Genomic DNA, 55,984 nt, shown 5'->3' with positions numbered 1-55,984 from the left:
GTCACCGCCGTCACGTGCTGGCGGATCTCGTCCAGCCGGACGCCCAGCTCCTGGTCGATCAGCCGGTAGATCGGCACCTGCCCCAGCTCGGGCCGCTGCAGAACGGTTGCGAAAAGCAGGGGCACATAGATCGATGAACAGGCCAGCGCCTCCCCCCGCGCGGACGCGGCGCGGCGCACGCCCCTCAGCCGGATGAACTCGACGCCGGCATCCGCGCCGAATTCCTCGGCCAGCCCATCCTCCAGCTTCACGCGGTCCTGCCCGTGGAAGGACAGCTCGGTGCGCTCCGCATAGCCCATCACATCGGCTGTCGAGCGCAGCACCATCTCGTATTCCGACCGCGGCCGGTCGGAGATGACCTCGGTGCCGCGTCCCTTCGACCCGCTCACCAGGCCGAGGTCCCGCAGGCGCCGCAAGGCCTGCCGGACCGGCCCGCGGCTGACGTTGAAGGTCCTGCAAAGCTCCAGCTCGGAGGGAAGGGTTTCCCCGACCTTCAGCCGGCCCTCGGCGATATCCGCGGCGAGCTGCTGCGCGACCACGGCCCAGCGCGGCAAGGCATCGGAAAGAAGCGTGCTGGTTTTCGACAACAAAAACTACCTGACCTTTCGGCCGTCACCGATGACGGCGTTGACGGAAAAACTTGATCGCGGCGGAGGGTTCATGCCCGGGCGGGCCGGCCGGCCATTCCGTGGATGCCCTGACCATTCCCGCGCGGTCCTGGCTTCCTCCTCCGGAAGGCCCGGCCGGCCGGGCTTCAACTCCAAAGGTTCGCCGTTGACAAGCTGAAACAGCAAATGTCATCCTGTATATACAGGCAGACAATTGGTTTGCCGTGCCGGAATTCGGCTCCGCTCGGATGATCGATCGGGAGCCGGTTCAGCCACCCCCGAGGGGCTGAACCAGTGGAGGACCCAAGAATGCGCGTTACCCGCCGTGCCGCGATGGCATCAGCACTGGGCGCCCTGGCCTGCCCGGGCCTCGCCCGGGCCCAGGCCACCGATGCCTGGCCGTCCCGACCCATCCGCCTGGTGGTGGCCTTTCCGCCCGGCGGCTCCACCGACATCGTGGGGCGGCTGACGGCGCAATATCTCCAGAACGCGCTGGGCGTCGCGGTGGTGGTGGACAATCGCGGCGGCGCCTCGGGCGGCCTCGGCACGGCAGGCGCGGCCCGCAGCCCGGCCGATGGCTACACCCTCACGGTTTCCGGCGTCGGCACCCATGGCGTCGTGCCCGCGGTGAACCCGGCGCAAACCGAATACGATCCGGTCAAGGACTTCACCCATGTCGGCATGATCGGCGTCTTCTATTCGACGCTGGTGGTGCATCCCTCCTTCGCGGCCGCCAGCCTGACGGACTACCTCGAAGCGGCGCGCCGCCAGCCGGGGAAGCTGAACTACGCCACCTCCGGCAGCGGCTCCTCCAACCACATCGTGGCGGAGCTGCTGGTGAAGAACGCCGGGGTGGACATCGTCCACATCCCCTATCGCGGGGCGGGCCCCGCGCTGCAGGCGCTGATCGCCAACGAGGTTCCGTCGATGTTCGACAGCCTCCCCGCCGTGGCGCCCCATATCCGCAACGGCACCATCCGCGCCCTGGCCATCAGCAGCCCCGAGCGCCTCGGCACCTTTCCCGACATCCCGACCTTCAAGGAGCTCGGCTACCAGGAGATGGTCACGGAGAACTGGTTCGGCATCTCCGGCCCGGCCGGCATGCCGCAGCCGGTCGTGGACCGCATCGCCAGGGCCATGGCGGAGTTCCTGGTCGATCCCGCCATCAAGGCGCGCTACAGCGAGGCCGGGCTGGACACCAAGGTGATGCCGCCGGCGCCGTTCAAGGACTACATCGCGGACGCCTTCGATTTCTGGAAATCCGCCGTGCAGCGCACGGGCGTGACGTCCCACTGAGGCATGACCTCGCACTGAGCAGGAGCGGGCGGCCCCCGCCGGGCCGTCCGCCTCGCTTCCCCCGATCCAGGAGAATACCCGTTGGCAAGCGCCACGCGTCTGGTTGATCTGGCGAAGGTGATCCGCAGCAAGAATGCGGGCCCGACCCATCTGACCGTTGACCTCATGTTCCACGACCCCGCCGGCTACGAGACGGCCCGCACCTCGCCCAGCCTCACCCGCGAACGCATCGCCGAGCGGTACGGCGTCAGCCCGTCCTCCGTGAACGTGATCCCCTATCCCGCCGCCCATGCGATCAAGATCGTCCTGGACCGCCCGATCATCGCGGGCACGCCGGGCGACCGCGACGTTTATGGCGCGCAGCAGCACCGCCCCTTGCTGGATCTGGACCTATGAGCGTCGTCGCCAGGCTGTTCGAACAGAAGCTCGGGCCCGGAAAGCCGCTTCGCGCCCTCGCCGCGTCCGGCCAGCTCGGCTACGGCATCCCCGAGCCCGCCCTGAAGGCCGGCCTTGCCCGCGCGCCGCATTTCGTCGGCTGCGACATGGGCTCCATCGATGTCGGGCCCTATTACCTCGGCTCGGGCAATCTCGGCACCGCGGCCGCCATCACCCACCGCGACCTGCGGCTGGTCATCAGCGGCGCGCACAGCATCGGCGTTCCCCTGGTGCTGGGCACCGCCGGAACGGCGGGGGCGGCGGCGCATCTCGGCAAGACGCTCGACGTCGTCCGCCGCATCGCGCGGGAGGAAGGGCGGACGCTGCGCGTCGCCACCATCCGCTCCGACATCAACCGCGACTGGCTGAAGCGGATGGCGGGCGATGGCCGCACCCGCCCGATCGGCAACATCCCCGCGCTGGACAGCCAGACCATCGACCAAGCCACCAACATCGTGGGCCAGGCCGGGACCGAGGCGTTCATCCGCGCCCTGCAGCTCGAACCCGACATCGTCATCGCCGGCCGCGCCTGCGACACGGCGGTGTTCGCCGCCATTCCGCTGATGCTGGGCTACCCTGCGGGGCCGGCCGTCCACATGGCCAAGATCATCGAATGCACCTCGATCTGCTGCGATCCGGGCGGCCGGGATGCCATGCTGGCCACGCTGCATGGCGACCATTTCGACCTGGAAAGCATGAACCCGGCCCGCGCCGCGACACCCACCTCGGTTTCGGCGCACAGCCTCTACGAACAGTCCGACCCGCTGACCGTGTATGAGCCGGAAGGCATGCTGCATGTCGGGGATGCGCGCTTCGAGCCGCTCGACGGGCGCCGTGTCCGCGTCGGCGGCGCCACCTGGCATCCGGCCAGCCAGCACAGCATCAAGATCGAGGGCGCCGCGTTCTGCGGCCACCGCGCGATCCTGCTGGCGGGCTCGATCGATCCCAAGGTGATCGAGGCGCGGGACGCCATCATCGAAGGGGTCCGGCGGCAGGTCGCGGAAATCGTGCCGGTCGCGCAGGGCGAGACCTGCGAGCTGACCTTCCGCGTTTATGGCACCGGCGCCACGGCGCTGTTCGACGGCGCGCGCAACGGGCTTCCGACGCCGGGCGAGGTGTTCTTCCTGGCCGAATGCGTCGCATCGTCGGAGGATCTGGCGAAGGCGGTGGTGACCGTCGCCAAGCAGTACCTGCTTCACCATGGCTTTCCGGGCCGGCTGTCCACGGGCGGCAACATCGCCTTTCCCTTCACGCCGCCGGAAGTCTCGACCGGCCCGGCCTACCGTTATTCCATCTACCACGTGGCCGAGTGCGACGACCTGGCCGGCGCGTTCCCCGTCGAACTGGAGACCATCCGCGGATGACCACCACCACTGCCGACTATATCGGCGCCTATACGCGGGACGTGGCATTCGACCCGAAGCGGGCGATCCTTGTCCTGGTCGACATGCAATACGCGACCGGCTCGCGCCGGGGGGCGCTGGCGCGGAAGCACCTGGACGTGCCGGGCGGGCATGCCGACCTGGAATACCGCTTCGGCCGCATCGAAAGCCTGGTGGTGCCCAACCAGCAGCGGCTGGCGGCGGCGTTCCGCGCGGCGGGCGGCAAGGTCATGTACATCAAGATCGGCCCCCTGCTGCCGGATGCCTCCGACGCGCCCGCGCATATGAGGAAGATGTTCACCGATCTCGGCAACTATGCCGGCAGCCCCGACAACGCCATCCTGGAGGAGCTGCGCCCCGAGGCCGGTGACATCGTCATCAACAAGACCACCATCGGCGCCTTCGCGTCGTCGGGCATCGATTCCATCCTGCGCGCGATGGGCCGCGACCAGCTCGCGGTGTGCGGCATCTCGACGAACATGTGCGTGGAAACCACGGCGCGGGAAGCGGCGGATCGCGGCTACGCGGTCACGCTGGTCGAGGATGCCTGCGCCACCACCCATGCCGACCTCCACGCCTCCACCATGAAGAACTTCGCCCGGCTGTTCGGCCGCGTCCGCAGCTGCGACGAGGTTCTGGCCGAGATCGCCGGCCCCGCCTGACAACAGACCCACGCCCAGGAGCAAAGCAGTGAGCGACAAGATCGAGAAATGGCGCGGCTTCGTGCCGGATGAGGAACTGGACACCTACCGCAAGGCGGGCTTCGGCCGGCGGATCGGCATCGGCCGCAAGCCCGCGCTGCTGAACATCGACACCACCCACATGTTCGTGGAGCCGCAATACTCGCAATGCGGCCGCGAGATGCCGGAGATGGTCGCCGCCCTCACGGCGCTGACGGAAACCTTCCGCCGCCTCGGCCTGCCGATCTATTACAGCCGCCGGGATGACCGCACCCACCCGACCTATCGCGGCATCTGGAACCTGAAGCTCGGCACCGCCGGGGACTTCCAGTACAGCCGCGATCCCCGCGCCGATGAATGGCCGGCCGCCTATGCCCCGCGCGAGGAAGACCGCATCGTCCTGAAGAACAAGCCAAGCTGCTTCTTCGCGACGCCGCTGGAAGCGTTCCTGCGCTATGACGAGGTGGACACCCTCATCATCTGCGGGATCAGCACCTCGGGCTGCGTGCGGGCCGGCGCGACCGACGCGTTCCAGCACAATTTCCGCACCATCCTGGTCGAGGAAGCCTGCGGCGACCGCAGCCCCGCCGCCCACAAGGCCAATCTTTTCGACCTGGACATGAAGTTCGCCGATGTCGAGACGCTGGACTACGTGGTCGGCCAGCTGACCGAGCGCTTCGGCCGCTGAGGCGAAGCGGCGGCCCGGCTGCCGGCCCCGGGCGCCGTGGAATTCAGCGGCGCCCGGCGAGGTTCAAGGCGCGCACCGGCCGGACAGAACCATTCCGATGGTCCGCAGCACGATCCGGATGTCGAGCCAGATCGACCAGCGCCGCGCATAGTCCAGATCCAGCGCGGCGGCCCGTGCTGCCTCCTCCGGGCCGTGGATGCCGTCCCGGGCTTCGTTGACCTGCGCCCAGCCCGTCAGGCCGGGCTTCATCCGGTGCCGTGGCGAACAATGCGGCGCCGCCGCCCGCGGGCGCGGCCCCACCACCGACATGCTGCCGCCCAGGACGTTCAACAGCTGCGGCAGCTCGTCGAGGCCGCAGCGCCGCAGAAAGCGCCCGAGCCGCATCGGCCGCGGATTTCCGGCTTGCTGACCGGGCGCCTCCGCGATCGTGGTGCGGAACTTCAGCATGGTGAAGGGCTGGTTGTTGAAGCCGGCGCGCGGCTGGCGGAACAGCACGCCGCCCGGGCTTTCAAGAAACACCAGCAAGGCGATCAGCAGCAGCAGCGGCGCGCAGAAGGCCAGCGCCGACAAGGAAAGGACGATGTCCATGCCGCGCTTCAGTAAGGCGCCGGCGCGGGGGATCGGCGGCTCAACAAGAACCCGCAGGCGCTCGCCGGCCAGGACGACGCGGCGGCCCGGAGGGGCGGGATGCCCGTTCCCCTCGTCGATCACGGCGATCTCGGCGGGCAGGGCGTCCAGCCGGGCGAGAGCCGCGCTGATCTGGTCCGGCCGGGAAGGCGGAAAGGCCAGCACGACGAGATCCACCGGGCACCGGCGGGCCTGGGCGAGCAGCGCCTCCACCGGCTTCACCGGCCCGACGCCGCGGAACTGGCAGTCAGGCTCCGCCGGATGATCGTCATACACGCCGGCCAGCACCGCCGGGGCGGGCTGGCAGAAGCGGAGCTTTTGCAGCAGCCGGCGGGCACCTCCGGTGGCGCCGACCACCGCCACGCGCCGCCGGCGGGAATGCAGGTGATGGTCCGAGAACAGGCTTTCGAAGCCGCCCGGCGCGAAAGCCTCGGGCGGGATGCCCGCGGCGTTCACCGCCGCCTGGCACGGCCAGATCCCGCGCGCCGGGGCCTTCTGCTCAGCCGGCCTGACGGCCTCCTCCGGCACGTGATCCATCTGCCCACCTTTCGCCTCGCCCGGCGCCGGGACCCGGCTTCCGCCAGCCGGTGCCCAACACCCCCGACTATCTCAATTATGAGATTTTCATCCAATTTGGAGTTGATCCTTTCCCAGAACGGTTTAGATTCAGGTAGGCATTTTGTCGGGAATGCGCTTGATTTCACGCCCTTATGATGGGTGGCGCGGAAGCAGAGGAATGCCCGGCCTCATGAAAAGGCGCATCAATCCTGATGAAGCAACCCGAGGTTGTCCTTCCTCCCCAGCGCGCCTGCCGCCAGGATGGGGTGGGGGCCGGGGCGGGTGGCGTGCTGCGATCCGTCCGCTCGCTGCGGGCCATCGCGGCGTTGCTTGTGCTGTTGTTCCACATCGCGGAAACCACCGGGGGCGGCTTCAGAACAGGCGCGGCCGGCGCTGACCTGTTCTTTGTGGTCAGCGGCTTCATCCTGTGGGTGGCCACGGCGCGGCGGCGCATCGGCGCCGCCGAATTCCTGGCCAGCCGCGCGATCCGCATCCTTCCCCTCTACTGGGGCGTCACGCTGCTGATGGCCGCCGCGCTCCTGCAAGGCCCAGGCTTCGATCCGGCGCATGTCATCGCCTCGCTGCTCCTGGTTCCGCATGCCGACAGCCACGGCATGATCCGGCCCGTCTTCGTGCCGGGCTGGACACTGTATCTCACGGCGTTCTTCTATCTGGGGTTCGCGGCGCTTCTGCGGCTGCCGCGTGCGGAACAGCTCTGGGCCGCCACCTGCCTGTTTCTGGCGCTTCCGGGCCTGGGCCTGCTGCTGCAGCCCGGGGATGCCGTGCTGTTCACCTACACCTCGCCCCTGCTGCTGGAATTCCTGGCCGGCCTTTGGCTCGGCCAGCTTTTCCTGCGGGGATGCCTGCCGCGGGGCCTCGCGGCGCCGGCGGCAATGGCATGCGGCCTGGCGCTGCTGCTGGTGGCAGACCATGCGGGCTATGACGCCGACAGCCGGCGCGTCCTGGTCTGGGGCGTGCCCGCCTGCCTGATCCTGGCCGGCGCCGCCGGCTGGGAAGCCTCGGGCGGCCCTTTCCCCCGCGGCCGGCTCGCGCGCCTGCTGGCCCGGCTCGGAGGGCGCCTCGGCGATGCGTCCTATTCCCTGTATCTTTCGCACCCTCTGGTTCTGGCCGCGCTGTGGACGCTGTTGCCGGAACAGCCGCCGCCGGTCTTCGCCGTTGCTGGCGCCCTTGCCTGCTGCGCGGTGGCCCTTCTCTGCTTCGCCTGGATCGAGCAACCGCTGACCGATGCGCTCCGTGAGGGCCGGACGGGATGGCGGGGCGGAGCCGCGCCACGGCGCGCGCGGGCCCGCAGGATCATGGCCGGCGCCGTGGCCCTGATCGCACTGGGCGGCGCCGGGTCCGGCCTGATGCTGGCCGGCAGCCGGACCCATCCTGCCACCGGAGCAGCCAATGGGCCAGCCAGTGGACCGGGGCCCTTGCGGGGCTGCACCATCCTGGGCGACAGCATCGCCGCCGGCCTGTCTCGGATGGTTCCGGCCTGCCGCGTCCTGGCCCGCCCCGGCCTCACCAGCGCGGAATACCGGCAAGCCTTTCCCGGCGCGATCGGCGGGCAGGTGGCCATCATCAGCCTGGGGGCCAATGACTGGCAGGGCGACACCGAATGGAACCTGCTGGAGCTGCGCAGAACCATCCGGGCCGGCCAGGTGGTGTGGCTGCTGCCGAATGTGCATCACCTCGGCATCCGCGCCGGCATCGCCAGGGTGGCCGGGCGGCATGGCGACGCGGTGATCGACACCACGGCCTTTGTTGGCAGCGACGGCCTCCACCCGGACGGGGCGGGATACCGGATGATCGCCGCCCGGCTTCCGGTTCCGCAGGCGGCGCGATAGGCCACCGGCCCGGGCGCCGCGCGGCGCCAGCCGGGGAAGCGCCATCCGCCCCCCATGCCGCGGCCAGGGCGAGCGGCTTCCGCATGCTGTGGCGCCCGGCCGCCCGAGGCGCTACGCCTTGGGCACGGGCCGGCGGGCGGCACGCCGTCCCCGTCCCGGCCTGTTCCGCAGGCGCGAGGTGGAGGCACGCGGGCGGGCCGCGGCGCCCTTCACCGCATCGAAACGGAGGTTTGCCTTGGCCCATAAGCTCCACGTGATCATCGCCAGCACCCGCCCCAGCCGCCTCGGCCCTTCGGTCGCGCGCTGGTTCGAGGGCTTCGCGCGCCAGCATGGCGGGTTCGACCCGGTGCTGGTGGACCTCGCCGATTTCGCCCTGCCGGTCCATGACGAGCCCAAGCATCCCCTCAGCCGGGACTACCAGCACGAGCACACCCGCCGCTGGAGCGCGAGCGTCGCGGCGGCCGACGCCTATGTCTTCGTGATGCCGGAATACAACTACTTCCCGCCGCCCTCGCTGGTGAACGCGCTGGACTACCTGGTCGCCGAATGGTCCTACAAGCCGGCCGGGCTGGTCAGCTATGGCGGCGTGTCGGGCGGGCTGCGCGCCGCCCAGGCCGTGAAGCTGCTGCTGACCACGCTGAAGATCATGCCGATCCCCGAAGGGGTGGCGATCCCGAACTTCCAGCAATTCCTCGACGATTCGAAGGCGTTCCGGCCCAACGAGCTGGTGGAAAAGAGCGCCGCCACCATGCTGGGCGAGCTGGCCCGCTGGTCCGCCGCGCTGGAGCCGATGCGCGCGCGCTGACGCCAGCGACAGAGGCGGAGGCGCCATGCTCCAGCAGGACGATGCGGGCTTCCTGGGCCGCACGCAGCTTTTTGACGGCCTGCCGCGGGAAACGCTGGAGGCGGTCGCGGCCCTGGCCACCCCGCGCCTGGCGCGCGCCGGGCAGGCGGTGTTCCGCCAGGGCGCGGAGCCGGCCCATCTCCACCTCCTGACGGCGGGATGGGTGAAGATCGGCCATGTGAGTGGCAGCGGCGCGCCGCTCACCATCCGCGTCATGCAGCCGGGGGACGTGCCCGGCTGCGTCGCCGCCTTTCGCCGGGTTCCCTATCCGGCGACCGCCACGGCGATCGTGGACAGCCGCCTCCTCACCTGGCCCAGGGAGATGATCGCCGAGCTGATGGAGCGCCATCCCCGGATCGCCACCAACGCCCTCGGGATGGTGGGCGGGCGGACGGAGGAAATGCTCCAGCGGTCCCGGGAATTCGCCACGGAGCCGGTGGAGCGCCGCATCGCCTGGGTGCTGCTGCGCCTGACGGCGCAGGCCGGGCAGCCGGTCGAGGGCGGCATCGAGGTGGCTTTCCCGCTGTCCCGGCAGGACATCGCCGAAATGGCCGGAACGACGCTCCACACCGTCAGCCGGACCTTGCGGGAATGGGAGCGGAGGGGCCTCGTTTCCGGGGGCCGCCAGCGTGTCGCGATCCGGGACGCGGCCGCCGTCAGGGCCATCGTCGGCGACGAGTAAATCGCCGCCCATTCCCCGATCCTCCGGCCGGCCCGGAGGCTTTCCGCCGGAAAAACATCCGTTCTTTGTTGGAGCGCAAAGAAGCGGCGGCAGGACGCCGCCATAGTTTCACAGAATCGTTCGTGCTCGCGGAAACGAAACCTTGTTACAAGTGTTGCGCGAACAACACCGAATGACCTCGCGCCGAAAGGCGGGGAGAAGGAGGGGGGACGCATGCCGGACGAACTCAGCAGCCACACCATCTCGGTGGTCAAAGCCACGGTTCCCGCGCTTGAGGCCCACGGCCTTGCCATCACCCGGCGCATGTATGAGCGGATGTTCCGGAACGAGGCCATCCGGGACCTGTTCAACCAGTCGCATCACGGCGATGCCGGCTCGCAGCCCCGGGCGCTCGCCACGGCCATCCTCGCCTATGCGCGCAACATCGAGGGGCTGGCGGCCCTGGCCCCTGCGGTGGAGCGCATCGCCCAAAAGCATGTCGGCCTGAACATCCTGCCCGAGCATTATCCCTACGTGGCCGAGGCCCTGCTCGGCGCCATCCAGGACGTGCTGGGCGATGCCGCGACGGAGGAGATCCTGGCCGCCTGGGGCGAGGCCTACTGGTACCTGGCCAATGTGCTGATCGCGCGCGAGAAGACCATCTATTCCGGCCTGGCCTCGGCGCCCGGCGGCTGGACCGGCTGGCGCGACTTCCGGGTGGAAGGCAAGCAGCGCGAAAGCGACATCATCACCTCCTTCCTGCTCCGGCCCACTGACGGGGCGCCAGTGCTGCGGCACCGGCCCGGCCAGTACCTGACCTTCTGGCTGGACATCCCGGGCCACCACCCGCTGAAGCGGAACTACAGCATCTCCTCCGCGCCGAACGGGGAAACCTACCGGATCAGCGTGAAGCGGGAACCGCGGGGCATCGTCTCCGGCTGGCTGCACGACAAGGCGGAGCCGGGCACGGTGCTGAAGGTGGCGCCACCCGCGGGCGAGTTCTTCCTGCGCCAGGCGCAGGTGCGGCCCGTGGTGCTGGTCAGCGGCGGCGTCGGACTGACGCCGTTGCTGAGCATGCTGGAAACCATCGCCGCGCGCCCCGACGCCGCCGCCCACTTCATCCACGGCACCCGCGACGGATCGACCCACGCCATGCGCGATCACGTCCGCGGCCTGGCGGAAGGCTCGGGCGGCCGCATCGTGGCGAAGACCTTCTACGAGGCGCCCCGCGCGCAGGACCGGCAGGGCCAGGATTACGACGAGGCAGGGCTGATCAGCATCGACTGGCTGAGCCGCCACACGCCCATGGCGGAGGCCGACTACTTCCTGTGCGGCCCCAAGCCGTTCCTGCGCAGCTTTGTCAGCGGCCTGGCCCGGGCGGGCGTCGCCGCCGACCGCATCCATTACGAGTTCTTTGGCCCGGCGGACGAGCTGCTCGCGGCCTGAAGGCGATGGCGGCGGCGACGCCGCCCTCAGGATCGACCCTCCGGACAGGGATGAGGCGGTTGAACAGCAGAACCACCGGAATGGCCGGCAGAACGGACACGGCGCGGCGGCGCTACGAAGGCTTCGTGTTCCTGCTCCTCGCCGTGCTGATATGGCCTTTCATCGCCGTCGGCATTGTCGCGGGATGGGGCTTCGTGGTCTGGATGTATTACCTGTTCACCGGCCCGCCGGGCCCGGTGTGAGGCGCGGGCCATGACATCACCCGCCCCGCTCGGCCGGCGCGGCCTCCTGTTCGGCAAGCCCGCCATGGCCGACGCCCCGCCGCCCCGGCCCGTGGCCGGCATCGCGCCATCCTGCCTCGCCTTTCGCGGCATCGCCTGCATGAGCTGCCGCGACGCCTGCTCCACCGGCGCCATCCGCTTCACCCTCGTCCGTGGCGGCGCCGTGCCGCGCGTGGAAGCCGATGCCTGCACGGGCTGCGCGGATTGCGCCGCCCTTTGCCCGGCCTCAGCCATCACGGTCGCGGCGCCCGCGGAGGGGGAGGCGGCGGATGCCTGACGCGTTCCATGTCTCCAGCCTCGTCGTGCATTGCCGCCGCGAGCGCGCCGCCGCCATCGCCGCCGTTCTGCGCGACATGGACGGCATGGAGGTCCATGGCGGCGTGCCGGAAGGCAAGCTCGTCGTCACGCTCGAAACGGCGACCGAGGGCGACATCGTGGAGCGGCTGAACCAGGTCCAGCTCCTCGACGGCGTTCTCGCCGCCACGCTCGTCTTTCACCAGTTCGAGCCATCCCATCCCAGGGATTCCAGCACCGGGAGCAGCAGTTATGGATCTCTCACGCCGTGACCTGATGAAGGCCCAGGCGGCCGCCGCCGCGGCAGCCGCCGCCAATGTTGCCCTCCCGGCCGAGGCGCAGAACATCACGCTCGGGGAGGAGCTGCGGCTGAAATGGGACAAGGCGCCCTGCCGCTTCTGCGGCACCGGCTGCGGCGTCATGGTGGGCGTCAAGGACGGGCGGGTCGTCGCGACCCATGGCGACATGCGCGCCGAGGTCAATCGCGGCCTCAACTGCGTGAAGGGCTATTTCCTGTCCAAGATCATGTACGGGGCGGACCGCCTGACCCGCCCCCTCATGCGGATGCGCGACGGGCGCTTCGACAAGCAGGGCGAGTTGCAGCCCGTCTCCTGGGACCAGGCCTTCGACACCATGGCGGCGCACTGGAAGAAGGTGCTGAAGGAGAAAGGGCCGGAGGCGGTCGGCATGTTCGGCTCCGGCCAGTGGACGCTGTGGGAAGGCTATGCCGCCTCCAAGCTGATGCGCGCCGGGTTCCGCTCCAACAACCTGGACCCGAACGCCCGGCACTGCATGGCCTCGGCCGCCGTGACCTTTATCCGCACCTTCGGCATGGACGAGCCGATGGGCTGCTACGATGATTTCGAGCATGCCGACGCCTTCGTGCTCTGGGGCTCGAACATGGCGGAGATGCACCCGATCCTGTGGACGCGCGTCACCGACCGCCGCCTCAGCGCGGAGCATGTCCGCATCCACACCCTCTCGACCTTTGAGCACCGCACAACGGACCTGTCGGATGCCGCCGTCATCTTCAGGCCCGGCTCCGACCTGGCGATCCTGAACTACATCGCCAACCACATCATCCAGGCCGGCGCGGTGAACCGCGACTTCGTCGGGAAGCACGTGAATTTCCGCCTCGCCAACACCGATATCGGCTACGGGCTGCGGCCCGAGCATGTGCTGGAACAGCGCGCCCAGCACGCGGGCGACGCGCAGGTTTCCCAGGCCGCCGATTTCGACGCCTATGCCCGCCTTGTTTCCGAATACACGCTGGACCGCGCGCATGAGCTTTCCGGCGTGCCGAAAAGCCAGCTCGAGGCACTGGCGAAGCTCTACGCCGACCCGAAGACCAAGGTGATGTCGCTCTGGACCATGGGCTTCAACCAGCATGTGCGCGGCGTGTGGGCGAACCACATGATCTACAACATCCATCTGCTGACCGGGAAGATCTCGGAGCCGGGCAACAGCCCCTTCTCGCTCACCGGCCAGCCCTCGGCCTGCGGCACGGCGCGGGAGGTGGGCACCTTCTCGCACCGCCTGCCGGCCGACATGCAGGTGGCCAATCCCGAGCACCGCAAGCTTGCCGAGCAGCTGTGGAAGATTCCCGAGGGGCTGTTGCCAGGCAAGGTCGGCTTCCACGCCGTGCAGCAGGACCGGATGCTGAAGGACGGCAAGCTCAACGCCTACTGGATCATGTGCAACAACAACCTCCAGACGGCGCCCAACACCAACAACGAGACCTATCCCGGCTACCGCAACCTGGAGAACCTCATCGTCTGCTCCGATCCCTATCCGACGGTCACGGCCATGGCGGCCGACATCGTGCTGCCCACCGCGATGTGGGTGGAGAAGGAAGGCGGCTACGGCAATGCCGAGCGGCGGACGCATTTCTGGCACCAGTTGGTCGATGCGCCGGGCGAGGCGCGCTCGGATCTCTGGCAGCTCATGGAATTCTCGAAGCGCTTCACGACCGATGAGGTCTGGCCGGCCGAGATTCTGGAGAAGGCCCCCGAATACCGGGGCAAGAGCCTGTTCGACGCGCTGTTCCGCAACGGGCAGGTGGACCGCTTCCCGCTTTCCGACATGGCACCGGGCTATGAGAACCGGGAGTCGAAGGAATACGGCTTCTACGTGCAGAAGGGGCTGTTCGAGGAATACGCCTCCTTCGGGCGCGGCCATGGCCACGACCTCGCGCCCTTCGACACCTATCACGAGGTGCGCGGCCTGCGCTGGCCCGTGGTGGACGGCAAGGAAACGCGCTGGCGCTACCGCGAGGGCCTCGACCCTTATGTGGAGAAGGGCACCGGCATCCAGTTCTACGGCAATCCCGACAAGCGGGCGAACATCATGGGCGCGCCCTATGAGCCGCCGGCCGAGGCGCCGGACGCGGAATATGATCTGTGGCTGGTGACGGGGCGGGTGCTGGAGCACTGGCATTCCGGCTCCATGACGCTGCGCGTGCCGGAGCTCTACAAGGCCTTTCCCGGCGCCATCCTGTTCATGCACCCTGAGGACGCGCAGAAGCGCGGCCTGCGGCGCGGCCAGGAGGTCCGCATCGCCTCCCGCCGCGGGGAGATCCGCAGCCGGGTGGAAACAAGGGGCCGCAACAAGGTGCCGCGCGGCGTCGTGTTCGTGCCCTTCTTCGATGCCAGCCAGCTCATCAACAAGGTCACGCTGGACGCGACGGACCCGATCTCGAAGCAGACGGACTACAAGAAATGCGCGGTGAAGGTGGTGGCGGCGATGAACCAGGCCGGGGCGCCGGCTCCTTCGGAGCCTGATGCGCGGGGAGGGCCGCGCTGATGCGCCCGCGCCTTCTGTTCACGGCAATGGCCGTCGCCTGCCTCGGCGCCGGTGCCCTGCTGGCCCAGGACGCGCCCCGCCTGCGCGGGCCGGACCCCTTCACCCGTGAGCAGGCCGCGCCGCCCATGCAGCGGCCCATCACCAACGACATCCGCGTCAAGCGCAACTATCCCGACCAGCCGCCGGTGATCCCGCACGCGATCGAGGGCTATGCCCTCGACCTCAATGCCAACAAATGCATGTCCTGCCACGCCCGGCGCTTCACCGAGCAAAGCCAGGCGCCGATGATCTCGGTGACGCATTACCAGGACCGGGAAGGCAACACGCTGGGCGGCCTGGCGCCGCGCCGCTATGCCTGCCTCGCCTGCCACGTGCCGCAGACGGAGGCGCGGCCGCTGGTCGACAACCGCTTCGTGGACATGGACGTGCTGACCGAGCCTGAGCGGCATTCGGGCGGCCGGAGCAACCGCTGATGTCGGGCGCGGAGAAAGGCACCCCTCCGGGGGGCGGCGGCACCGGCGCCTCGCCACGCAGGCCCGGCCTGATCCGGCGCCTGTGGAACTGGTTCTGGGGCTTGAAGCTGGTGCGGGTGGCGACCTCGCCCGCCACCAGCTTCAGCCTCGCCTTCCTGACGCTGGGCGGCTTCGGCGCGGGCGTGGTGTTCTGGGGCGGCTTCAACACGGCGCTGGAGGCCACCAACACCACCGAGTTCTGCATCAGCTGCCACGAGATGGAAAGCAACGTCTATGAGGAGCTGCGGGGCACGGTCCATTTCACCAACCGCTCCGGCGTGCGCGCAGGCTGCCCGGATTGCCATGTGCCGCACAACTGGACGCAGAAGATCGCCCGCAAGATGCAGGCCTCGAAGGAGGTCTGGGGCCATGTCTTCGGCTCGATCGACACGCGGGAAAAGTTCCTCGGCATGCGGCGGCACCTGGCGGAGCGGGAATGGATCCGCATGGCGGCCAATGATTCGCTGGAATGCCGCAACTGCCATTCCACGGAATCCATGGACCTTTCGAAGCAGAACCCGCGCGCGGCGGCGGCCCATGAGCGGTTCCTGTTCAGCGGGGAGCGGACATGCATCGATTGCCACAAGGGCATCGCCCACCGCCTGCCGGACATGACCGGCGTGCCGGGATGGCACTAGCCATGGCGCCCGCCGCCACGCGCCGCGCCTTTCTGCTGCTCGGGGCGGGGGCGGCCTTCGCATCGGGCGCCGCCACGGCCCAGGACACCGGCGACCCGGTGGACCCGGCCCATTTCCTGGCCTTCGCCTACAGCTCCGCGCTGCTGCAACAGCGCGCCTCGGCGCTGACCGCCTCCCGCGACACCCGGCCCGAGGCCAGGGAGTACGCCGGCGGGATGGCGCGCTTCCGCGAACAGCAGCTCGCCCGGCTGCGGAGCCTCGCCGGGGAGCGCGGCGTGACGCTGCCGGGGGACGCGGAGTTCGAGCACCGGGTGGTGCTTGAGAACCTGGAGCCACTGGACTTCCTCGCCCTCAGCCGTCGCTACGCGGAAATCCAGATCCAGGCGCTGACGCAGGAGATCCGCGGCTATGAGGCCGCGGAGAAGGCACCGGATGAGGGCCTGAAGCAGCTGGCCGCGGAGATGCTGCCGCAGCTCCGGCAGCGGCTGGAAGCGGCCAACCGGATGCATGACGCCGTGAAGCCATAGATGCGCGCCTTCGCGACCTGCCAGCCAGCCCGGAGCGCCGGCCGTGCCACCTTGTTTCCGCCGGTTCCGTCATGAAGGCCGCCCAGGCAAGGCCAGGAACGGCGCCCCCCGCCGGCTTCGCCCTGTTCCGCCAGGGCCTGCGGCCCTTTTTCCTGCTTTGCGCCATCTGGGCCATCGCCACGGTCGCGCTCTGGCTCGTGGCGCTGCATTGGGGTGGCTTGCCCGAGGGGCCCCTGCCGCATGCGCGCTGGCATGGGCATGAGATGCTAGCGGGCTTCATCGGCGCCGCCCTGTCAGGCTTCCTGCTGACCGCCATTCCGAACTGGACCGGGCGCGCTGCCTATTCCGGCGCACCGCTGGCACTGCTGGCCGCGCTGTTCGTCGCCGCGCGGCTGGTGCTGCTGCCCGGCTCCCCGGTGCCTGCCGGCGCCGCCGCCATGATCGCGCTGCTGCCGATACCCGCGCTGCTGCTGGCGGTGCTTCCCGCCCTGGCACGGGCCGCGACGCCGCGCCTGCTGGGGCCGCCCTTGCTGCTTCTGGCCTTCTGGGCCGGGGACGTGCTGATGCTGGGCGAGGCGGCGGGCTGGTGGGACGGCACCTTCCAAGGCGGCGCGCTGCTGTCGCTGAACGTGGCCCTGGCCCTGGTGGGGTTGATCGGCGGGCGCATCGTGCCGGCCTTCACCCGCAACGCCCTCAGGATGGCGGGCCAGGAGGCCGCGCCGCGCCCTCTGCCGGGCGTGGACGCCGCCGGCATCGCGGCGCTGCTGGCGGTGATCCTGGTGGATCTGGCATGGCCGGGCGGGCCGCTGGCCGGGATGGCGGCGGCGGGCGCTTCCGTGCTGGCCCTGTTGCGCCTGTCCCGCTGGCATGGGTTGCGGACGCTGGGCCAGCCGATCCTGTGGGTGCTGCACCTGGCCTATCTCATGCTGCCGGTGGCCCTGGCGGTGAAGGCGGCCCACCTGCTCGCGGGGGCCGCATGGGCGGCGCACTGGCTGCACCTGCAAGGCATCGGCGCCATCGGGCTGATGATCCTGGCGGTGATGCCACGCGCCACGCTGGGCCATACCGGGCATCCGCTGCGGGCATCACGGGCGATGGTGGCGGCATGGCTGCTGCTGCCGCTGGCGGCGGCGCTGCGGGCCTTCGGGCCGGGCCTGCTGCCCGGGATGCTGCCCTATGCCGCAGCCGGCGCCGCGTGGATGCTGGCCTTCGTCCTGTTCCTCGCGGCGCATGGGCCGATGCTGCTGCGGCCCAGGGCGGACGGCAAGCCGGGCTGAACACCGCATCCCAGGAGCCTCGCGGCGCGTTCCTGCACGGGCACGCGCCGCCGAGGAAGGAAAAGGCAGATGGGCAAGGACGGCAATCCCGGCGACCGGATCGGCAACCGGCGCCTCCATCCCGAAACGCTGATGCTGGGCTATGGCTACGATCCGCACCTGTCGGAAGGCGCGGTCAAGCCGCCGGTGTTCCTGACCTCGACCTTTGTGTTCCGCTCGGCCGAGGAGGGGCGGGATTATTTCGACGTGGTGTCGGGCCGCAAGCCCGCCCCGCCCGGCGGCGCCGGCCTGGTGTATTCGCGCTTCAACCACCCGAATGCCGAGATCATCGAGGACCGGCTGGCGGCGTTCGAGGGCGCCGGGGCCGCGCTGGTCTTCAGCTCGGGCATGGCGGCCATCGCCACGACGATCCTGACCCATGCGCGGCCGGGCGACGCCATCCTGCATTCGCAGCCCCTCTATGGCGGCACCGAAACCCTGCTCATGCGGACCTTCGCCGCCCATGGCATCCAGGCCGAAGGGTTTTCCGACGGCCTCAGCGAGGCGGCGATCGATGAGGCGGCCGGGCGCGCCATGGCCAAGGGCCGGGTCAGCCTCATCATCGTCGAAACGCCGGCCAACCCCACCAACTCGCTCGTGGACCTGGCGCTGCTGCGCGGCGCGGCGGAGCGGATCGCGCAGCGGCAAGGGCACCGCCCGGTGATTGTTTGCGACAACACCATGCTCGGGCCGGTCTTCCAGAAGCCGCTGGCGCAGGGGGCGGATCTTTGCGTCTACAGCCTGACCAAATATGTGGGCGGCCACAGCGACCTGGTGGGTGGCGCGGTGACAGGCGGCCGCGCGGAGCTGCAGCCGATCCGCCTGCTCCGTGGCGCCATCGGCACGCAGCTCGATCCGCATTCCTGCTGGATGGTGGGCCGCTCGCTGGAAACATTGTCGCTGCGGATGCGCGAGGCGTCCCGCAACGCCGAGGCCGTCGCCGCCTTTCTGGCCGCCCATCCCAGGGTCGCCCGCGTGCATGGGCTGGGCTTCCTGCCGGAGGGGAGCGAGGCCCGGCGCGTTTATGAGGCGCAATGCACCGGGCCGGGCTCGACCTTCAGCGTGGAGATCAAGGGCGGACAGGCGGAAGCCTTCCGCATGCTGAACGCGCTTCGCGTCTTCAAGCTGGCGGTCAGCCTGGGGGGCACGGAATCCCTGGCCAGCCATCCGGCCTCCACCACCCATTCCGGCGTGCCGGCGGACATCCGGGAACGGCTCGCGGTGACGGACGGGCTGGTGCGGCTGTCCATCGGCATCGAGCATCCGGACGACCTGATCGCCGACCTGGCCCAGGCCCTGGAAGCGATCGACGAATAGGCCAGAGGGCGCTCAGCCGGCGGCCGGGCGCGTCAGCACCTCCAGGACCCGGCGCTTGGAGCTTTCGATATGCGCCATCATCTTCCGCAGCGCGCCGTCCCGGTCGCCCGCCGCCAGGGCTTCCAGGAATTCCAGATGCTCGCGCATGGCGGGCACCACCTGCATCGGGCGCAGTGAATCGGCGTCGAAGCGGATCAGCCGCACATGCAGGCTGTTCACGCGGTGGATCTCCGACAGGATCTCGTTGCCGATCAGGTCCACCATCAGGTCGTGCAGGCCCCAATCGACGGCCTGCGCGTCCTTCTCCAGGGCGCTGTCCGGCTTCGGCGCCAGGGCGCGGTCAAGGATGGCGCGGTGGTCGGCGATGAGCCGGCGGATGGTTTCCGCTTCCGCGACCTCGGCGAAATGCAGCGTGGCCTCGCGCTCCACCATGAACCGCACCTGCCAGGCATTGCGGATCAGCTTGAGGTCGACGCTGGCGATCTGCAGGCCGCGCTTGGGGACCGTGGTGATCAGCCGCGCCGCTTCCAGCCGCGGGATCATCTCCCGCACCGCGGCGAGCGACATGCCGAGCAGCTTCATCAGCTCGCGCTGCGACACGAACTGCCCCGGGCGCAGCCGGGCATCGATGATCTGCTGCTGGAAGCCCACATAGGCGAGGCTGCGCTGGGTGGAGGGAGCCTCCCCCACGGCCTCCGTCTCGGCGCCGGGGGTCATGCGGGCGGGGCCATGCCGGCGGGAATGGCGCCAACTAGAGTGATGCCGGCGGAAGTGATGCCAGGCGCGGGCCGCATTGTTGCGCCTCCTTCAGGGTAGCCGAAAAAACCTAGTGACATGTCAGTGAAAGGTCAATATGAGTCCTGACATGTCAGCCCGCGACCAGAACGCCCCAGCTTGGCGCGACTGGCCCGGCCATCCCGAGGAACTCCGATGAAGCTCGAACTCTCCGGCGTCATTCCCCCGCTCGTCACCCCCTTCACGGCGGATGGCGAGATCAACGAGGCCGCCTTCCGCGCGGTGATCCGCTTCAACCTGTCGAAGGGCGTGCATGGCGTCTGCCCCGGCGGCAGCAGCGGCGAGGGCCACACCCTCACCCTTGAGGAGTTCGTGCGGATCATGGAGATCACCGCCGAGGAGGTGGATGGCGCCGTGCCGATCGTGGCGGGCATCATCTCCAACAGCACGCGCGACGCCATCAACCGGGCGAAGGCGATCGCGCATCTTCCGGTCGCGGCGCTGCAGGTCACCCCGGTGCATTACCTTTTCAAGCCGGACGAGGCCGCGACCTTCCGCCACTTCAAGGCGCTGACCGAGGCGGTCGACATCCCCGTCATCATCTACAACGTGGTGCCCTGGAACTATTGCACGCCCGCCCAGCTGATCCGCCTGATGAGCGAGCTGCCCGGCGTGATGGGCGTCAAGCAAAGCCAGGGCGACCTGAAGCTGATGGCCGACCTGCTGCTCGGCGTGCCCGAGGGCTGCAAGATCTATTCGGCGATCGACGCCCTGCTGTATTCCTCCTTCGCGCTCGGCGCGCATGGCACGATCGCGGCGACGCCGGCGGCCATCCCCGGCGTTTGCGTGGCGCTGTGGAACACGGTGCAGGCCGGCGACCACCTCCGCGCCTTCGAGATGCACAAGGCGATGCTGGCCTTCTGGAACGCCATCGCGACCGACAACCTGCCCGCCAACATCAAGACCGCCCTCACCCTGCAGGGCTGCGATGCCGGGCTGCCGCGCGCACCGATGCCGCCGACCGAGGAAGCGCGGCTTTCCACCATCCGCCGGACGCTCGACGCGGTGCTGAAATACGAGGCCTGACGCCTCCGCAGCCGGGCCAGGCCCGGATGAAGGCTTTCCGGGCCTCCGCCGGCCCGGGCTCAATGAATCCTGGGGAAACACCAATGAAGCTGCATCGCCGCAACCTGCTGGCCATGGGCGCGCTCGCCGCCGCCGCCGGCCCCTTCGCATCCAGGGCCCGGGCGCAGGACTTCCCGTCCAGGCCCGTCACCATCGTCGTGCCCTTCGCGCCCGGCGGCAACACCGACCTGGTGGGGCGGCTCGTCGGCCAGTCGCTCGGCAAGGTGCTGGGACAGTCGGTGGTGATCGACAACCGCCCCGGGGCGGGCGGGGCCATCGGCGCCGGCCAGGTCGCGCGCGCCCCGGCGGATGGCCATACCCTGCTGCTCGCCGGCGGCGGGGTGATCGTCACGGTGCCGGAGATGACCACGACGCCCTATGGCCGCGCCGATTTCGCGCCACTCAGCCTGGTCAACCGAAGCTCAATGGTGCTGCTGTCCCGCAGGGCGGATGGCCGCTTCAAGACCTTCGCCGACCTCGCCGCCTATGCCCGCTCGGGCGAAGGCAAGCTCACCGCCGCGCATTCCGGGCCGGGCACGCCCAACCACTTGGCGCTGCTGCAACTGGAGAACCTGCTGGGCGCGAAGTTCACCGTGGTCAGCTACAAGGGATCGGGTCCCGCGCTGAGCGACCTGATCGGCGGCCAGATCGACGTGCATTTCGACCAGGTGACCAGCTCCCTGCCGCATGTGCGCTCGGGCGCGCTGCAGGCGCTGGCCGTGCTCGGCCCCAATCCCGATCCCGCCCTGCCGGAGGTCAGGACCGTGTCCCAGCTGGGCTTCGGGGAGATCGACGGCACCACCTATATCGGCCTGCTGGCGCCGGCCCGCACGCCAAAGGCGGTGCAGGACAAGCTCGTCGCCGCCATCCAGCAGGCGGTGCGCGATCCGGAAGCGGTGTCCAAGGCGCGCGAGCTGGGCAGCGAGTCCTTTGCCAGCACGCCGCAGGATTTCGCCGCCATCCTGGAGGCCGAATACAGGATCTCCAGCAAGGCCGCGAAGGAAGGCCGCCTGACGGCGGATTGAGCCGGCCTCATGCCGCCGAAGGGCGGCCGGAACCTTCCCGGCCGCCCTTCGGCAGCCCTTCCGCCTCAGGCATGCCCCGCGGCCAGGCGCGGCGGCTCCGCCGGGGCCGCCTCGGCCTGGGCGGGGGCGGGCTCCGCGCCGGGCCGCAGCACCCTCAGGACGGTTGCCGCATCGGCCTTGTCCACCCGGTCCAGGCTGTGCCGGTGCCGCCGGTGCGGCGCGGGCACGGCCTGCCGCCGCAGCGCGCCATCCACCGCGGTCAGCACGGCGTCGCGGCAATCCACCTCCTGGGCGAAGCTCGGCACCCAGTAGCGCACCATGTAGACCAGCCCCTCCGGCTCCAGCGACACCAGGCGCACATCGGGCGGCGGCTGCGGCAGGACGCAGGCGGCGGAAGCGGCCGCGTCGGCCAGCAGGCGCTTGGCGTCCTCGGCCGGCAGCGCGTGATCCAGCGTGATGCGGATCTGGTGCCGGTAATGCGGGCGCGGCGCGCTGTAGTTCGTGATGCGCTGCTGCGCGATGCGCCCGTTCGGCATCACCGTCTGGATCCGGTCCAGCGTTTGCAGCTGGGTGGAGCGCCAGTTGATCTCCACCACGCGGCCGCTGATGCCGCCCTCGATGGTGATCCAGTCGCCGATGCGGTAGGCGCGCTCCAGCCCCAGCGCGATGCCGGCGAAAACGTCCGCCATGACGCCGCGCAGCGAGAAGCCCAGCACGGCGACAATGACGCCCGAGGTGGCGGCGGCGCCCAGCACCGAGCCTTCGAAGACCAGCGCGATGGTGGCCAGCGCGGCGGCGCCGAAGGCCGCGACGCTGACCAGGTCCTGCAGCAGCTTCGGCGACCGCGCCCGCCCTTTGCGCTTGTCGCGCGACAGCACGCTGCCCACCAGCCGCGTGGCCAGCCAGGCCCCGGCGAAGTAGGTCGTCACGCCGAGCAGCAGGCGAATGACCTGGACGCTCTGCGGCGCCAGCTCGGCCGCGCCCAGGACCTGCATGACGGCGGGCTGGGCGATCAGCAGGCCCATGCTGCCCAGCGTCACCGCCAGCGGCCAGGCGATCCGCCGTGCCGTCATTGCGGCATCCCTCCGGCGGCGCCGGGGCCGGGCGGGCGGCCGCGCCCCGCCGCCGCGAGGGATGCCGCCGCCAGCGCCAGGGACGCGGCTTCCGGCTGGTGGACGATGGAAAGGAGGCGCAGCCTTTCCGGCCTGCCGCCGGGCCCCGCCACGGTCATCACGGAATTGGCCGCGCGGCCCAGCAAGCTCATGCCGCGCGGCGTCGTCACCGGCAGCGTCCAGCCCGCCGCCGCATGCTCCGCCGGCAGCACCAGCACGCGCGCTTCCGGCCAGCCATCCCCCACCGCGAAAACGATCCGCGAGCCCAGCGTGGCGATGTCGGCATCGATGGCGTCGGCCGGCACGATGCGGGAACGCTCCAGCTTCTCGCGCAGCGCCCAGGCGAGCGGGTCGCCCGCCGCCAGGCGCAGCTGCGCGAAGCGCCGGATCGCCGCGCCGTCGCGCGATGTCAGCACAACGGGGGCATCGGGATTGTCGCCGGCCCGCAGCCTTTCCGTGGCCGAGGCGCAGGCGTAGCAGACCTCCACCGGGCCCGCGATGGCCCCGTGGCAGATGGCGCAGATTGAGATTGTGAAAGGCACCAACGACCTCCTCCGGGCATGGCGAGGCTCCGCGATGGCGAAGCCCCGCACGTTGTTCGGTTCAGTTCTGGAGGGGTCCCCGGGCCGGATCCTGGCATGCCGCAACGGCGGCACGCGCGCTCAGCCCGGGGCTAAGGGCGCGCGAGAAGGGTTCCCGCCTGGCGAAGGCGGCCGTGATGAATGGGTTTCTGGCGCATGATCGATCACAGATGGGGATGCTGGCGGCCCGCTTCAAGCCGGTGCCGGGCCGGCGCGCGCCTTGACCCCCTGCCGGCGCCTTGCCTAGCCTCGGCGCACCCGTTCAAGGGCATAAGGGAAGGAAATGGTCATGCAACGTCGCACACTCCTCGGGAGTGCAGGCTTGGGCGGTCTCGCCCTCGCTCTCCCCACCCTGGCGCGGCCCGCCCTGGGACAGAACAGCCGCGCCGGCACGTTGCGCTTCGTGCCGCAGGCCAACCTGACGGCGCTGGACCCGATCTGGACCTCGGCGATCGTCACCCAGATGCATGGCTATCACGTCTATGACACGCTTTTCGCGGTGAACGGCTCGCAGCGCCCGCAGCCGCAGATGGCGGAAGGCCACACGGTTTCCGATGATGGCCGGGTCTGGCGCATCCGCCTGCGCGAAGGGCTGAAGTTCCATGATGGCGAGCCGGTTCGCGCGGTCGATGCCGCGGCCAGCCTGGAGCGCTGGTCGAAGCGCGACCCCTTCGGCCAGCTTCTCGCCAAGGTGGTCGAGAAATGGGGCGCGGCAGATGACCGCACGGTGGAGATCCGCCTGACCAAGCCCTTCCCCATGCTGCTGGACGCCATCGCCAAGCCGGATGCCAATGTCGCCTTCATCATGCCCGAGCGGGTGGCGAAGACCGACGCCAACACCCAGGCGCGGGAGGTGGTGGGCTCCGGCCCGTTCCGCTTCAAGGCGGATGAGTTCGTCGCCGGCAGCCGCGCGGTTTACACCAAGTTCGAAGGCTACCAGCCGCGCCAGGAAGCGGCCGACTGGGCAAGCGGCGGCAAGGTGGCGCATTTCGACCGCGTCGAATGGCACATCATGCCCGATCCCGCCACGGCCGCCGCGGCGCTGCAGGCGGGGGAGGTGGACTGGGTCGAGCAGCCGCTGAACGACCTGCTGCCGGTGTTGCAGAGCAACCGCCGCATCAAGCTCGACACGCTGTTCCCCGCCGGCTTCATGAGCCTGATGCGGCTGAACAACCTGCACCCGCCCTTCAACGATCTGAAGGTGCGCCAAGCCGTGGCGCTAGCGGTCAACCAGGCCGACTACATGCAGGTCACGATCGGGCAGGACAAGTCGCTCTGGCGCGAATGCCACAGCCTGTTCCCCTGCGGCACGCCCTATGGCACCGAGGGCCTTTCGGAGCTGACGCGGCCGCCGCGCAGCCTGGACCGCGCCAAGGCCCGGCTGGCGGAATCCGGCTACAAGGGCGAGAAGGTGGTGATCATCAACCCCACCGACTTCCCGCTGATCGGCCCGCATGGCCAGCTCACCGCGGATGTGCTGCAGCGCATCGGCATGAATGTGGAGCTGGCGGAAACCGATTGGGGCACGGTGGTGCAGCGCCGCGCCAGCCAGGAGCCGGTGGAGAAGGGCGGCTGGAGCATCTTCCACACCTATGGCTCCGCCATGGCCTATGCCAATCCCGGCGTGTCCTCGCTGGTCAAGGGCACTGGGCGGCGGGGCTGGTTCGGCTGGTATGAAAGCCCGCAGATCGAGGCGGTGATCCAGTCCTGGCTGGACGAGCCGGAGGAAGCGAAGCGCAAGGCCCTGGCCGACCAGGTCAACAAGATGGCGCAGGACGAGGTGGCCACCATTCCGCTGGGCCAGTTCGTGTCCCGCACCGCCTATCGCGACGACCTGAGCGGCTTCGTGAAGGGCAGCATGCCCTATTCCTGGGGCGTCCGCCGCGCCTGAGCCGTGCCCCCCGCTGCCGGGAAACAAAACCCGGCAGCGGGGGGGAGGGGTTCAGCCCGGCCGGATGGCGAACACCTTGTCGCCATGGCCGAGCAGCGCGCCTTCCTCCGCCAGTGCCGGGCCGATTGTCCCGTCGCAGGGCGCCAGCACGGGCTGCAACAGCAGCCCGGCCTGGAGATAGGCCAGCACCTGCCCCTTCCGCACCGCGCCATTTCCCGTCTCGGGGCGGCCCCGCTGGGGATGATGGAAGCGCAGCCGCCCGATCCCCGCCGCCTTGGTGAAGTGGCCGGCGGGCGGCGGGGAAGGGGGCGCCGCGGCAACCGGGGCAGCCTCCGCCTCGGCCACCAGTCGGTAATGCCGGTCGCCGGAGCGCACCTCCAGCACCTCGATGCCCCTGGCCGCCATGTGACGGGCGATCTCCGCCAGGGATTGCGGGTCGGTCATGGCTTCATCCTTCTCAGACGCGCCGCGCCAGGCGCGAGGCCCGCGACACCCCGGCCAGATAGGCCTCGTTCGCCGCCCGCGCCGCCAGCGCCTCCTCCCGCGTCGCCTCGGCGAAGCGCAGGCCGCCGCCCAGCCGGAGCTGACCCAGGCGCCAAAGGTCGGCGCCGATCACCACGCCCATCTTCGGATAACCGCCGCAGGTGTTGGCGTCGTTGAGCTGGATCATCGGCTCGCCCGCCGGCGGCACCTGCACCACGCCGGGCAGGATGCCGTGGGACAGCAGCTCGACACGCTCCACCGGGATCAGCGCCGGGCCGGCGAGGCGGAAGCCCATGCGGTTGCTGTCGGGCCGCAGCGTCCAGGCGGTGGACCAGAAGGTTTCATGCGCCGCCTCCGGGAAGCGGCCATATTGCGCGGCGCGGATCACCCGCACCTCGGTGGTGTCCGCCTCCGACAGGGGCATGCCCGCGGGCGGGGCGACGCCGAAGCCGCCCTCCGGGATGCGGGGCGGGGCGGCGGGGGTGCCGATGGGAAGGCGGTCGCCGGCCGCCAGGCCACGGCCCTCATGGCCGCCGAAGCCGGTCTTGAGGTCGGTGCTGCGCGATCCCATCACCACAGGCACGTCGATCCCGCCGGCCACCGCCAGATAGGCCCGCATGCCGGCGCGGGGCGCGCGCACCGAAAGCTCCTGCCCGGCGCGGGCGGCCATGGCCCAGAAGGGCGGCAGGGGCAGCCCGTCCAGCGTTGCCGCGCCATCCGCGCCGCACAGGCTGAACGCCGTGTCGGCCAGGAAGCGCAGCCGCAGCGGGGATGCGGTGATCTCGATCCCCGCCGCGCCCCTTTCATTGCCGAGCAGCAGGTTGGCGGCGGACAGCGCCATCGGGTCCATCGCGCCGGACACGCCGATGCCGTAACGGCGGACGCCGGAGCGGCCGAGATCCTGCACGCTGCTGAGCGGCGTGGCGGCGAGGATCTCGATCATGGCGGGCCCGGTCACAGCCGCAGCTCCTCGACCGTGAAGCGGACGCGGTCACCCGGCACGAGCAGGGCGGGGGGCGAGGCCGCGGCATCGAAGAAGGGCATCGGCGTCCAGCCCAGGGAATGCCAGCCGGAGGGCGTGGTGACCGGCATGATGCCCGCCTGCACGCCGCCGATGATGATGGAGCCGGCTTCCAGCCGCAGCCGCGGCACGTCGCGCCGCGCCCAGGCCAGGCGGGGGTCGAGCCCGGCCATGTAGGGAAAGCCCGGCACGGCGCCCACGGCATAGACGGTGTATTCCGCCTCGCTGTGGATGCGCACCACCTCCTCGGGGCTCAGCCCGGCATGGGCGGCGAGGCCGTGCAGGTCCATGCCCAGCTCGCCGCCATAGATCACCGGCACCTCGATCAGCCGGGATTCGCTCGCCTGGTACACGGCATCGGTCCAGGCCTCGCGCAGCGCGCGCTCGACCGCCGCGGCGCTGGCCGCCGCCGGGTCATAGACCACCAGCAGGTTGTTCACGCCGGGGATCGCCTCCAGCACGCCGGGCCAGGCTTCGGCGGCGCGCGCCATCGCCCAGTAGCGGCGCTGGTCGGCATCGTTCAGCGGGCGCTCCGTTTCGCACAACAGGGCGGCCTCGCCCATGGCGCTGACGATCAGCTCCTGTCCGCGCATCAATGATCCATCCGCAGGCGGTTCTCGAGGTGGTGGATGCTGACGCCGCCGGCCATGAAATCCGGGTCGTCCATCAGCGCGCGGTGCAGGGGGATGTTGGTGCGGATGCCTTCCGCCACGCATTCGGCCAGCGCGCCGCGCATCCGCGCCAGCGCCTCGGCCCGGTTGGCGCCATGCGTGATCAGCTTGGCGATCATGGAATCATAATGCGGCGGCACGACATAGCCGCTCACCACATGGGAATCGACGCGCACCCCCGGCCCGCCCGGCGCGTGCCAGCGCGTGACCTTGCCGGCCGAGGGGCGGAAGCTTTCCGGGTCCTCGGCATTGACGCGGCATTCGATGGCGTGGCCGTCGCGGCGGATCTCGTGCTGGGCCAGCGGGAAGGGCTCGCCGCGGGCGATGCGGATCTGCCATTCGACGATGTCGAGGCCGGTGGTCATCTCGGTGACGGTGTGCTCGACCTGCAGGCGTGTGTTCATCTCGATGAAGAACAGCTCGCCATCCTCGTAAAGGAACTCGAAGGTGCCGGCGCCGCGATAGCCGATATGGCGGCAGGCCTCGACGCAGCGCGCGCCGACGCGGTCGAGCAGCTCGCGCGGCACGCCGGGGGCGGGCGCTTCCTCGATGATCTTCTGGTGGCGCCGCTGCATGGAGCAATCGCGCTCGCCCAGCCAGACGCCATGGCCATGGCCGTCGCACAGCACCTGGATCTCGATATGGCGCGGGGTCTGGAGAAAGCGCTCCAGATACACCGCCGGGTTGCCGAAGGCGCGGCCCGCCTCCTCCCGCGTGGTGGCGATGGCGTCGAGCAACCCGGCCTCGGCCCGCACGATGCGCATGCCGCGCCCGCCGCCGCCGCCCGCCGCCTTGACGATCACCGGGAAGCCGACCTTTCGCGCGATGGGAAGGCTCGACGCATCGGCCCGCAACTCGCCCTCATAGCCGGGGACGCAGGGCACGCCGGCCTCGATCATCGCCCGCTTGGCGGAAATCTTGTCGCCCATCCTTGCAATGGCGCCGGAAGGCGGGCCGATGAAGACGAGCCCTTCCTCCTCCACCCGCCGGGCGAATTCGGCGTTCTCCGACAGGAAGCCATAGCCAGGATGGATCGCGCCCGCGCCGCTGGCCTCGGCCGCCAGCAGGATCGCGCCCATGTCCAGATAGCTTTGCGCGGACGGGGCGGGGCCGATGCAGATGGCGGCGTCGGCCAGGCGCACATAGGGCGCGTCGCGATCCGCCTCGGAATGCACCTGCACCGAGCGCAGGCCCAGGCGCCGGCAGGCGCGCTGGATGCGCAGCGCGATCTCGCCGCGATTGGCGATCAGGATGGTGTCGAACACAGGCCCCGCCACGCTCATGCGATGACAAAAAGCGGCTGGCTTTCCTCGACCGGCTGGCCGTTCTCGGCCAGGATCTCGCGCAGCGTGCCGGCCTTGGCGGCCTCCACCTTGATCAGCGTCTTCATCGCCTCGATCACCGCCAGGGTCTGCCCGGCCTCGACCATGTCGCCGACCGACACGAAGGGCGGCGCGTCGGGAGAGGGGGCGCGGTAGAAGGTGCCAAGCATCGGCGACAGCACGGCGTCCACCGCCGGGGATGGCTCCTGGGGTGGCCCCTGGGATGGCGCGGCGGCGGCGGGCGGCGTCGCGGCGGGAGACGGGGGCGCGGCCGGGCGCGCCGCAGGCTCCGCCGCCATTCCGTTCCCGGCGGCCGGGGCGCGCTTGGTGATGCGGATCTTCAACGGGCCTTCCTCGACCTGCAGATCCGCGATCGGCGCGGCGGCCACCAGGTCGATCAGCGCCTTGATGCGATCGAGGTCCATCCGCCCGCTCAGCCGCTGAACGGCGCCAGGGTGACGCCGGCGGCTTCCAGCCGCTCCCGCACGCGGCGGGCCATGCCGACGGCATGGGCGGAATCGCCATGCACGCAGATCGTGTCGATCGGGCTGGGCAGGTGGGCGCCCTTCGAGGTGATGACGGCCTTGGCCCGCAGCATCGCCAGGATGCGGTCGGCGGCCTGGTCGGCATCCTCGATCATGGCGCCGGGCTGGCCGCGCGCGATCAGGTTGCCGTCCTCGCCCACGCCGCGGTCGGCGAAGATCTCGTGCACCGTGCGCAGCCCCGCTTCCTCGCCGGCCGCGACCTGCCGCGTCAGGGCGATGGCGACCATGATCAGCGAGGGATCGACCGCCTTGATGGCGCGGGCGATGGCGGCGGCGACCGAGGCATCCTCCGCCGCCAGGTTGCCCAGCGCGCCATGCGCCTTCACATAGGTCAGGCGATGCCCGGTATAGGCGGCCATCGCCTGCGCCGCGCCGATCTGGTAGGCGACGAAGCGCTCGATCTCGCCGGTGGAGAAGGGGATGCGGCGGCGGCCGAAGCCCCACAGGTCGGGAAAGCCGGGATGCGCGCCGGCCGCGACGCCATTGGCCTTCGCCACCCGATAGGCATGAGCCATCACCTCCGGATCGCCGCCATGGAAGCCGCAGGCGACATTGGCCGAGGTGATGATCGACAGCATCGCGTCGTCATCGCCGATCCGGTAGGCGCCGAAGCTTTCGCCCATGTCGGAGTTCAGGTCGACCTGCAGGCCCATGGCTCTCGTTTCCCCATGCCGGTCCGCGCCGCGCGGATGGTTCGGAACCATTTGCCGCGCCTGTTCGCGCGCGGCAAGGGCCCGCCCCGGTCAGCGGAGTTCCATCGGTCAGCAGAGCTCCAGCAGCTGGTCATGCAGCGGGCGGGACACCAGCACCCCTTCCGCCATGCTGCGCCGCCGGGCCGCGTGGCGGCGCGTGCCGGGAAGCCGGGCGGGGCGGTGCTGCTCCGCGAGCGAGGTCAGCCACGCATCCGCCGCGTCCAGCTTGCCCTCGCCGCCGGCGAAATGGCCGGGATCGATCGCCAGCATCAGGTAGCCGCCGCGCAGGGGGCCGGCATCCTTGGGATCGGCGGTGAAGGCCTCGGCGCTGCGCAGGTCGCCGATCAAGGGGCCGGCGAGCAATTCCACCATCAGGCCCAGCGCCGCGCCCTTGTGCCCGCCAAAGGGCAGGATCGCGCCCTTCAGGGCTTCCTCCGGGCTGGTGGTGGGCGCGCCCTGGCTGTCCACCGCCCAGCCGGGCGGCAGGCTTTCCCCGGCGCGGCGCCGCAGCTCGATCTCGCCCTTCGCCACGACGCTGGAGGACAGGTCGAACACAAAGGGCGTCCGTCCCGTGCCGCGCGGAAAGGCGAAGGCGAAGGGATTGGTGCCGAAGGCGGGGGTGGAGCCGCCCGCCAGGGCGACGTTGTAGGCGCCGATCGTGCAGGACAGCGCCACCAGCCCTTGCTCCGCCAGCGGCTCGATATCCGCCCACAGGGCCGAGAAGTGGTAGCAATTGTTCACGGCCAGCGCCGCGATGCCGAACTGCTTCGCCTTTTCCGCCAGCAGCGGGCGCCCGACGCGGAGCGGGTGCAGCGCGAAGCCGCCCTTCGCGTCGATCCTCACCACCGCGCCGGAGGTCGGGACGACCTCCGGCCGGGCGCCGGGATCGACCTTGCCGGAGCGGACGGCCTCCACGCAGCCGAGGATGCGGTACAGGCCGTGCGACTTCGCGTCATCGGCTTCCGCCAGCGACACGGCATCGACCATGGCATCGGCATGCTCCCGGCTGATGCCGCAGCGCAGCAGCGGCCGCTCCGCGAGCTGGCGGACCTGTTCAAAGGAAATCCTGATCCGATCCTGGTCCTGTGCCATGGCGCGCTCCTGAACTGCCTCCATCCGATATTCCGCCGCCCGCGCCACGCCCGCAACCCGGGGCCCGGCGCCTAGGTCATGGCGATGGCCGCGCCCGACCCGCCACCCGGCCCGCTGGCCCCGGGCGCCGGCGCATCGACGCGCAGCACGGTGAGGCGCCTGACCCGCCCATCCTGCGTCGGCCAGTCGATCGCCTGTCCGACCGGCAGCCCCATCAGCCCGGCCCCCACGAGGGACAGCACGGAGATGCGCCCGGCGGCGATGTCCGCCTCGCCCGGCAGCACCACCTGGACCCGCCGCGTCTCGTTGGTGGTGGCATCGTGGAACTCCACGAAGGACCCCACCGCCACCACATCGGCCGGCACCTGCCCGGCCGGCACCACATCGGCGCGGTCGACCTCCTCCAGCAGCAGCCGGGCCACCAGGGGGCTGCGCCGCGCCGTGGCCTCCGCCAGGGCCATCAGCCGGCCGTGGTCGGAGGCGGACATCACCAGTTGCGGGCGCAGGGCGCCCGCCTCGGTTTCCTTGCTCATGGCATTCTCCATATTCTTGCCAGGGTTTCGTTCAGGAAAAGGGCGGCCCGACAGGCGGCGCGGCGCCCGCCGGCGCCGCGAAATCGGCCGGGCCGCCCTGTTGCTCATCGCCGGTTGCTCATCGCCGGGCGCGGCGGCGGAACGCGCCGTCCGGGCCGCCGCTCATGCGGCGGAAGGCGGCGGATCGTCATCCGGCCGGAGCCGGCCCGCCTTGGCCCTTGGCCGCAGCATCACCGGCGCCGTGATCCCGCGCGTGGCCGCCGCGGGGACGGCGCGGCGCAGGCCGCCCCCCGCCTGGCCCCGCACGGACAGGATCTCGATGCATTCCGTGCCGCCGCGCAGGCGGGGCGCCCGTGTTTCCGCCCCCGCGCGCAGGCCCAGCAGGGCGGCGCCGCGCGCGGCCGTCACCGGCAGGGACCAGGCGGACACGCTGCGCGCATCCGGGTGAACCAGCACGCGCGCCTCGGCCGTGGCGCCGTCGAGGCTGAAGATGACGCGCGCGCCCAGGGTCACCAGGTCGGCGGGCGCCTCCTCCGCGGGGACGACGCGGCCGCATTCCAGCTTCTCCATCAGGATGCGCGCGGCGAGGTCGCCGGCGCGCATCGGCCCGCAAACGATCTCGCCCAGCACGCGGTGATCCCGCTCGGTGATGATGATCTCCCCGGGCGCGGCCCAGGGGAGCGCCGCGGCGGGGCCGCCGCAGCCGGGGCAGGTGCCGCTTATCGCGTCAAGGATTTCGCCACAGAATGGGCAGTCGGTGTTGGCAGGCGCCACAGATCCATCCTCCAGGACATGGTTGGCGCACCCGCGCAAGCGCGGGGCGACCTTGTTCCGCTGTCGAAGGAACCCCGGGCCGGGAGTTGACGGAGGCCGTCAGCCCACCCGGGGCGAAAAGCCTGCGAGCAGGCTTCCACCATGGGCGAGGCGGCGCCGATCTGTTGAGGACTGCCACATCATGCCACAAGCCTCGGCCTTTTTCCGAGAAATATCAAGCATCGAAGAAGACGGGGCGGCTGGAGGCCCGCCTCAGTCCATCCGCCGCACCGCGCGGAAGCCGGCATCCGCCGCCTCCAGCGCGCGGTCGATATCGGCCTCCCCATGCGCGCAGGAAAGGAACATGTTGTGCCGGGGGTGGAAATAGGCGCCGTGGCGCAGCGCCTCGGCGCAGAAGCCGTCGCCCTTCCGCCAGTCGGCGTCATCCGCGAAGGTCATCAGCGGCATCTGCGCCGGGCCGGTCTGGCGCACCGCCAGGCCATGCCGCCGCGCCAGATGGTCCAGCCCGTCGCGCAGCCGCTCCCCCATGGCGCGCATCCGCGCCGGGCCATCGATGCGGCGCAATTCCCGCAGGGTGGCGACGGCCGCGGCCATGGGCACGGCGCCGCACCAGAAAGAGCCGGTGGTGTAGACCTCGGTCGCCGCCTCCCGGAAGCGCTCGGCGCCCGTGATGGCGGCCAGCGGGTGGCCATTGGCGATGGCCTTGCTGTAGGCGGCCAGATCCGGCCGCACGCCCAGCGGCTCCCAGGAGCCGCCGAGATGCAGGCGGAAGCCGGCGCGCACATCGTCCAGGATCAGCGCGGCGCCGGCCGCGTCGCAGGCCTCCCGCAGATGCCGGGCGAAGCTTGCCGTGGCCAGTTCCTGGTCGCGGCCGAAATCATGCCGGAAGGGCGTGACGATCACCGCCGCCAGATCGCTCCCCGCCTCCGCCAGGGCCGCGTCCAGGCTGGCGGCGTCGTTGTAGTCGAAGGAGATCAGATGGGCGCGGTCCTCGGCGGTGACGCCCGCGACGGAGGGCGAGCACCAGGGCACCGCGCCATGATAGCTGCCGCGCGCCACCAGCAGCTTGCGGCGGCCCGTGGCGGCGCGGGCGATGGTGACGCAGGCGGTGGTGGCATCGGTGCCGTTCTTGGCGAGCAGGCACCAATCGGCATGCGGGATCAGGCCGACCAGCAGCTCGGCGAGCTCGACCAGCACGGGGGCCGGGCCGTTCATGCAATCGCCCAGCGCCGCCTGTTCCCGCGCGGCGGCCTCCACGACCGGGTGATGGTGGCCCAGCACCACCGGCCCCCAGGAGCACATGAAGTCGATGAACTCGCGCCCATCCACATCCCGCAGCCGGCAGCCCTCCGCCGAGGCGAAATATTGCGGATAGCCTTCCGGCAGCCGCGCCGCGTTCAGATGGCCCCAGAGCCCGCCGGGAATGACCAGCCGCGCGCGCGCGCGCAGCTCGGCATCCAGGGAATGGTTCGGAAGGGGCATGGGCTGGGGCATCAGGCTGTCCTGCGGCTTGGCGAATCCTGATATATCATATCCCCATTTGCCGATCCATGGCCGCCGCCTTTTCTCAGGCCGCCAGCCGCCGCAGCGCCGCCTCCACCTTCGCCGCATTGCCCAACGCCGCCATGTTGAGCGGGCGCGACACCACGGGCGCCGCTTCCCCGCCCGAGACGCGCAGGATCTCGGCGTCCAGCCAGTCGAAGCAGCGCTCCTGGATCTCCTGGGCGAGCCGCGCGCCATGGCTGGTGCCGCGCGCCGTCTGCTCGGCGATCAGCACGCGGTTGGTGCGGCGGATGCTGGCGGCCACGGTTTCCCAGTCCAGCCCGGTGGGATCGAGGCTGCGCAGATCGACGATCTCGGCATCCACGCCCGCGCTTTCCGCGGCCTCCAGGCAGGGCCGCACCATGGCGCCATAGGTCAGCACCGTGCAGGCCCGGCCCTCCCGGGCGATGCGGGCGCTGCCGAGCGGCAGGCAGAAATCGAGATCGTCGCGCGGCAAGGGCCCGGTGGTCTGGAACAGGTCCTGGTGCTCGATCACCAGCACCGGGTCGTCGCAGCGCAGAGCGGCGTTCATCAGCCCCACATAGTCATGCGGCGTGGCGGGGGCGACGATGCGCCAGCCGGGATACAGCGCGAACAGCGCCGAAGGGTCCATCGAGTGCTGCGAGCCATAGCCCGCCTGGGGCGAGACGCGGGCGCGGACCACCACCGGCACGCCGAAGCCGCCGCCGAACATGTGCGAGAACTTGCCGATGCCGTTGAACATCTGGTCGGCGGCGACGATGCAGAAATCGCCGAACATGATGTCCACCACCGGCCGCAGCCCGCAAAGCGCCGCGCCCAGCGCCATGCCGGTGAAGCCGTTCTCGCAGATGGGAGTGGCGAAGACGCGCTCGGGGAAGCGCTCCATCACCCCGCGCGAGGAGCCTGAGACGCCGCCGCGCAGCCGGTGCACATCCTCGCCGATCAGCACGATGCGCGGGTCGCGCTCCATGTTCCGCAGCAGCACGGCGGCCACGGCCTCGATGTATTTTCCTTCCACCCGCGCCTCGGCGGGAACATCGCCCGCTTCCAGGAAACGTTCCCCGGCCAGCTCGGGAAGATCGCCGCGGATGCCCTCATCCACCAGCGAGGCGTCCGGGTAAGCGCCGGCACGGACCTGCAGGCTGTTGGAGCCGCGCGGCACCTCCGTCAGCGCGGCGGCGGCTTCCTCCACCACGCCACGCGCGCGCTCATCCAGCGCGGCGAGGCCGGCATCGTCCAGCACGCCCATGGCCTTCAACCGCGCCGGCACCGTGGCCAGGGGGTCGCGCGCCCGCCAGGCATCCTCCTCCGCCTTGTCGCGATAGCCGAACTGGCTGCCGAGCAGCGGCCCGCTCTGATGCAGGAAACGGTAGCACTGCGCCTCGATGAAGACCGGTCCGCCGCTTTCCCGGATGGTCTCGGTCGCCCAGCGCATGGCCTTGCGCACGGCCATCAGGTCCATGCCGTCGCATTCCACGCTGGGCACGCCGAACATGGCGCCGCGCGTGGTCAGGCGCGTTTCGCGCGTCTGTTCCCGCACATGGGTGGAAACGGCGTAGAAATTGTTCTCCAGGAAGAAGATGACAGGCAGGCGGTAGAGGGCGGCGAGGTTGATCGCCTCCAGCGACTGCCCGGCCATCAATGTTCCATCGCCGAAAAAGGCGACCGAGATGTTGTCGCGTCCCAGCACCTTGTCGGCGAGGCCATAGCCCACCGCATGGGGCAGGTTGGCGCCGATGATGGCGCTGGTGCCGACAATGCCGGAAGGCGCCCAGCGCATGTGCATGGAACCGCCGCGCCCGCCGCAGAAACCTTCCTCCAGCCCCATGATCTCCGCCATGGCGCGGCGGACCAGCATGCCCGCCTCCTCCACCGGCGCATCGCCGCGCGGGTCATAGCCTTCCGGCAGGGCGCTGTTCAGCAGCTTGGCGAGGATCTGGTGATGCGCCCGATGAGTGCCGTTGATCTTGTCCGCCGTGCCGAGCACCGATATGGCGCCGACCGCGCCCGCCTCCTGCCCGATGGAGGCATGGGCCGGGCCATGGATGAGTCCCTGGCCATGCAGGTCGAGGATCTTTTCCTCGAAGCGGCGGATCAGCAGCAATTGCTCCATCCAGCGCGCGAGATCGGCGGGGTTCTCGGCCGCCCAGTCGCTTTCGTCGGATTCGAGGCGGAACCAGGGTGTCTCTGTGCTGATGGGGGTTTGTCGCATGGCCCGTTCCTCGGTTCTTGGTGCTCGGCATGTCGTGGCGGGGTCCGGGGTGGCAGCGTCACCCCGGCGGGTGCGGCGCCCTCCCTGGCCGTCAGTCGAAGCCCTCGAAGGGCCGGGGGTCGAGAAAGCGCCGCAACACATTCCCCGTCAGGCGGCTGACGCCGTTGTCGTAGTTGTCGCAGGAGAGCGCGCAGGCCCAGGCGATGGAGCCGGTGGAGAAGACCGCGCCGCCCCGCGCCGTCGGGAAGAAGGCAACATCGGCGCGCACCCGCGCATTCTGGTCGCCCATGGCGCCGCGGTGCAGGGTGCGCAGCTCCTCCAGCGTCGGCACGCCGCCATAATCGAGCTGGTCGGCCGTCGCGAGCCAGAGCAGATGCGGCGGCGAGCCGAGGGTTGCGTCCACGCGGTCCACCTCCAGCCCCGCCGCGCCGCCGCCGCGCAGGCCCGCGTCACCCAGCGGCTTTTCCAAATCAATCCCCTCCACCATCCAGCGGATGCGCGGGTCGCGCGCCTCCTCCCGCCAGCGATAGGGGTAGGAACGGGTGAAGACCTGCGCGTCGAAGCCGACGCCGACCAGCCTTTGCGGCGGGCGCCCGTTGCTGCGCCAGAGGCCGGAAGGCTCGCCGGTGAAGGAAAGGGCATTCTCGCCCGCCTCGCCCTCCCAGGTGCGCAGCCCGTTCATGCCGCGACGGATTTCCATGCTGTGCGGCTCGGTGGGATGCCAGCCGATGCGCCAGTAGAAGCCATTGCCGCCAAGATAGATGTGCCGCCCGCCGCCACGCTGGTAGCTGTCGAAGGCGTCCAGCATGGCGCGGCTGAAATATTCGGGATGCGAGCCGGTGATGACGCAGCGATAGCCGGCGAGCAGCTGCGCGCCATGCCGGTGGATGTCGTCATCGGTGATGATGTCGTAATCCTGGCCGATCTGCTCCAGCCAGTCGATGATGTGGGTGTCGTTGCCGTAGTTGAAGGTGGCGCCGCGCGGCCGCATGTTCAGGATGGGCCGCTTCGCCGTGGAATAGCTCCAGCCGCTGCCATCGCTGTGCGTGTCATAGGTGGAGAGGCCCAGCTCACGGTGCTCCTGGAGGTAAACATCGTCGCGCGAGAGGGTGAGCAGCCCTTCCAGCATGGCCTCGGCATGCACCTGGTCGAGCCGCAGGGCGCTGTTGGCATAGGCGAGGAAGGTGGCGGTGCTGGCCACCAGCGCCAGCTTCGAGCGGGGCTGCCCCAGCGGCGCGCGGACAAAGAAGGCGACAAAGCTTTCCACCGGATCATCACTGCCCTGCCGGGCGCGCAGGCGCAGCGCATAGAAGCCGCTGCGCCAATCGGCTGGGATGGTGAAGCGGAGGTCCGGCGACCAGCCCGCGTCATGCATGTCGTCGCTGTGGAAATGGATGGCGCCGTAAAGATGTGGCGCTTCCGTCCATTGCACCGTGCTGCCGTCCCAATTGGCGCCGGTCATCCCCCGCATCGGCAGGTGGCGCAGCGTGCCGTCCAGCCGGTTGGCGGAAAGGTCACGCACATGCGCGGTGGGGATGTCGCGCGCGAAATCCCAGGCGGCGATCAGGTTGGGGTCGCCCGGCGGCGGTGTCAGGCTTTCGCAAAGGGCGCGCAGCGCGGCGGCATCCAGCGCCGTGGCGTGCAGGCGCGGCCGGTCGATCTTGCCGTCGTAATGCGCCTCGGTCAGCGGCGTCTCGCCGCCCTCGCGCGCCTCGGCGGCGATGACCAGCGCCGTCGCCTCCGGCCAGGTGACACCGCGCGGGCCGGGGGCTGCGGCATCGGCGCTCCGGTCTCGCCCGGCCTGCGGGTCCAGGCTTTGCTGCACCACGCGGATCTCGCCCGCCGCGTCATCCAGCACGCCGCCGACAAAGACCCATTCGCGCTCCAGCAGCGGCTGTGGTGCCGTCACGCGCCAGCACTGGCCATGGGCGCCGACCTCGAATTCCAGGCAGCCTTCGGCATCGATGCCCAGCCTCCAGCCCTCCCCCTGGTCGCCCCGCCAGCGTGACAGGATGGTCTGCCGCCCCGCCAGAGGCGCCGTGGGCCAGAGGAAGCAGCCCACCGAAAGCGGGCCTGGCCGCCGCAGCGCCGGGGCATCGGGGATGATGGCGCAGGAGCCGGGATGGAGCGGCTGGTGCCGCAGCGCCACAAGGCCATCAAGCGGGGTGCCGGGGGCGGTGAGGCGCAGCCCCGGCCCATCGGGGTCGGGATCGGCGCAGCGCACGCGCAGCAGGGTGGCCTCCGCCTCTTCCAGCGTGGCGCTGGAAAGGTGGAAGGCGACCTCCTCGCCCGGCGAGACGACCAGCGGCCAGGCATAGCCGAGGACAGCGGTGGTGTCGGTCATGCGGCGGAGCTTCCATCCTCCAGCTTCTGCCCCGTCAGCGCCTCCCAGCGCAGGACGAAGACCGCCCATTCGGCGGCGGCAAGGTCGGTGAAGACGCGGTTGGGAAATGTCTCGACCGGGGCGCCGCGGCGCCCCGGCAGGCGCCCCAGCATCCAGCGCCGGTTGGGCTCCAGCACGATCAGCACATGGCGCTGGCCGACGCCGGACCAGCGCATCCGGTGCAGCAGCTTCTGCAGCGCGTCGCTGTGCGGGCCGCGCGGGCGCCGGCGGAATTCCTCCACCAGGTCGAGCCGCGCGGGGTCCACCGGCCAGTGCGCCGCCTCGGGGTCATTGACCAGCATGGCGCGTCAGGCCGTCAGCCAGCTCACCCAGCGCTCCCGCATGGCGGCGCGGTGCTCGGCGACCCAGGCGTAATCGGCGATCACCAGCTTCTCCCAGTTCTCCGGCCAGGAAGGGCGGAAGCGCCGCTCCGCCTCGGGCACCAGGGACGGCGCCTCGCGGTTGTTGGAATCGAAGGAAACCTTCTCGCTGAAGGCCACATGCTCCTTCGCGTCCTGCACAAAGAAATCGAGGAAGCGCAGCGCGTTCTGCGTGTTCGGCCCGCCCTTCAGCACCGCCCAGTTGCCGACATCCCGGATCGCCCCGTTCCAGGTGAAGTCGAACTCGCCGCTCTTGGCCAGCGGCACCGCGCGGCTCGAATAGGCCATGGTCATCACCGCATCGCCGCCGCGCATGATCTGCATGGAATTGTCGCCGCTCTTCCACCAGGCGGCCACATGCGGCTTCAGGGCATCCAGCTTGCGATAGGCGCGGTCGAGATCCATGGGGAAAAGCTTGTCGCGCGGCACGCCATCGGCCATCAGCGCGGCCAGCGGCACCCACCATTCCCGGTCCCCCGTGTCGGGCAGGGAACGGGGCCCGGGGAATTTCTGCACATCGAAGAAATCCGCCCAGGAGGCGGGGGCGTTCTGCGGAAAGGCCTTCTTGCTCCAGACCAGCGCCATGCCGCCCGCGGTGCGGATGATCCCATGCCCGAAGCAGGCATTGGGCAGCGCATGCGCGACAATGCCCGGCATGGCGCCGCAGTCGAGCGGCTGCAGGATCTCCGCGTGCTGGATCAGGTCCGGCGGGGTCGCGGTGACGATGTCGAAGGGGATGTTGCCGCTGCGCCGCCCGGCCTGGGCCCTGGCCCATTGGTCCGGCAGCTCGATCGGCACCGAGCGGACGCGGATGCCGGTTTCCCGCTGGAAGCGCCGGTAGAAATGTTCCTGCAGGCTGCGTTCCATCAGCCCGCCGGTGGTGGCGATGATGACCTCGCCCGCGTTCTGCGCCCGCGCCAGGCGCGGCGCGCCGAGCGCCGTCAGTGCAGAAGCGGCCAGCAATGTCCTGCGTTGGATGTCCATCGTCCTGCTTCCCTGTTTTCGGCGCCGGGCGGCACGGGGGATGATGTCCCCCGCCCACCCTGCGCCTTGTTTTTCTGGTTCCCGGGAGGGCGCCACATGGTCACGCACCCTCCATGCGGCCGAGCAGCGCCACGAGGTTGGCGCCGCCCTCGGTCAGGTCGGCGCAGAGCGCCGCGCGCGTCGCCACGGGGTCGTGGGCCCGCAGCCCGTCGATGATGTCCAGATGCCGGTGCCGCCCCGGATAGCTCGGCCGCGCATCGGGGTAGAGGAAGGCGTGCATCGGGCCGTTGCGCAGCCAGATGCTCTCGATGATGGCCAACAGCTCCGGCATCGCCGCCGCCCGGTAGAGGCCATGGTGGAAGGCCCAGTTGGCGCGGTTGGCGGCGACGGCATCGCCGGCCTCCTCGGCGGCGGTCAGGGCGTCATGGGCCTTGGCCAGGGCCGCCAGCCCGGCCTCGTTGATGCGCAGCGCCGCTGCCTCGGCCGCCAGCCCTTCCAGCTCCAGCCGGACGGTGCGCAGCTCCAGATACTGGTCCAGGCTCAGCCCGGCCACGGTGATCGAGCGCGCCGCCTCCAGACGCAGCGCACGTTCCCGCGCCAGCTGCACCACCGCCTCCCGCACCGGGGTTTCCGACACCTGCATCGCCGCCGCCAGGTCGCGGATCTTGAGGCGCTGCCCCGGCTGCATCCGGCCCTCGAACAGCGCCGTGCGAAGTTCGTCATAGACCCGGCCGGCCAGGTTCTCCCGTCCCACCGGCGCCACGAAGTCGATGATCTGCGCTGTTTCCGCCATGTTCCTAGCCATTCCTTGCCGCGGCACGCCGCTCCGCCGCGCGCTTCAGCACGAAGCCCGCCAGCAGGGCAAGCACCGTCAGCGCGGTGAGCATGGTGGCCACGGCCGCCAGGGTGGGCGAGATGTTGTAGTCGATGTCCTCGAACATCTTGCGCGGCAGCGTCTTGCGGTCGAGATCGGAGATGAAGAAGGACACCACCGGCTCGTCGAAGGAGATGATGAAGGCGAACAAGGCCGCCGAGACCACGCCGGGGGCGATCAGCGGCAGGGTGACGTGGCGGAAGGTCGCGAACCGCCCGGCGCCGCAGGACAGCGCCGCGCGCTCCAGCTCCGCATCGAAGCGGTAAAGCGCGGCCAGCACGGTGAACACCACGAAGGGCAGGGCCAGCACCGTATGGGCCATGGCGAAGCCCAGCAGCGTGCCGGTCAGGCGCAACCGCTCGAACACCAGGAACATGGCCACGGCCAAGGCCACATGCGGCACGATGACCGGCCCGACCACCAGCAGTTCCACCAGCCCGCGCCCCGGCAGCCGCCCGCGCACCAGGGCCAGGGCCAGCATGGTGCCGGCGACCGTGGCGCAGAAGGCGGCGATCAGCCCGACCTCCAGGCTGAACAGCGTGGCGGCGATCCATTCCGCGTCATGGAAATACTCGGCATACCAGCGCAGCGAGAAGCCGGCCGGCGGAAAGCGCAGAAAGCGTTCCGGCCCGACCGACATCGGGATGATGATCAGCGTGGGCAGCAGCAGGAAGACCGTCACCGCATAGGCGGCCGCGTTCAGCGCCATGCGGCCAGCGCGGTTCGGGCGGCTGCGCGCGGCGGCCATCACGCCTGCCCCACGAAGCGGTCCAGCCGCACGGCGCGGCGGAACAGCAATGTCAGCATCAGCACGAAGAACAGCAGGATGCCCACCAGCGCCCCCGCGAAGGGCCAGTCCAGCATTTCCCGCACCTGCTGCGACACCAGCGTCGCGATCATCATCTGCTGCGGCCCGCCGATCAGCGCCGGCGTCACGAAGAAGCCCAGCGCCAGCAGGAACACCATCAGGCAGCCCGAGGTGACGCCGGGCAGGCAGAGCGGCCAGGTCACCTCCCGGAAGCTGGCCCAGGGGGAGGCGCCGAGCATCTGCGCCGCGCGGGAATAATCCTCCGGGATGCCCTTCAGCGCGGAATAGATCGGCAGCACCATGAAGGGCAGCAGCACATGCGCCATGGCCAGCACCACCGCGCCCTCGGTGTAGAGCAGCCGCATGGGCTGGTCGCTCAGCCCGAGCTGCGCCAGCATCTGGTTGACCACGCCATTGCGCTGCAACAGCACCATCCAGGCATAGGTGCGCACCAGCACCGAGGTCCAGAGCGGCAGCAGCACTGCGGCCGCCAGCAGCGCCAGCCCCAGGCCCTTGCTGCGCGCCATCAGCAGGGCCAGCGGCCAGGCGAGCAGCAGGGCGAGCAGCGTGACGAACAAGGCGATGCGCAGGGTGCGCAGCATCACGCGCAGGTAAACCGGCTCCTGCAAGGCGCGCGCGTAGTTGCCGATACCCGGCTCCGGCACGAACAGGCTTTCATGCAGCAGCGTCGCCAGCGGCAGAAGAAACACCACGAGGAGCAGCAGCAGGAAAGGCGCGGCGAGGGCGAGGCTCGCCGCCGGGCTGAAGCGGCGCCCGCCGAGCAGGAAGCGCGATGGCCGGCGGCTCACGGCGTCACCGCGAAGGCGCGCGCATCGGCGGCCTGCCAGCCGAGCGTGACGGCCTCGCCCACCGCCGCCTCGGGCAGGCCGGCGCCGGCCGGGATGCGCAGGCGCAGCATCTGGCCTCCGGCGGCCTGCAGCATCAGCGTCGTCGCGTTGCCGGCATAGATCGCCTCGGTGACACGCGCTTCCAGGCCCTCGCCGCCGGCCGCGATGCGCAGCCTTTCCGGGCGCAAGGCCAGCCGGACCCGGCCGCCGGGCGGCAGGGGCGAGACGGCCGTGGCGGGCATGACCCCGCCGCCATCGAGCCGCACCGCCACGGCCTCCCCCCGCGCGGCGGCGATGGCGGCGGTGCCGGACCAGAAATTGGTTTCCCCGATGAAGCCGGCGACGAACTCCGTTTGCGGTGCCTCATACAGGTCGCGCGGCGCGCCGATCTGTTGCAGCCGCCCATGGTCCAGCACCGCGACGCGGTCGGCCATGGTCAGCGCCTCGGTCTGGTCATGCGTGACGAAAACCACGGTGATGCCGATTTCGCGCTGGAGGTGCTTGATCTCGATCTGCATCTCCTCGCGCAGCTTCTTGTCAAGCGCGGAAAGCGGCTCGTCCATCAGCAGCACGCGCGGGCGATAGACGATGGCGCGGGCGATGGCCACGCGCTGCTGCTGCCCGCCGGAAAGCTGCGCCGGCTGGCGCGCGCCCATCTGTTCCAGCTGCACGGTGCGCAGCGCGTCCCGCGCGCGCTCCTCCCGCTCGGCGCGGCCGATGCCGCGCATCTTCAGCGGAAAGGCGATGTTCTCCAGCACCGACATGTGCGGGAACAGGGTGTAGCGCTGGAACACCATGCCGAGGTTGCGGCGGTTCGGCGGCAGCCAGGTGATGTCCTCGCCGCCCAGCAGGATGCGGCCCGCATCGGGATATTCGAAGCCGGCAATGGCCATGAGGATGGTGGTCTTGCCGGAACCGGACGGGCCAAGCAGCGCCAGGAACTCCCCGGCGCGGATGTCGAGGGAAACATCATCGACCGCGCGCACCGGCCCGAAGCGCTTGACCAGCCCCTCGATGGCGATGCTGCCGGCATTCCGGCCCGGGTCGAGCGTCAGCAACCTTGTTTCCCTTCGCGGCCATGCCGGAGATCAGCCTATTTGATATATCCTTCCCGGTTCAAGGCCATGCTGCGCCCAGTGCGGGGGCTGTTTCTTGTCAGGGGAAAGCGGTCCCACGCCCTCACGCCTCCGGACCCACCTTCGCGCCCGGGGCCAGCTCCTGCCGGTGCCGGGCCGCCTTCTCGATGCCCTCCCAGCCATAATGCATCGGCACCATCCGCGTGGCGGACCAGGCCTCGTTCTGGTCGGCGTAGTGCGGGCTGCCGGGCTGGCCGGACACGCCGTGGAACACCACCCAGCGGCAGGCTTCCCAATCGCCCACATCGAACACATAGCGCGCCAGGGCGCCATAGCTGGCGGCGGGGCCGCTGGCGCAGAGCAGGCCATTGGCCAGCACCGTGTCCCCATCGCCGCCCACCGGCCGGGAAGGCGGGTCGAGGAGCGCCGCCGCCTCCGGATGCAGGGCGGAGAGCGGATGGGCAAAGCGCGGCTGGTGCGCTTCGCCCCAGCTGGCATCCGTCTCCGCCGCGGCGGCGCGGAGCAGGGCCTCGCCCAGCGCCTGGTCCCAGCTCCAGCCGCCGAGAAGGCTGCTGTCGTCCCGGCGCAGCAGGCTGGGCAGCGTCCACCAGAGCTGGTTCTGCGGCGCGATGCCGGGCGGAACCTGCGCCAGCGGGCTTGCCCCGGCGGCGCCGAGGCCGCTGCGCTCCGCCAGGATGGCCGTCAGGGCGCGGCGCAGGGCGATATAGGCGGTGGGCGCGGTCTCGCCCGCCTCCATCCGGCCATCCCAGGCCAGCAGCCGCTCCCGCAGGGCGGCGGCGGCACCGTCCCCGGGCGCGGGCAGGGCGGCCAGCCGGTCGCGCAACAGCAGCGCGTTGGCCGAAAGCGTGTCGGCATGGATGGAGGCCGCGTCGCCAGGCGCGAAAAGGGGCCGCTCGGCCAGCCGCCCGGCGATGCGGCGGGCGCGATAGGGCGGGTGGCAGTCCGTGCTGAGGTAATCGGGATAAGCGTCATCCGCGACCACGCGGTTGTTAGCGGTGACGATGATGCCGCCCTCGGGGTCGAGGCTGCGCGGCATGTCGTCATGCGCGATCCAGCCCTGCCAGTCATGGCCGGCGATCCATCCCGGCACCGGCAGCCAGCCATTCTCGCGCGGGCGGCGCGGCAGGCGGGCGCGGACGAGGTGGCCGATATGGCCTTCCGTGTCGCCCGCCACGAGGTTGTGGTCAATCAGCCCCCAGCCGCGCGTTGCCTCGAACAGCTCCTCGACGCTGCGCACCATGGTCATGCGCGGCAGGCAGTCAAAGGAAAGATCGGTTTCGGCGAACTGCACGGAACGCAGCGCGATGGCGGCGCCCTGCGCGGGTTCGCCCGCGATCACCGGCCCATGCCGCGTCTCGACGATGTCGAATTCGCGCGTTTCGCCGCCACGGATGCGGATGCTGTCGCGGCGGCGCGTGACGGGGGCCGGGCCACCGGGCGCCTCGGTGTGGGTGGCATCGGCGTCGAAGCGCTCCACGAACAGGTCGTGGATGTCCATGAAGGCATGGGTGACGCAATAGGCGACCTGGCCATTATGCGCGAAATGCGGAAAGCCCGGAACGCCCGGCACGGTCAGCCCGATCATGTCGAAGCTGTCGCAGGCGAGGTGGTGCTGGGCATACATATTCGGGATCTCGAACACGCGGTGCGGGTCGCCCGCCAGCACCGGGCGGCCCGTGGCGCTGCGCTGTGGCCCGACCGCCCAGTTGTTGCTGCCGCCGCCCACCTCGTCCCCGGCCGAGGCCTTGTCCATGCTGTCCAGCAGGGCCTGGATGGCGGGCGCCAGCTTCGCCAGATCCGCCTCCAGCCGCCGCGCCTCGGCGCCGGGCGGGATGCAGAGCAGGTCCGTGCCGCCATCGTCATAGCGCAGCCTGGCCGCGCCCTCCGGGCCCACCACCGGCAGGGCGGCGGCCCTCCACAGCTTGAACCAGACCGATCCCATCAGCAGCCCGAGCCGGCGCATCACGGCGATGCTGTGCCAGGGCTCCCAGGGCTCGGGCGCCGCGTCCAGCAGCGCGTATTCCACCGGAAGCGGCTGGCCGGAGCTCATCCAGCCATTCACCCCGGCCGCATAGGCTTCCAGCATCCTGCGCGCCGCCTCGCCCAGGGCGGCGAAGTCGCGGCGGCAGGCGGCCTCCATGCCGAGGCGGCGAACCAGGATGTCGCTTTCCGCCGCCGCCGGGCCGAGCCATTCCGCGGCGCGGCCTAGGGCGCGCCGGCGCGTCAGCTCCATCTGGAACAGCCGGTCCTGCGCATGGACGAAACCCAGCGCCATCCAGGCATCGCGGCTGGAAGCGGTGCGGAGATGCGGAATGCCCCATTCGTCGCGCAGGATGGTGGCGGGCGCCGAAAGGCCGGGCAGGGGAAGCGTGCCGTCCAGTTCGGGCAGCGCGGCGTCGCGGAGGGCTTGGTCGAGGGGCATCGGGCATCCTTGGTGGCGGAAAGGCGCGGGAAGGGATGCACCCTCCGCCGCGTTTCCTCCCGTTTCGTTGCGCAGTGTCAGGCGGCGCCGTGGCGCGCGCCGCCTGGAGCAGATCCCGATCGGGCGGGATCGCCCGGCCGGGTGAAGATGCTCTAGACTTCCACCTGCCAGAACATCGGGAAGCTGGACTCGATCATGTTCTTCAGCCGCCTGCGGTAGCCGGCGGGGCGCGAGAACTGGCCCCACATCACGCTCGGCACGGTTTCATAGGCGATGGCCTGGATGCGGTCCGAGACATCCTTGCGCGCCGCGGCATCGGGCGCCTTCAGGAAATCCGCCAGCAGCGTGGTGGTGCGGGAATCGCAGCTCCAGCCGGGATAATCGGCGCAGTTGTTGGCGATGTAGAAATGGTTCAGCGGCGACATCATGTCCACGCCGTTGGAGTAGACGGGGAACAGGCTCCAGCCATCCTTCTTGGCGCGGCGGGCGAGAACGGTGCCCCAATCCATGGTCTGCTCCTCCACGGTGAAGCCGGCGGCCTTCATGTTCTCGGCCAGCACATGCCCCGCCGTCTGCGAGATGGAGCCGGCGACCTCCAGCATCACCACGGGCTCTCCCTTGTAGCCGGTCCGGGCCAGCTCGGCGCGGGCACCCTGGATGTCGAGGCGCGCCATCTCGGCGCCCATCCGGCTTTCCATCGGCGTGCCGCACATGAAGAAGGACGGGCAGGCCTCCAGGCGGAATTTCTGCGGGACGCCAATGGCGGTGAGGATCGCCTTCTGGTCCACCAGCTTCCACAGCACGCGCCGCACGGCGGGATCGGCGAAGGGGCCGCTGGCGTGGTTCAGGCGGAAATTGCCCTGGAACATGTGGATGCCGCCCAGGCCGATCAGGTTGACATCCCTGTTGCGGCCCAGCAGGTCGAGGAAATCGAAGGGCAGGTACTGCATGTAGTCGATCTCGCCGACGCCGAGCGCGTTGGCGCCCGTGGTGTCGTCCGGCATCACCTTCAGCACCAGGCGATCGATCTTCACCCGCTTGCCGCCCGCCAGGAAATCCGGCTCCCCGTCGCGCGGCACGTACCGGTCGTTGCGGGCCAGCACCATGCTGTCCCCGCTGCGCCAAAGGTCGGCGCGGAACACGAAGGGGCCGGAGCCGACGATCTCGCTGATGCGCTGCTCCCCCGCCGCCTTGATGATGCGCTCGGGCATCATCACCGGCACGGGCGCGTTGGGCTTGCCCAGCACGTCCAGCATCAGCGGGAAGGGCTGCTTCAGCGCGATCGTGATGGTGCGCGCATCCCTGGCCGAGAAGCTGGCGCCGGCCGCCAGCATCATGCGGCCCAGCCCGTCGCGCGGGGCCCAGCGCGCCAGGGAGGCGGCGCAATCGGCGGCGGTGACGGGCTTGCCGTCATGCCACAGCAGGCCGTCGCGCAACGGAATGGTCCAGCTCAGCCCATCCGCCGAAACCTCGTGCCCCGCGGCCATCTGCGGATGGATCCGGCCCGCGGAATCCATCGAGAACAGCGTGTCGAAGACGTGATAGGCGAAGCTGCGGGTGATCGCCGCGGTGGTGGCGTGCGGGTCGAGGATGACCACCTCGGATTCCAGCACCACGGTGAGGTCGCCGGCGGCGCGCGCCGGGCGCGGCCGGCCGATGGTCGGCAGCGCCAAGGCGGCGGCACCGGTGCCGGCCAGCAGATGACGCCTGGTGAAGCCATCCCGGATCATGCTCTGCTCTCCCTGTTGGTCGCGGCCTGCCCCGGTGTGATCCGGCGCCGCTGTTCCGTTCTTGCTGCGGCGCGGGGCAAGGCGGCGGCCCCGGCACCGCTTCCGGTGGCCTTCTGCGAGGACCTGGGCGGAAGCATCTTGAAAGATGATATATCCGATATCAGGCTGCTCCCCGCGTCAAGCGCCACGTTCCAGATGGCGCTTCATCCGAGGAGGCTCCATGTCCGATGCCGAGATGCTGCGCATGACCGCGCAGCGCGCCGCCAGCCTGATCCGCGCCCGCAAGCTGTCCCCCGTCGAATACATGCGCGCCGTGCTGGGGGCGGCGCGGGCGGCGCAGCCGCGCCTGAACGCCTTCGCCGCCCTGGCGGAGGAAGCCGCGCTGGATGGCGCGCGGGAAGCCGAGGCGGCGGTGATGCGGGGCGCGCCGCTCGGCCCACTGCATGGCGTGCCGGTCAGCATCAAGGACCAGGTGGATGTCGCCGGCCTGACCACCGGGCATGGCTCGGCGATCTTCGCCGGACAACCGCCGGCGGCGGCGGATGACGTGCTGGTGCAGCGGCTGCGCGCGGCGGGCGCCATTGTCTTCGGCAAGACGCACATGCCGGAGTTCGGCCACAAGGCCCTGACCGACGGGCCGGCCTTCGGCGCCACGCCCAATCCGTGGGACCTGTCGCGCACCTCGGGCGGCTCCAGCGGCGGCGCGGCGGCGGCGGTGGCCGCCGGGCTCGGGCCGATCGCGCTGGGCACGGACGGGGCCGGGTCGGTGCGCATCCCGGCGGCCTGCTGCGGCATTGTCGGGCTGAAGCCGACGCTCGGCGCCGTGCCCTGGCAATCGGCGGGGGACGCCTTCGGCAACTACACCTATGCCGGGCCCATGGCGCGCAGCATCGGCGACGCCGCGGTGATGTTCGCCGCCATGGCCGGGCCGAGCGAGCGCGACCCCTGGACCGTTTCGGCCCCGCAGGCGCCGCGGCTCAACCCCGCCCTGGCCGGCAACGACCTGTCCGGCCTGCGCATCGGCTATATCGAGCGCGCCGCCAATCCGCGCCTCGCCGCCGACATGGCGGAAAACACCTGCGCCATGCTGGCCGCGCTGGAGGCGCAGGGCGCGGTGGTGGAGCCGGTGCGGGAAGCGATCGACTGGATCGAGTTCCCGGGCCGCATTATGTACCAGGGCAATTTCGCCGCCGCGATGGCGAAGCACCTGCCGGAATGGCGGGACAGGATGGACCCGACCCTGCTGGCCTTCATGCAGCGCGGCGATGGCTTCTCGCTGCATGAGTTCCGCCAGGCGCAATTCGCCCGCACCCAGCTGTTCCGCGCCATCCAGGCGTTGTTCGAGCGGCACGACCTGCTGGTGACGCCGACCCTCAGCCGCACCGCCCTGCCGGCCGCTTTCGACGCCGCGCATGACGAGGTGGAGGTGGAGGGCGAACGCTGCGGCATCACCCGCCAGGGCTGGAGCAGCTATGTCTATCCCTTCAACCTCACCGGCCATCCGGCGCTGACGGTGCCCTCGGGCTTCGGCGCGGACGGGCTCCCGACGGCGGTGCAGTTGGTTGGCCGCTGGGGCGCGGATCTGGACCTGCTGCGGCTGGGCGGCGTGCTGGAAGCGGCGCGCCCCTGGGCGGCGGCCTGGCCGGACTCCGCCGCCGCCGGCTGAGCGGCCACCCGCCCGGCGGGGGCGCTGCTCCGGCCGGGCCGATGAACCGCGCCGCCCTGGCGCCACGGTTCCTGTTCGCGATGATGCCCCCTGCCGTGGCGGGGACGCGGCGGCCGCACGAAAAAAACCCGCTTTCCTGAATGGCCAACATGACCGGGCGGCGCCCTCCGGCACAACCGGAGGAGGCCACCCGGCGCGCCTTTTAAGAAGCCAGATCACAACTTCAGGTTGTGTTTGGTGGATGACAAATTTTTCACCTTCTGCACCAGGATGGCTTTGGCTTCACAAGAATGTCAGCGGATCAGCAACTTATGAGATCATCCGGGACGATCTTTCGACCGGAATGAGGTTAATTGGCGAGAAGGGGTGTAAAAATGAGATTGCCCGTCAGTGTCTTTTTGGTTCACAACATCACTACTCAAGGTTGAGTGACCTTTCTCCTGGTGGACCCCGATGACCCTGTCTGACCGCCCGTCCAAGATGGACACCGCCATCGCCCTGCTGCAGCAACTGGCCAGCCTGGCCGCCCATGATGGCGAGCCCTGCAGCGCGATCCTGCTCCGCGCCGCGGACTACCTGCAGGACATGCTCGACTGCATGCCGGAGCTGGACGGGCAGGACGCCCAGACCAGCGGGATGGATGACCTCGACATGCTGATGGCCGGCCTGGCCACGGCGCTGCCCGAGGATGGCCAGCTGCTCCATTCCTGAGCGGCGCCCCCCCTCGCCGCCAGCCGCCGCCCCTCCGCCCGCCCCCTTCCTTCCTCCGCCCCTGGCCTTCATGGCCGCAGGATTCCAAGACGATGCGAGTTCTCCTGGTTGAAGACGACGTGACGACGGCGCGCGGCATCGCGATGATGCTGAAGGCGTCCTCGATGATCACCGACACCGCCAGCAGCGGCGAGGAAGCGCTGGAGCTGGCCGGGCTGTATGACTACGACATCGTGGTGCTCGACATCATGCTGCCCGACATGGAGGGCTATGAGGTGGTGCGCCGCCTGCGCGGCAACCGCGTCGAAACCCCGGTTCTGGTGCTGTCCGGCCTGTCCCGCCCGCAGGCCAAGGTGCGGGCGCTGGGCATGGGCGCCGACGACTTCATCACCAAGCCCTTCGACCAGCAGGAGCTGGTGGCCCGCGTCCAGGCGATCATCCGCCGCGCCAAGGGCTTCAGCCAGCCGACCCTGGCGGTTGGCCCGCTGTCCCTCAATCTCGGCTCCCGCGAGGTGCGGGTGAATGAGCGCGAGATCCACCTCACCGGCAAGGAATACGCTATCCTGGAGCTGCTCACCCTGCGCAAGGGCCTGGTGCTGACCAAGGAAGTGTTCCTCAACCACCTTTACGGCGGCATCGACGAGCCGGAAGCCAAGATCATCGACGTGTTCATCTGCAAGCTGCGCAAGAAGCTGGCCCAGGCCGGCGCCGGCGAGTTGATCGGCACCGTCTGGGGCCGCGGCTATGTGCTGCGCGAACCCCATCAGGGGCCCATCCGCTACAGCCCCGGCACCATCGCCGCTTCCTCCATCCCCGCGTGAGAGTGGCGGGGGGCGGCGCGCCGTCCCCGGCCCTGGTTCCCGCTCGCCGCACAACCCCCCGCCACGGAGATCCGGTCATGAGCTCGTCCGAGTTCGCGCATGGCCCCTACATCATCAAGACCTTTCAGCGCGATGGCGAATGTCGCGCCCGCGCCTTCCACAACGGCGTCTGGCTGCGCGACGTGTCCGACTGGACAGCGGGCACGGTCGCCGAGACGGTGCGGCGGATGCGCGCCTCCCTCGACGCGCTGGAGGAGCAGGAGGAGGAAGCGGATGAGGCGGCCCACACCCCTCCGCCCGCCGCGCCCTTCCTCAGCCGCGCGGCGCGCTAGGGCATTTTCCGTTCGCACTGGCTCACTTCAAATGCTCTGGCTCCTGGCTCTGCCGGGCATCTTCACCCGATCAGGCGATCCCGCCCGATCGGGGTCCGTTCTAGATCAGGCGCAGCGCGATCAGCAGGGCGGCGCCGAACAGCACCAGAAGGGCGGCGGCCGCGAAGGGCAGCATCATCCGGTAGGCTTCCCGTTCCCGCCCCGTGGCGCCCGCCAGGCTGCAAACAATGGCCATCCGCACGGGCGAGAACATGCTCATGCTCAGGCCGGACATGTGCTGCAGCGCCACGGCGGCAGCGAGGTTGAGGCCCGCGGTGGCCGCCAGCGTGACCTGGGACGCCATCAGCAGGCCATTGGCCGCGTTGCCGCTGTTGGTGATGGCCCCGAAGGTGCCGGCCACCAGCGGCGTCATCACCACCGCCCATTGGCCAAGCGCCAGGAACAGCCCTTGCGCCAGGGCGGCGGCAATCCCCGACAGGGACAGCACCTCCGCCATCATGGAGAACAGGATGATGCTCAGCACGGCCAGCCGGCCGGTCCGCCAGGCGGCCCGCATCTCCCCCGGCAAGGTGGGGCCGTCGCCGCGCAGCAGGGCCGTCGCCAGGCCGCCCACCACCAGCCATGTGCCGGCATGCAGCAAGGGGGACCAGGCCGGCGCGTCGGCGAAGGGCGCCATCCGCCCCGCCTCGGCCAGCATGTGGCGGAGAAAGGGCAGGGTCCGCGACAGCACCAGCCCGCCGATCAGCACCGCGAAGGGCAGCATCCGCCACAAGCCTTCAACGAGCCGTCGGCGGCCGGGGCGCTGGTCCGCCAGGAAGCGCAGCACGATCAGCGGCCCATAGGCGGCGAGAAGCGCGATCTCCGGCCCCAGCCAGGCCGTCGCGCCAATGGCGGCCGCGAGGCCCGCGGCGATCCAGGCCGCCTCGCCGGCATGCTCCCGCCATCCGGCCGTGACGCCCGCCGCCGCCGCCAGCCGCCAGAACAGCGGCAGCCAGGCGATGTGCAGCGCGACCACGATGATGCTGCTGTGGAGCGCCAGCCGCGTCGGGTCCGCGCCGGCAAAGGCGGCGCCGACAATGACGCCGCTGCCCATGGCGCCCCACAGGATCAGCGTCTGGCTCAGCAGGGAAAAGGCCAGCAGGTGGCGCTTCCGCACGTTGAGGCGGCGCACCAGCGCCATGGTGCCAATGATGCCGACGCCGAAGCCGGTCGCGGATTCCGCGAAGGGTCCGACCAGGAAGCAGGCGGCGAACAACAGCCGGCGCCGGGCCCGGGCGCCGCCGGGCGCCGCCTCGGCCGCGTCCGCCCCCTCGCCCGGCCTGCTGGCGATCTGCCAGAACAGCACCCCGCCCAGGATGTAGGGCACCACCACCCAGCCGATCCAGCCGCCACGCAGGATCGCCGTGGCGGCTTCCGCCCCTTGGAAATGCCGTGGCGCCGCGAGCAGGGCGATGGCGAGGGCGGCGAGGGCACCGGCCAGCGCGGCGCGCAGCACATCGGCCCGCCCCGTGGCGATGAGGCCGATCACGATGATCGCGGGAAGCGACCAGAGAAGATAAAGCAACGGGGAGAAGCCCCCAGCGGTGGAGGATTTGCATTAGCAAGCCCTGCCCCCGCCGCAAGGCCATGGCACCGGGAGCGGCCAGCCCCGGCGCCGCCTCCGCTCAGGCGGCGGCCTTTCCGGGCAGAACCTCCGCCGCCGCCGCGCGGATGCCGCCCGCGATCTTCTCGGCGATCATGATGACCGGCACGTTCAGGTTGGCGCAGGGAATGGTCGGCATGACGGAGGCATCGCAGACCATCAGCCCGTCCACGCCGATCACCCGCCCTGACGGGTCGCACACCGCCATGGGATCGTCCTCCGCGCCCAGGCGGCAGGTGCCGCAGGGGTGCCAGACGCCGCCCACATGGCGGCGCAGATGCACCCGCAGCGCTTCCTCGTCCGCGCACAGCACCTCCAGCGGCGCGTTGCCTTCCTGCGCCATGGCCAGGATGCGGGAGCGCGCCAGGGGCACCCGGTCCATCACCGGCCCGGCCAGCGCCGTCAGCACGCCGTTCTTCCACGAAGGCTGCAACAGCTTCTTCACCTGGGCGGAATAGGTGGAGGGAAAGGCCTCCATCACCATCCCACGGAGCGATGCGGCACGCAGCACGCCCGCGGCCAGCCGGAAGGCCTGGGCCAGCCGCACCAGGTCCCGCTCATCCGACAGCATGCGGAAATCCACCACCGGCCGGGCGGAGGGATCGGGCGAGGCCAGGGTGACGCTGCCTTGGGAATAGGATTTGTTCACCCAGTTGAACAGCGTGGCGATGCGGTGCCCCACAGCGTGCCAGCCGGACCGGGTGTTGACGGCGAGGTGCATGTCCCCCGGCGGCATTCCTTCCAGGCCGGAGGACCAGCGCAGGATGGACTGGATGTGGTAATGCTCGCCGGCGGGCAGGCGCACATCCGGGCGGACAAAGGCGGAAACGCCGATGGAGGGATGTTCCAGCAGGTTCCGCCCGACGCCGGCGCGCGTCGCCACCACGGGGATGCCGAGCTGGTTCAGCGCCGCCCCCGGCCCAACGCCGCTGCGCAACAGCAGGGCGGGGGAATGCAGCGCGCCGCTGCTGACGATCACCAGCGGCGCCGCCACATCGACGCTGTCCCGCCCCCGCCGCAGCCGGGCGCCGACGGCACGCCGGCCCTCGAACAACACCCGCTCCGCCTCGGTGCCGGTCCATAGCGTCAGGTTGGGGCGGGCGCGCACGGCATGGGTGAGGTAAACGGTGGCCGTGGAGGTGCGGCGGCCGTCGCGGTCCAGATTGACGGTGATGGGAAAGACGCCGTCTTCCCAGGCGCCGTTCTGGTCCTCCCGCGCGGGGAATCCCTGCTGGCCCAGCTCCGCCTCCACCTGCCGGGCGAAGGGCGTGTGCCGGGAACGCGGCACGCGCTGGATTGGCAGGGGGCCGTCGGCGCCATGCAGCTCAGTGTCGGCGGCGAGGTCGAGATCCTGCTCCAGCCTGCGGAAGTAGGGCAACACATCGGACCAGCCCCAGCCCGCCGCGCCCTCCGCTTCCCATTCCGCATAGTCATGCGGGGAGCCGCGATTGGCGCCGATGCCGTTGATGGAGGAACCGCCGCCCAGGATGCGCGCCTGCTCATAGGGCCGCATGGTGGCCTGGCCGGTGTTGGACGGGTCCTTGCCCATCGCCACCTGCAGCCCGCCCCAGGTCCAGGCGCTGTTGAAATAGGCCCGCCCCGGATAGGGCGAGGCGATTTCCGGCGGCATCTCGCCCGGCCGCAAATCCTGCCCCGCTTCCACCAGCAGCACCTTGCGGGACGGGTCCTCGCTGAGCCGCGCCGCCAGCACGCAGCCGGCCGAGCCGCCGCCCAGGATCACCACGTCGAACCGCGCCGCATCCGGCGCGAGGGAAGGGATCGCCGGCATGCTCAACCCTTCCGGACGTTCCAGAAGAAGGCGGCGGAGCCCGGCAGGATGCCGGTGACATTCTCCCGGTAGGCGGTGCGGGAGAAATACTGGCCGAGCGGCAGGCTGGGCACGTCATCGAAGGCCACGCGCTGGATCTGGTCCATCAGCCGGCGGCCATCCTCGGGCGTCGCGGCGTCCAGCCATTCCAGGGTCAGGCGCTCCATCTCGGCGCTTTCATACCAGCCGGTCCAGCCGGTGCTGCCCTGGCCACGGATGGTGGCGTTCATCGCCGGGTTGGCGATGGACACGCTGGGCCAGTTGGTGTGGTAGATGCTCCAGCCGCCCTTCTCCACCGGCTCGCGCGACAGGCGGCGCTGCAGCACCGAGCCCCAGTCCATTTCCTGCAGATCCACCTTGATGCCGATCTGCCGCAGCAGATCCGCCGTCAGCAGCCCATGCGGGGAGATGGAGGGGTAATCGGCCGGGTTCAGGATCACCGCCGTTTCGCCATTGTAGCCGCTGTTCTTCACCGCCGCGCGGGCGGCGTCCAGGCTGGCCGGCATGTCCTGAACCCCGGCCTCGGTCACGTCCGGCAGGCCGCAGGGGAACATGGCGCGGCACTGGCGCCAGCCTTCGGGGTCCTCGCCCACGATCGAGCGCATGTAATCCTCCTGCCGCAGGGCGGAGAGGACGGCGCGGCGCAGCTTCGGATTGTTGAAGGGCGGCTGCAGGTGGTTGAAGCGGGCGTGGGCGATGAAGCCATAAGGGTCCTGCCGCTGCACGGTGATGCCGCGCCGCCGCGTCAGGGTCGGGATCAGGTCGGGCAGCGCCTGTTCCCACCAATCCACCTCACCGGCCTGGAGCGCGCCCGCCGCCGTCGCGGGGTCGGGCATGATGATCCATTCGATGCGCTCCAGATGCGCCTGCTTGCCGCCGGAGGTCCATTCCGGCGCCCCGTCGCGCGGCCTGTAGTCGGCGAAGCGGGCATAGACGGCGCGGCTGCCGGACACGAACTCGTCCGCCACGAAGCGGAACGGGCCGGAGCCGATCATCTCCGTCACCGGCTTGCTCGGGTCCGTCATCGCCAGCCGCTCGGGCATGATGAAGGCGGGTGAGGAATGCGGCTTGCCGATGGCGTCCAGCAGGCGCGGGAAGGGGCGCTTCAGGCGGATGCGGATCGTGCGGTCATCGGCGGCCTCGAAGGCTTCCACGGCGGCGCCGAGGGTCTGGCCGAAGGTGTCCCGCTTGCTCCAGCGCGTCAGGCTCGCCGCGCAATCCTGGGCGCGCACCGGCTCCCCGTCATGGAAGCGCAGCCCTTCGCGCAGGCGGATCAGCCAGGTGAGCTTGTCCTCGGACACCGTGGCGCCTTCGGCCATCTGCGGCCTGGCGCGCATCTGGGCATCAACGCCGTAGAG

General features: G+C 70.4%; 53 protein-coding genes (2 of these 53 cut by a window edge). 25 read left to right on the top strand and 28 right to left on the bottom strand.

Annotated features, from left to right (window positions below; all coding sequences use genetic code 11):
* A protein-coding gene (locus F0Q34_RS12840) for a GntR family transcriptional regulator (protein WP_161600869.1) crosses the window boundary here: on the bottom strand, positions 1-587 show its 5' portion. It extends 202 nt beyond the left edge of the window; only the first 587 of its 789 coding nucleotides appear in the window; its start codon is at positions 585-587; its stop codon lies off the left edge, out of view.
* A 330-nt stretch (positions 588-917) separates the two neighbouring features.
* Here F0Q34_RS12840 and F0Q34_RS12835 point away from each other — a divergent pair, with 330 nt between their 5' ends.
* From F0Q34_RS12835 to F0Q34_RS12815, 5 genes are all read left to right on the top strand, one after another.
* Complete coding sequence (locus F0Q34_RS12835) at positions 918-1,904, top strand: Bug family tripartite tricarboxylate transporter substrate binding protein (protein ID WP_149812617.1); 987 nt, start codon at positions 918-920, stop codon at positions 1,902-1,904.
* 81 nt (positions 1,905-1,985) lie between these two features.
* A complete protein-coding gene (locus F0Q34_RS12830; protein ID WP_149812616.1) occupies positions 1,986-2,300 on the top strand; it encodes a DUF4387 domain-containing protein in 315 nt (104 codons plus the stop codon).
* Positions 2,297-3,703 carry an acyclic terpene utilization AtuA family protein gene (locus F0Q34_RS12825; RefSeq protein ID WP_149812615.1) on the top strand — a complete coding sequence of 469 codons (1,407 nt, stop codon included), beginning with the start codon at positions 2,297-2,299 and terminating at the stop codon, positions 3,701-3,703. The genes F0Q34_RS12830 and F0Q34_RS12825 overlap by 4 nt, the downstream gene beginning before the upstream one ends.
* On the top strand, positions 3,700-4,383 hold the full coding sequence (locus F0Q34_RS12820; RefSeq protein ID WP_149812614.1) for a cysteine hydrolase family protein: 684 nt from the start codon (positions 3,700-3,702) through the stop codon (positions 4,381-4,383). The genes F0Q34_RS12825 and F0Q34_RS12820 overlap by 4 nt, the downstream gene beginning before the upstream one ends.
* A gap of 28 nt (positions 4,384-4,411) precedes the next feature.
* Positions 4,412-5,089 carry an isochorismatase family protein gene (locus F0Q34_RS12815; RefSeq protein ID WP_149812613.1) on the top strand — a complete coding sequence of 226 codons (678 nt, stop codon included), beginning with the start codon at positions 4,412-4,414 and terminating at the stop codon, positions 5,087-5,089.
* Positions 5,090-5,152: 63 nt separating this feature from the next.
* Here F0Q34_RS12815 and F0Q34_RS12810 read toward each other — a convergent pair whose 3' ends face one another.
* The gene (locus tag F0Q34_RS12810) at positions 5,153-6,253 is read right to left on the bottom strand and encodes a sugar transferase (RefSeq protein WP_149812612.1); all 1,101 of its coding nucleotides are present in this window, start codon (positions 6,251-6,253) and stop codon (positions 5,153-5,155) included.
* Between the two features lie 233 nt (positions 6,254-6,486).
* Here F0Q34_RS12810 and F0Q34_RS12805 point away from each other — a divergent pair, with 233 nt between their 5' ends.
* The 13 genes from F0Q34_RS12805 to F0Q34_RS12745 all read left to right on the top strand — a co-directional run bounded on the left by F0Q34_RS12805 (position 6,487) and on the right by F0Q34_RS12745 (position 18,762).
* Positions 6,487-8,124, top strand: a complete 1,638-nt coding sequence (locus F0Q34_RS12805) for an acyltransferase family protein (RefSeq protein ID WP_149812611.1) — start codon at positions 6,487-6,489, stop codon at positions 8,122-8,124.
* 235 nt (positions 8,125-8,359) lie between these two features.
* Entirely contained in the window at positions 8,360-8,929 is a 570-nt protein-coding gene (locus F0Q34_RS12800; protein WP_149812610.1) for an NADPH-dependent FMN reductase, read from the top strand.
* Between the two features lie 25 nt (positions 8,930-8,954).
* Positions 8,955-9,650 carry a Crp/Fnr family transcriptional regulator gene (locus F0Q34_RS12795; RefSeq protein ID WP_149812609.1) on the top strand — a complete coding sequence of 232 codons (696 nt, stop codon included), beginning with the start codon at positions 8,955-8,957 and terminating at the stop codon, positions 9,648-9,650.
* 213 nt (positions 9,651-9,863) lie between these two features.
* Positions 9,864-11,075, top strand: coding sequence for an NO-inducible flavohemoprotein (gene hmpA / locus F0Q34_RS12790; RefSeq protein WP_149812608.1), 1,212 nt, complete (start codon positions 9,864-9,866; stop codon positions 11,073-11,075).
* A gap of 80 nt (positions 11,076-11,155) precedes the next feature.
* Complete coding sequence (locus tag F0Q34_RS12785; RefSeq protein ID WP_149812607.1) at positions 11,156-11,317, top strand: periplasmic nitrate reductase, NapE protein; 162 nt, start codon at positions 11,156-11,158, stop codon at positions 11,315-11,317.
* Positions 11,318-11,327: 10 nt separating this feature from the next.
* Positions 11,328-11,633: a 4Fe-4S dicluster domain-containing protein gene (locus tag F0Q34_RS12780; RefSeq protein WP_149812606.1), complete on the top strand. Its 306-nt coding sequence runs from the start codon at positions 11,328-11,330 to the stop codon at positions 11,631-11,633.
* The gene (locus F0Q34_RS12775; protein WP_149812605.1) at positions 11,626-11,922 is read left to right on the top strand and encodes a chaperone NapD; all 297 of its coding nucleotides are present in this window, start codon (positions 11,626-11,628) and stop codon (positions 11,920-11,922) included. The genes F0Q34_RS12780 and F0Q34_RS12775 overlap by 8 nt, the downstream gene beginning before the upstream one ends.
* Positions 11,903-14,452, top strand: coding sequence for a nitrate reductase catalytic subunit NapA (napA, locus tag F0Q34_RS12770; protein WP_149812604.1), 2,550 nt, complete (start codon positions 11,903-11,905; stop codon positions 14,450-14,452). The genes F0Q34_RS12775 and napA overlap by 20 nt, the downstream gene beginning before the upstream one ends.
* On the top strand, positions 14,452-14,925 hold the full coding sequence (locus F0Q34_RS12765) for a nitrate reductase cytochrome c-type subunit (RefSeq protein WP_149812603.1): 474 nt from the start codon (positions 14,452-14,454) through the stop codon (positions 14,923-14,925). The genes napA and F0Q34_RS12765 overlap by 1 nt, the downstream gene beginning before the upstream one ends.
* Complete coding sequence (locus tag F0Q34_RS12760; RefSeq protein ID WP_149812602.1) at positions 14,925-15,602, top strand: NapC/NirT family cytochrome c; 678 nt, start codon at positions 14,925-14,927, stop codon at positions 15,600-15,602. Before F0Q34_RS12765 ends, F0Q34_RS12760 begins: the two co-directional genes overlap by 1 nt.
* A gap of 2 nt (positions 15,603-15,604) precedes the next feature.
* Positions 15,605-16,129 (top strand): DUF4142 domain-containing protein, encoded by a 525-nt coding sequence (locus F0Q34_RS12755; protein ID WP_161600868.1) that lies wholly within the window; start codon positions 15,605-15,607, stop codon positions 16,127-16,129.
* Positions 16,130-16,200: 71 nt separating this feature from the next.
* Positions 16,201-17,406, top strand: coding sequence for an NnrS family protein (locus tag F0Q34_RS12750; RefSeq protein ID WP_149812600.1), 1,206 nt, complete (start codon positions 16,201-16,203; stop codon positions 17,404-17,406).
* A 69-nt stretch (positions 17,407-17,475) separates the two neighbouring features.
* Positions 17,476-18,762: a cystathionine gamma-synthase family protein gene (locus tag F0Q34_RS12745; RefSeq protein ID WP_149812599.1), complete on the top strand. Its 1,287-nt coding sequence runs from the start codon at positions 17,476-17,478 to the stop codon at positions 18,760-18,762.
* Positions 18,763-18,774: 12 nt separating this feature from the next.
* Here F0Q34_RS12745 and F0Q34_RS12740 read toward each other — a convergent pair whose 3' ends face one another.
* Entirely contained in the window at positions 18,775-19,479 is a 705-nt protein-coding gene (locus tag F0Q34_RS12740) for a GntR family transcriptional regulator (RefSeq protein WP_149812598.1), read from the bottom strand.
* 213 nt (positions 19,480-19,692) lie between these two features.
* Between F0Q34_RS12740 and F0Q34_RS12735 the strand changes: the two genes are divergently transcribed.
* Both F0Q34_RS12735 and F0Q34_RS12730 read left to right on the top strand, forming a co-directional pair.
* Positions 19,693-20,583, top strand: coding sequence for a dihydrodipicolinate synthase family protein (locus tag F0Q34_RS12735; protein WP_149812597.1), 891 nt, complete (start codon positions 19,693-19,695; stop codon positions 20,581-20,583).
* 83 nt (positions 20,584-20,666) lie between these two features.
* Positions 20,667-21,647: a Bug family tripartite tricarboxylate transporter substrate binding protein gene (locus F0Q34_RS12730; protein WP_149812596.1), complete on the top strand. Its 981-nt coding sequence runs from the start codon at positions 20,667-20,669 to the stop codon at positions 21,645-21,647.
* Between the two features lie 65 nt (positions 21,648-21,712).
* On the opposite strand, the gene F0Q34_RS12725 is transcribed toward F0Q34_RS12730, so the two are convergent.
* Together F0Q34_RS12725 and F0Q34_RS12720 are read right to left on the bottom strand one after the other, a co-directional pair.
* Positions 21,713-22,720, bottom strand: coding sequence for a mechanosensitive ion channel family protein (locus F0Q34_RS12725; protein WP_149812595.1), 1,008 nt, complete (start codon positions 22,718-22,720; stop codon positions 21,713-21,715).
* Entirely contained in the window at positions 22,717-23,301 is a 585-nt protein-coding gene (locus tag F0Q34_RS12720; RefSeq protein WP_149812594.1) for a hypothetical protein, read from the bottom strand. Before F0Q34_RS12720 ends, F0Q34_RS12725 begins: the two co-directional genes overlap by 4 nt.
* A gap of 328 nt (positions 23,302-23,629) precedes the next feature.
* Between F0Q34_RS12720 and F0Q34_RS12715 the strand changes: the two genes are divergently transcribed.
* Complete coding sequence (locus tag F0Q34_RS12715; RefSeq protein ID WP_149812593.1) at positions 23,630-25,231, top strand: ABC transporter substrate-binding protein; 1,602 nt, start codon at positions 23,630-23,632, stop codon at positions 25,229-25,231.
* A 51-nt stretch (positions 25,232-25,282) separates the two neighbouring features.
* Here F0Q34_RS12715 and F0Q34_RS12710 read toward each other — a convergent pair whose 3' ends face one another.
* The 20 genes from F0Q34_RS12710 to F0Q34_RS12615 all read right to left on the bottom strand — a co-directional run bounded on the left by F0Q34_RS12710 (position 25,283) and on the right by F0Q34_RS12615 (position 47,626).
* Positions 25,283-25,675, bottom strand: coding sequence for a hypothetical protein (locus F0Q34_RS12710; protein WP_149812592.1), 393 nt, complete (start codon positions 25,673-25,675; stop codon positions 25,283-25,285).
* Between the two features lie 13 nt (positions 25,676-25,688).
* Positions 25,689-26,672 (bottom strand): 5-oxoprolinase subunit C family protein, encoded by a 984-nt coding sequence (locus tag F0Q34_RS12705; protein ID WP_206668012.1) that lies wholly within the window; start codon positions 26,670-26,672, stop codon positions 25,689-25,691.
* Positions 26,669-27,328, bottom strand: coding sequence for a 5-oxoprolinase subunit PxpB (pxpB, locus tag F0Q34_RS12700; protein ID WP_149812591.1), 660 nt, complete (start codon positions 27,326-27,328; stop codon positions 26,669-26,671). Before pxpB ends, F0Q34_RS12705 begins: the two co-directional genes overlap by 4 nt.
* Positions 27,328-28,689 (bottom strand): acetyl-CoA carboxylase biotin carboxylase subunit, encoded by a 1,362-nt coding sequence (gene accC / locus F0Q34_RS12695; protein ID WP_241665465.1) that lies wholly within the window; start codon positions 28,687-28,689, stop codon positions 27,328-27,330. Before accC ends, pxpB begins: the two co-directional genes overlap by 1 nt.
* Complete coding sequence (accB, locus tag F0Q34_RS12690; RefSeq protein WP_149812589.1) at positions 28,686-29,153, bottom strand: acetyl-CoA carboxylase biotin carboxyl carrier protein; 468 nt, start codon at positions 29,151-29,153, stop codon at positions 28,686-28,688. Before accB ends, accC begins: the two co-directional genes overlap by 4 nt.
* Positions 29,154-29,161: 8 nt before the next feature.
* Positions 29,162-29,926: a LamB/YcsF family protein gene (locus F0Q34_RS12685; protein ID WP_149812588.1), complete on the bottom strand. Its 765-nt coding sequence runs from the start codon at positions 29,924-29,926 to the stop codon at positions 29,162-29,164.
* Positions 29,927-30,034: 108 nt separating this feature from the next.
* Positions 30,035-31,057: an Ldh family oxidoreductase gene (locus F0Q34_RS12680; protein WP_149812587.1), complete on the bottom strand. Its 1,023-nt coding sequence runs from the start codon at positions 31,055-31,057 to the stop codon at positions 30,035-30,037.
* A gap of 71 nt (positions 31,058-31,128) precedes the next feature.
* Positions 31,129-31,590 carry a nucleoside diphosphate kinase regulator gene (gene rnk / locus F0Q34_RS12675; protein ID WP_149812586.1) on the bottom strand — a complete coding sequence of 154 codons (462 nt, stop codon included), beginning with the start codon at positions 31,588-31,590 and terminating at the stop codon, positions 31,129-31,131.
* A gap of 162 nt (positions 31,591-31,752) precedes the next feature.
* On the bottom strand, positions 31,753-32,364 hold the full coding sequence (locus tag F0Q34_RS12670) for a hypothetical protein (protein WP_149812585.1): 612 nt from the start codon (positions 32,362-32,364) through the stop codon (positions 31,753-31,755).
* Positions 32,365-32,616: 252 nt separating this feature from the next.
* Positions 32,617-33,858: an aminotransferase class III-fold pyridoxal phosphate-dependent enzyme gene (locus F0Q34_RS12665; RefSeq protein WP_241665464.1), complete on the bottom strand. Its 1,242-nt coding sequence runs from the start codon at positions 33,856-33,858 to the stop codon at positions 32,617-32,619.
* 73 nt (positions 33,859-33,931) lie between these two features.
* Positions 33,932-36,100 carry an alpha-ketoacid dehydrogenase subunit alpha/beta gene (locus F0Q34_RS12660; RefSeq protein ID WP_149812584.1) on the bottom strand — a complete coding sequence of 723 codons (2,169 nt, stop codon included), beginning with the start codon at positions 36,098-36,100 and terminating at the stop codon, positions 33,932-33,934.
* Positions 36,101-36,191: 91 nt separating this feature from the next.
* Positions 36,192-38,444 carry a N,N-dimethylformamidase beta subunit family domain-containing protein gene (locus F0Q34_RS12655; protein WP_149812583.1) on the bottom strand — a complete coding sequence of 751 codons (2,253 nt, stop codon included), beginning with the start codon at positions 38,442-38,444 and terminating at the stop codon, positions 36,192-36,194.
* Complete coding sequence (locus F0Q34_RS12650; RefSeq protein ID WP_149812582.1) at positions 38,441-38,785, bottom strand: hypothetical protein; 345 nt, start codon at positions 38,783-38,785, stop codon at positions 38,441-38,443. The genes F0Q34_RS12655 and F0Q34_RS12650 overlap by 4 nt, the downstream gene beginning before the upstream one ends.
* Before the next feature lie 6 nt (positions 38,786-38,791).
* Entirely contained in the window at positions 38,792-39,847 is a 1,056-nt protein-coding gene (locus F0Q34_RS12645; protein WP_149812581.1) for an extracellular solute-binding protein, read from the bottom strand.
* A gap of 100 nt (positions 39,848-39,947) precedes the next feature.
* Positions 39,948-40,640, bottom strand: coding sequence for a GntR family transcriptional regulator (locus tag F0Q34_RS12640; protein WP_206668011.1), 693 nt, complete (start codon positions 40,638-40,640; stop codon positions 39,948-39,950).
* 4 nt (positions 40,641-40,644) lie between these two features.
* On the bottom strand, positions 40,645-41,469 hold the full coding sequence (locus F0Q34_RS12635; protein WP_241665463.1) for an ABC transporter permease: 825 nt from the start codon (positions 41,467-41,469) through the stop codon (positions 40,645-40,647).
* Positions 41,469-42,338, bottom strand: coding sequence for an ABC transporter permease (locus F0Q34_RS12630; RefSeq protein WP_149812580.1), 870 nt, complete (start codon positions 42,336-42,338; stop codon positions 41,469-41,471). The genes F0Q34_RS12635 and F0Q34_RS12630 overlap by 1 nt, the downstream gene beginning before the upstream one ends.
* Complete coding sequence (locus F0Q34_RS12625) at positions 42,335-43,435, bottom strand: ABC transporter ATP-binding protein (RefSeq protein WP_149812579.1); 1,101 nt, start codon at positions 43,433-43,435, stop codon at positions 42,335-42,337. The genes F0Q34_RS12630 and F0Q34_RS12625 overlap by 4 nt, the downstream gene beginning before the upstream one ends.
* A gap of 121 nt (positions 43,436-43,556) precedes the next feature.
* Positions 43,557-45,896, bottom strand: coding sequence for a penicillin acylase family protein (locus F0Q34_RS12620; RefSeq protein ID WP_149812578.1), 2,340 nt, complete (start codon positions 45,894-45,896; stop codon positions 43,557-43,559).
* Between the two features lie 152 nt (positions 45,897-46,048).
* Positions 46,049-47,626 (bottom strand): ABC transporter substrate-binding protein, encoded by a 1,578-nt coding sequence (locus F0Q34_RS12615; protein ID WP_149812577.1) that lies wholly within the window; start codon positions 47,624-47,626, stop codon positions 46,049-46,051.
* 220 nt (positions 47,627-47,846) lie between these two features.
* Between F0Q34_RS12615 and F0Q34_RS12610 the strand changes: the two genes are divergently transcribed.
* The 4 genes from F0Q34_RS12610 to F0Q34_RS12595 all read left to right on the top strand — a co-directional run bounded on the left by F0Q34_RS12610 (position 47,847) and on the right by F0Q34_RS12595 (position 51,156).
* Entirely contained in the window at positions 47,847-49,292 is a 1,446-nt protein-coding gene (locus F0Q34_RS12610; RefSeq protein ID WP_149812576.1) for an amidase, read from the top strand.
* 453 nt (positions 49,293-49,745) lie between these two features.
* On the top strand, positions 49,746-50,003 hold the full coding sequence (locus F0Q34_RS12605) for a hypothetical protein (protein WP_149812575.1): 258 nt from the start codon (positions 49,746-49,748) through the stop codon (positions 50,001-50,003).
* 92 nt (positions 50,004-50,095) lie between these two features.
* Positions 50,096-50,824 carry a response regulator transcription factor CtrA gene (ctrA, locus tag F0Q34_RS12600; protein WP_149812574.1) on the top strand — a complete coding sequence of 243 codons (729 nt, stop codon included), beginning with the start codon at positions 50,096-50,098 and terminating at the stop codon, positions 50,822-50,824.
* A gap of 77 nt (positions 50,825-50,901) precedes the next feature.
* Entirely contained in the window at positions 50,902-51,156 is a 255-nt protein-coding gene (locus F0Q34_RS12595; protein ID WP_149812573.1) for a hypothetical protein, read from the top strand.
* 100 nt (positions 51,157-51,256) lie between these two features.
* Here F0Q34_RS12595 and F0Q34_RS12590 read toward each other — a convergent pair whose 3' ends face one another.
* The 3 genes from F0Q34_RS12590 to F0Q34_RS12580 all read right to left on the bottom strand — a co-directional run.
* Positions 51,257-52,720, bottom strand: coding sequence for an L-lactate permease (locus tag F0Q34_RS12590; protein ID WP_149812572.1), 1,464 nt, complete (start codon positions 52,718-52,720; stop codon positions 51,257-51,259).
* Positions 52,721-52,820: 100 nt separating this feature from the next.
* Positions 52,821-54,587 (bottom strand): GMC family oxidoreductase, encoded by a 1,767-nt coding sequence (locus F0Q34_RS12585; RefSeq protein ID WP_149812571.1) that lies wholly within the window; start codon positions 54,585-54,587, stop codon positions 52,821-52,823.
* Between the two features lie 2 nt (positions 54,588-54,589).
* On the bottom strand, positions 54,590-55,984 hold the 3' portion of the coding sequence (locus F0Q34_RS12580) for an ABC transporter substrate-binding protein (RefSeq protein ID WP_149812570.1). Its footprint extends 201 nt past the window's final position; the window shows 1,395 of its 1,596 coding nt (coding positions 202-1,596); its start codon lies off the right edge, out of view; the stop codon is at positions 54,590-54,592.

This window comes from Teichococcus oryzae, assembly GCF_008386565.1.
Taxonomy (GTDB): domain Bacteria; phylum Pseudomonadota; class Alphaproteobacteria; order Acetobacterales; family Acetobacteraceae; genus Pseudoroseomonas; species Pseudoroseomonas oryzae.
The sequence above is the reverse complement of the archived record's forward strand: the minus strand, read 5'-3'. Positions and strand labels throughout refer to the sequence as shown.

Coding starts and splice junctions, on each gene's coding strand:
- F0Q34_RS12835 (WP_149812617.1), top strand. CDS start 918: ATGCGCGTTACCCGCCGTGCCGCGATGGCATCAGCACTGGGCGCCCTG.
- F0Q34_RS12825 (WP_149812615.1), top strand. CDS start 2,297: ATGAGCGTCGTCGCCAGGCTGTTCGAACAGAAGCTCGGGCCCGGAAAG.
- F0Q34_RS12820 (WP_149812614.1), top strand. CDS start 3,700: ATGACCACCACCACTGCCGACTATATCGGCGCCTATACGCGGGACGTG.
- F0Q34_RS12810 (WP_149812612.1), bottom strand. CDS start 6,253: ATGGATCACGTGCCGGAGGAGGCCGTCAGGCCGGCTGAGCAGAAGGCC.
- F0Q34_RS12805 (WP_149812611.1), top strand. CDS start 6,487: ATGAAGCAACCCGAGGTTGTCCTTCCTCCCCAGCGCGCCTGCCGCCAG.
- F0Q34_RS12795 (WP_149812609.1), top strand. CDS start 8,955: ATGCTCCAGCAGGACGATGCGGGCTTCCTGGGCCGCACGCAGCTTTTT.
- hmpA (WP_149812608.1), top strand. CDS start 9,864: ATGCCGGACGAACTCAGCAGCCACACCATCTCGGTGGTCAAAGCCACG.
- F0Q34_RS12785 (WP_149812607.1), top strand. CDS start 11,156: ATGGCCGGCAGAACGGACACGGCGCGGCGGCGCTACGAAGGCTTCGTG.
- F0Q34_RS12780 (WP_149812606.1), top strand. CDS start 11,328: ATGACATCACCCGCCCCGCTCGGCCGGCGCGGCCTCCTGTTCGGCAAG.
- F0Q34_RS12775 (WP_149812605.1), top strand. CDS start 11,626: ATGCCTGACGCGTTCCATGTCTCCAGCCTCGTCGTGCATTGCCGCCGC.
- napA (WP_149812604.1), top strand. CDS start 11,903: ATGGATCTCTCACGCCGTGACCTGATGAAGGCCCAGGCGGCCGCCGCC.
- F0Q34_RS12765 (WP_149812603.1), top strand. CDS start 14,452: ATGCGCCCGCGCCTTCTGTTCACGGCAATGGCCGTCGCCTGCCTCGGC.
- F0Q34_RS12760 (WP_149812602.1), top strand. CDS start 14,925: ATGTCGGGCGCGGAGAAAGGCACCCCTCCGGGGGGCGGCGGCACCGGC.
- F0Q34_RS12755 (WP_161600868.1), top strand. CDS start 15,605: ATGGCGCCCGCCGCCACGCGCCGCGCCTTTCTGCTGCTCGGGGCGGGG.
- F0Q34_RS12750 (WP_149812600.1), top strand. CDS start 16,201: ATGAAGGCCGCCCAGGCAAGGCCAGGAACGGCGCCCCCCGCCGGCTTC.
- F0Q34_RS12745 (WP_149812599.1), top strand. CDS start 17,476: ATGGGCAAGGACGGCAATCCCGGCGACCGGATCGGCAACCGGCGCCTC.
- F0Q34_RS12740 (WP_149812598.1), bottom strand. CDS start 19,479: ATGACCCCCGGCGCCGAGACGGAGGCCGTGGGGGAGGCTCCCTCCACC.
- F0Q34_RS12735 (WP_149812597.1), top strand. CDS start 19,693: ATGAAGCTCGAACTCTCCGGCGTCATTCCCCCGCTCGTCACCCCCTTC.
- F0Q34_RS12730 (WP_149812596.1), top strand. CDS start 20,667: ATGAAGCTGCATCGCCGCAACCTGCTGGCCATGGGCGCGCTCGCCGCC.
- F0Q34_RS12725 (WP_149812595.1), bottom strand. CDS start 22,720: ATGACGGCACGGCGGATCGCCTGGCCGCTGGCGGTGACGCTGGGCAGC.
- F0Q34_RS12715 (WP_149812593.1), top strand. CDS start 23,630: ATGCAACGTCGCACACTCCTCGGGAGTGCAGGCTTGGGCGGTCTCGCC.
- F0Q34_RS12710 (WP_149812592.1), bottom strand. CDS start 25,675: ATGACCGACCCGCAATCCCTGGCGGAGATCGCCCGTCACATGGCGGCC.
- pxpB (WP_149812591.1), bottom strand. CDS start 27,328: ATGCGCGGACAGGAGCTGATCGTCAGCGCCATGGGCGAGGCCGCCCTG.
- accC (WP_241665465.1), bottom strand. CDS start 28,689: ATGAGCGTGGCGGGGCCTGTGTTCGACACCATCCTGATCGCCAATCGC.
- accB (WP_149812589.1), bottom strand. CDS start 29,153: ATGGACCTCGATCGCATCAAGGCGCTGATCGACCTGGTGGCCGCCGCG.
- F0Q34_RS12685 (WP_149812588.1), bottom strand. CDS start 29,926: ATGGGCCTGCAGGTCGACCTGAACTCCGACATGGGCGAAAGCTTCGGC.
- F0Q34_RS12680 (WP_149812587.1), bottom strand. CDS start 31,057: ATGGCACAGGACCAGGATCGGATCAGGATTTCCTTTGAACAGGTCCGC.
- rnk (WP_149812586.1), bottom strand. CDS start 31,590: ATGAGCAAGGAAACCGAGGCGGGCGCCCTGCGCCCGCAACTGGTGATG.
- F0Q34_RS12665 (WP_241665464.1), bottom strand. CDS start 33,858: ATGCCCCAGCCCATGCCCCTTCCGAACCATTCCCTGGATGCCGAGCTG.
- F0Q34_RS12660 (WP_149812584.1), bottom strand. CDS start 36,100: ATGCGACAAACCCCCATCAGCACAGAGACACCCTGGTTCCGCCTCGAA.
- F0Q34_RS12655 (WP_149812583.1), bottom strand. CDS start 38,444: ATGACCGACACCACCGCTGTCCTCGGCTATGCCTGGCCGCTGGTCGTC.
- F0Q34_RS12650 (WP_149812582.1), bottom strand. CDS start 38,785: ATGCTGGTCAATGACCCCGAGGCGGCGCACTGGCCGGTGGACCCCGCG.
- F0Q34_RS12645 (WP_149812581.1), bottom strand. CDS start 39,847: ATGGACATCCAACGCAGGACATTGCTGGCCGCTTCTGCACTGACGGCG.
- F0Q34_RS12640 (WP_206668011.1), bottom strand. CDS start 40,640: ATGGCGGAAACAGCGCAGATCATCGACTTCGTGGCGCCGGTGGGACGG.
- F0Q34_RS12635 (WP_241665463.1), bottom strand. CDS start 41,469: ATGGCCGCCGCGCGCAGCCGCCCGAACCGCGCTGGCCGCATGGCGCTG.
- F0Q34_RS12620 (WP_149812578.1), bottom strand. CDS start 45,896: ATGCCCCTCGACCAAGCCCTCCGCGACGCCGCGCTGCCCGAACTGGAC.
- F0Q34_RS12615 (WP_149812577.1), bottom strand. CDS start 47,626: ATGATCCGGGATGGCTTCACCAGGCGTCATCTGCTGGCCGGCACCGGT.
- F0Q34_RS12610 (WP_149812576.1), top strand. CDS start 47,847: ATGTCCGATGCCGAGATGCTGCGCATGACCGCGCAGCGCGCCGCCAGC.
- F0Q34_RS12605 (WP_149812575.1), top strand. CDS start 49,746: ATGACCCTGTCTGACCGCCCGTCCAAGATGGACACCGCCATCGCCCTG.
- ctrA (WP_149812574.1), top strand. CDS start 50,096: ATGCGAGTTCTCCTGGTTGAAGACGACGTGACGACGGCGCGCGGCATC.
- F0Q34_RS12595 (WP_149812573.1), top strand. CDS start 50,902: ATGAGCTCGTCCGAGTTCGCGCATGGCCCCTACATCATCAAGACCTTT.
- F0Q34_RS12585 (WP_149812571.1), bottom strand. CDS start 54,587: ATGCCGGCGATCCCTTCCCTCGCGCCGGATGCGGCGCGGTTCGACGTG.